This window comes from Streptomyces sp. NA02950, from assembly GCF_013364155.1.
In the GTDB taxonomy this organism is placed as follows: Bacteria; Actinomycetota; Actinomycetes; order Streptomycetales; family Streptomycetaceae; genus Streptomyces.
In genome coordinates this window covers 4,617,122-4,674,792 of record NZ_CP054916.1, presented here as the reverse complement: position 1 = coordinate 4,674,792, position 57,671 = coordinate 4,617,122, and the positions used below count along the sequence as shown (strand labels likewise).

Annotated in this window: 52 protein-coding genes and 1 tRNA gene (2 of these 53 running past the window's edge); 30 read left to right on the top strand and 23 right to left on the bottom strand. The window is 69.0% G+C overall.

Annotation, left to right across the window (positions count from 1 at the left end):
- Together HUT19_RS20370 and HUT19_RS20365 are read left to right on the top strand one after the other, a co-directional pair.
- Window positions 1–195, top strand: partial view of a MarR family winged helix-turn-helix transcriptional regulator gene (locus HUT19_RS20370; RefSeq protein ID WP_176181843.1) — the 3' end only. Its footprint begins 306 nt before the window's first position; only the last 195 of its 501 coding nucleotides appear in the window; the start codon falls outside the window, past its left edge; its stop codon occupies window positions 193–195.
- Window positions 196–319: 124 nt separating this feature from the next.
- Window positions 320–775: a GNAT family N-acetyltransferase gene (locus tag HUT19_RS20365; RefSeq protein WP_176181842.1), complete on the top strand. Its 456-nt coding sequence runs from the start codon at window positions 320–322 to the stop codon at window positions 773–775.
- A 17-nt stretch (window positions 776–792) separates the two neighbouring features.
- Here HUT19_RS20365 and HUT19_RS20360 read toward each other — a convergent pair whose 3' ends face one another.
- The gene (locus HUT19_RS20360) at window positions 793–2,091 is read right to left on the bottom strand and encodes an SGNH/GDSL hydrolase family protein (RefSeq protein WP_176181841.1); all 1,299 of its coding nucleotides are present in this window, start codon (window positions 2,089–2,091) and stop codon (window positions 793–795) included.
- A 143-nt stretch (window positions 2,092–2,234) separates the two neighbouring features.
- The gene (locus HUT19_RS20355) at window positions 2,235–3,626 is read right to left on the bottom strand and encodes a serine hydrolase (RefSeq protein WP_176181840.1); all 1,392 of its coding nucleotides are present in this window, start codon (window positions 3,624–3,626) and stop codon (window positions 2,235–2,237) included.
- Between the two features lie 79 nt (window positions 3,627–3,705).
- On the opposite strand from HUT19_RS20355, the gene HUT19_RS20350 reads away from it, so the two are divergent.
- Window positions 3,706–4,164: a MerR family transcriptional regulator gene (locus HUT19_RS20350; protein WP_176181839.1), complete on the top strand. Its 459-nt coding sequence runs from the start codon at window positions 3,706–3,708 to the stop codon at window positions 4,162–4,164.
- A 1-nt stretch (window position 4,165) separates the two neighbouring features.
- A complete protein-coding gene (gene trxA / locus HUT19_RS20345; RefSeq protein ID WP_303331964.1) occupies window positions 4,166–4,525 on the top strand; it encodes a thioredoxin in 360 nt (119 codons plus the stop codon).
- 107 nt (window positions 4,526–4,632) lie between these two features.
- On the opposite strand, the gene HUT19_RS20340 is transcribed toward trxA (HUT19_RS20345), so the two are convergent.
- Window positions 4,633–5,148 carry a MarR family winged helix-turn-helix transcriptional regulator gene (locus HUT19_RS20340; protein WP_176181838.1) on the bottom strand — a complete coding sequence of 172 codons (516 nt, stop codon included), beginning with the start codon at window positions 5,146–5,148 and terminating at the stop codon, window positions 4,633–4,635.
- A gap of 118 nt (window positions 5,149–5,266) precedes the next feature.
- Window positions 5,267–6,460, bottom strand: coding sequence for an IS110 family transposase (locus HUT19_RS20335; protein ID WP_176179786.1), 1,194 nt, complete (start codon window positions 6,458–6,460; stop codon window positions 5,267–5,269).
- 227 nt (window positions 6,461–6,687) lie between these two features.
- Between HUT19_RS20335 and HUT19_RS20330 the strand changes: the two genes are divergently transcribed.
- Window positions 6,688–7,407, top strand: coding sequence for an SDR family NAD(P)-dependent oxidoreductase (locus tag HUT19_RS20330; RefSeq protein WP_176181837.1), 720 nt, complete (start codon window positions 6,688–6,690; stop codon window positions 7,405–7,407).
- Between the two features lie 166 nt (window positions 7,408–7,573).
- Here the strand turns inward: HUT19_RS20330 and HUT19_RS20325 are convergent, their stop codons facing one another.
- The 3 genes from HUT19_RS20325 to dnaB all read right to left on the bottom strand — a co-directional run bounded on the left by HUT19_RS20325 (window position 7,574) and on the right by dnaB (window position 10,810).
- A complete protein-coding gene (locus HUT19_RS20325) occupies window positions 7,574–8,356 on the bottom strand; it encodes an oxidoreductase (protein ID WP_176187089.1) in 783 nt (260 codons plus the stop codon).
- A gap of 77 nt (window positions 8,357–8,433) precedes the next feature.
- A complete protein-coding gene (locus tag HUT19_RS20320) occupies window positions 8,434–9,012 on the bottom strand; it encodes a TetR/AcrR family transcriptional regulator (protein WP_176187087.1) in 579 nt (192 codons plus the stop codon).
- A gap of 310 nt (window positions 9,013–9,322) precedes the next feature.
- Complete coding sequence (gene dnaB / locus HUT19_RS20310) at window positions 9,323–10,810, bottom strand: replicative DNA helicase (protein ID WP_176181836.1); 1,488 nt, start codon at window positions 10,808–10,810, stop codon at window positions 9,323–9,325.
- Window positions 10,811–11,269: 459 nt separating this feature from the next.
- Here dnaB and HUT19_RS20305 point away from each other — a divergent pair, with 459 nt between their 5' ends.
- Window positions 11,270–12,622 (top strand): MATE family efflux transporter, encoded by a 1,353-nt coding sequence (locus HUT19_RS20305; RefSeq protein WP_176181835.1) that lies wholly within the window; start codon window positions 11,270–11,272, stop codon window positions 12,620–12,622.
- Between the two features lie 171 nt (window positions 12,623–12,793).
- Here the strand turns inward: HUT19_RS20305 and rplI are convergent, their stop codons facing one another.
- The 4 genes from rplI to rpsF form a co-directional block, all read right to left on the bottom strand.
- Window positions 12,794–13,240, bottom strand: a complete 447-nt coding sequence (gene rplI, locus HUT19_RS20300; protein WP_176181834.1) for a 50S ribosomal protein L9 — start codon at window positions 13,238–13,240, stop codon at window positions 12,794–12,796.
- Between the two features lie 18 nt (window positions 13,241–13,258).
- The gene (rpsR, locus tag HUT19_RS20295) at window positions 13,259–13,495 is read right to left on the bottom strand and encodes a 30S ribosomal protein S18 (protein WP_003978893.1); all 237 of its coding nucleotides are present in this window, start codon (window positions 13,493–13,495) and stop codon (window positions 13,259–13,261) included.
- Between the two features lie 96 nt (window positions 13,496–13,591).
- Complete coding sequence (locus tag HUT19_RS20290; RefSeq protein ID WP_176181833.1) at window positions 13,592–14,173, bottom strand: single-stranded DNA-binding protein; 582 nt, start codon at window positions 14,171–14,173, stop codon at window positions 13,592–13,594.
- A 79-nt stretch (window positions 14,174–14,252) separates the two neighbouring features.
- Window positions 14,253–14,543: a 30S ribosomal protein S6 gene (gene rpsF / locus HUT19_RS20285; protein WP_123106135.1), complete on the bottom strand. Its 291-nt coding sequence runs from the start codon at window positions 14,541–14,543 to the stop codon at window positions 14,253–14,255.
- Between the two features lie 229 nt (window positions 14,544–14,772).
- Between rpsF and HUT19_RS20280 the strand changes: the two genes are divergently transcribed.
- The 3 genes from HUT19_RS20280 (at window position 14,773) to HUT19_RS20270 (ending at window position 17,437) form a co-directional block, all read left to right on the top strand.
- Window positions 14,773–15,090 (top strand): hypothetical protein, encoded by a 318-nt coding sequence (locus HUT19_RS20280; RefSeq protein ID WP_176181832.1) that lies wholly within the window; start codon window positions 14,773–14,775, stop codon window positions 15,088–15,090.
- 118 nt (window positions 15,091–15,208) lie between these two features.
- The gene (locus HUT19_RS20275) at window positions 15,209–16,327 is read left to right on the top strand and encodes a peptidoglycan bridge formation glycyltransferase FemA/FemB family protein (protein ID WP_176181831.1); all 1,119 of its coding nucleotides are present in this window, start codon (window positions 15,209–15,211) and stop codon (window positions 16,325–16,327) included.
- A 78-nt stretch (window positions 16,328–16,405) separates the two neighbouring features.
- Entirely contained in the window at window positions 16,406–17,437 is a 1,032-nt protein-coding gene (locus tag HUT19_RS20270) for an alanine racemase (RefSeq protein WP_176181830.1), read from the top strand.
- A gap of 73 nt (window positions 17,438–17,510) precedes the next feature.
- Here the strand turns inward: HUT19_RS20270 and HUT19_RS20265 are convergent, their stop codons facing one another.
- Window positions 17,511–18,998, bottom strand: a complete 1,488-nt coding sequence (locus tag HUT19_RS20265; RefSeq protein ID WP_176181829.1) for a glycosyltransferase family 87 protein — start codon at window positions 18,996–18,998, stop codon at window positions 17,511–17,513.
- A gap of 231 nt (window positions 18,999–19,229) precedes the next feature.
- Window positions 19,230–21,869, bottom strand: coding sequence for a transglycosylase domain-containing protein (locus HUT19_RS20260; protein ID WP_176181828.1), 2,640 nt, complete (start codon window positions 21,867–21,869; stop codon window positions 19,230–19,232).
- A 356-nt stretch (window positions 21,870–22,225) separates the two neighbouring features.
- Here HUT19_RS20260 and HUT19_RS20255 point away from each other — a divergent pair, with 356 nt between their 5' ends.
- The 3 genes from HUT19_RS20255 to HUT19_RS20245 all read left to right on the top strand — a co-directional run bounded on the left by HUT19_RS20255 (window position 22,226) and on the right by HUT19_RS20245 (window position 25,488).
- Entirely contained in the window at window positions 22,226–22,936 is a 711-nt protein-coding gene (locus HUT19_RS20255) for a PadR family transcriptional regulator (protein ID WP_176181827.1), read from the top strand.
- A gap of 53 nt (window positions 22,937–22,989) precedes the next feature.
- The gene (locus HUT19_RS20250; protein WP_176181826.1) at window positions 22,990–24,072 is read left to right on the top strand and encodes an inositol-3-phosphate synthase; all 1,083 of its coding nucleotides are present in this window, start codon (window positions 22,990–22,992) and stop codon (window positions 24,070–24,072) included.
- A gap of 75 nt (window positions 24,073–24,147) precedes the next feature.
- Window positions 24,148–25,488 (top strand): MFS transporter, encoded by a 1,341-nt coding sequence (locus tag HUT19_RS20245; RefSeq protein ID WP_176181825.1) that lies wholly within the window; start codon window positions 24,148–24,150, stop codon window positions 25,486–25,488.
- 49 nt (window positions 25,489–25,537) lie between these two features.
- On the opposite strand, the gene HUT19_RS20240 is transcribed toward HUT19_RS20245, so the two are convergent.
- Window positions 25,538–27,028, bottom strand: coding sequence for a CCA tRNA nucleotidyltransferase (locus HUT19_RS20240; protein ID WP_176181824.1), 1,491 nt, complete (start codon window positions 27,026–27,028; stop codon window positions 25,538–25,540).
- 180 nt (window positions 27,029–27,208) lie between these two features.
- Between HUT19_RS20240 and HUT19_RS20235 the strand changes: the two genes are divergently transcribed.
- From HUT19_RS20235 to trxA (HUT19_RS20205), 7 genes are all read left to right on the top strand, one after another.
- Window positions 27,209–29,632, top strand: a complete 2,424-nt coding sequence (locus HUT19_RS20235) for a DUF6049 family protein (RefSeq protein ID WP_176181823.1) — start codon at window positions 27,209–27,211, stop codon at window positions 29,630–29,632.
- Window positions 29,633–29,680: 48 nt separating this feature from the next.
- Window positions 29,681–32,041, top strand: coding sequence for a murein biosynthesis integral membrane protein MurJ (gene murJ / locus HUT19_RS20230; protein WP_176181822.1), 2,361 nt, complete (start codon window positions 29,681–29,683; stop codon window positions 32,039–32,041).
- A 110-nt stretch (window positions 32,042–32,151) separates the two neighbouring features.
- On the top strand, window positions 32,152–33,858 hold the full coding sequence (locus HUT19_RS20225) for a protein kinase family protein (protein WP_176181821.1): 1,707 nt from the start codon (window positions 32,152–32,154) through the stop codon (window positions 33,856–33,858).
- Between the two features lie 37 nt (window positions 33,859–33,895).
- Window positions 33,896–34,585, top strand: coding sequence for an RNA polymerase sigma factor SigM (sigM, locus tag HUT19_RS20220; RefSeq protein WP_176187085.1), 690 nt, complete (start codon window positions 33,896–33,898; stop codon window positions 34,583–34,585).
- On the top strand, window positions 34,582–35,544 hold the full coding sequence (locus HUT19_RS20215) for a hypothetical protein (RefSeq protein WP_176181820.1): 963 nt from the start codon (window positions 34,582–34,584) through the stop codon (window positions 35,542–35,544). Before sigM ends, HUT19_RS20215 begins: the two co-directional genes overlap by 4 nt.
- A 146-nt stretch (window positions 35,545–35,690) precedes the next feature.
- Entirely contained in the window at window positions 35,691–36,641 is a 951-nt protein-coding gene (trxB, locus tag HUT19_RS20210; protein WP_176181819.1) for a thioredoxin-disulfide reductase, read from the top strand.
- Window positions 36,642–36,683: 42 nt separating this feature from the next.
- Window positions 36,684–37,013 (top strand): thioredoxin, encoded by a 330-nt coding sequence (gene trxA / locus HUT19_RS20205; protein ID WP_009716492.1) that lies wholly within the window; start codon window positions 36,684–36,686, stop codon window positions 37,011–37,013.
- 65 nt (window positions 37,014–37,078) lie between these two features.
- On the opposite strand, the gene HUT19_RS20200 is transcribed toward trxA (HUT19_RS20205), so the two are convergent.
- The 9 genes from HUT19_RS20200 to rpmH form a co-directional block, all read right to left on the bottom strand.
- A complete protein-coding gene (locus HUT19_RS20200; protein WP_176181818.1) occupies window positions 37,079–37,696 on the bottom strand; it encodes a GNAT family N-acetyltransferase in 618 nt (205 codons plus the stop codon).
- A 325-nt stretch (window positions 37,697–38,021) separates the two neighbouring features.
- Window positions 38,022–39,158 (bottom strand): ParB/RepB/Spo0J family partition protein, encoded by a 1,137-nt coding sequence (locus HUT19_RS20195; RefSeq protein ID WP_176181817.1) that lies wholly within the window; start codon window positions 39,156–39,158, stop codon window positions 38,022–38,024.
- The gene (locus tag HUT19_RS20190) at window positions 39,155–40,240 is read right to left on the bottom strand and encodes a ParA family protein (protein ID WP_176181816.1); all 1,086 of its coding nucleotides are present in this window, start codon (window positions 40,238–40,240) and stop codon (window positions 39,155–39,157) included. The genes HUT19_RS20195 and HUT19_RS20190 overlap by 4 nt, the downstream gene beginning before the upstream one ends.
- 257 nt (window positions 40,241–40,497) lie before the next feature.
- Window positions 40,498–41,211, bottom strand: coding sequence for a 16S rRNA (guanine(527)-N(7))-methyltransferase RsmG (gene rsmG, locus HUT19_RS20185; protein WP_176181815.1), 714 nt, complete (start codon window positions 41,209–41,211; stop codon window positions 40,498–40,500).
- A 112-nt stretch (window positions 41,212–41,323) separates the two neighbouring features.
- The gene (locus HUT19_RS20180) at window positions 41,324–41,833 is read right to left on the bottom strand and encodes a R3H domain-containing nucleic acid-binding protein (RefSeq protein WP_176181814.1); all 510 of its coding nucleotides are present in this window, start codon (window positions 41,831–41,833) and stop codon (window positions 41,324–41,326) included.
- Between the two features lie 15 nt (window positions 41,834–41,848).
- Entirely contained in the window at window positions 41,849–42,982 is a 1,134-nt protein-coding gene (gene yidC / locus HUT19_RS20175) for a membrane protein insertase YidC (protein WP_176181813.1), read from the bottom strand.
- Window positions 42,983–42,985: 3 nt separating this feature from the next.
- Window positions 42,986–43,303 (bottom strand): membrane protein insertion efficiency factor YidD, encoded by a 318-nt coding sequence (gene yidD / locus HUT19_RS20170; RefSeq protein WP_030827780.1) that lies wholly within the window; start codon window positions 43,301–43,303, stop codon window positions 42,986–42,988.
- Entirely contained in the window at window positions 43,300–43,683 is a 384-nt protein-coding gene (gene rnpA / locus HUT19_RS20165; RefSeq protein WP_176181812.1) for a ribonuclease P protein component, read from the bottom strand. The genes yidD and rnpA overlap by 4 nt, the downstream gene beginning before the upstream one ends.
- A gap of 25 nt (window positions 43,684–43,708) precedes the next feature.
- Window positions 43,709–43,846, bottom strand: coding sequence for a 50S ribosomal protein L34 (gene rpmH / locus HUT19_RS20160; protein ID WP_003956500.1), 138 nt, complete (start codon window positions 43,844–43,846; stop codon window positions 43,709–43,711).
- A 437-nt stretch (window positions 43,847–44,283) separates the two neighbouring features.
- On the opposite strand from rpmH, the gene dnaA reads away from it, so the two are divergent.
- The 11 genes from dnaA to HUT19_RS20105 form a co-directional block, all read left to right on the top strand.
- Window positions 44,284–46,149, top strand: a complete 1,866-nt coding sequence (gene dnaA / locus HUT19_RS20155) for a chromosomal replication initiator protein DnaA (RefSeq protein ID WP_176181811.1) — start codon at window positions 44,284–44,286, stop codon at window positions 46,147–46,149.
- Between the two features lie 830 nt (window positions 46,150–46,979).
- Complete coding sequence (gene dnaN, locus HUT19_RS20150) at window positions 46,980–48,110, top strand: DNA polymerase III subunit beta (RefSeq protein ID WP_176181810.1); 1,131 nt, start codon at window positions 46,980–46,982, stop codon at window positions 48,108–48,110.
- Between the two features lie 104 nt (window positions 48,111–48,214).
- The gene (gene gnd, locus HUT19_RS20145; RefSeq protein ID WP_176181809.1) at window positions 48,215–49,093 is read left to right on the top strand and encodes a phosphogluconate dehydrogenase (NAD(+)-dependent, decarboxylating); all 879 of its coding nucleotides are present in this window, start codon (window positions 48,215–48,217) and stop codon (window positions 49,091–49,093) included.
- Window positions 49,094–49,145: 52 nt separating this feature from the next.
- On the top strand, window positions 49,146–50,288 hold the full coding sequence (gene recF, locus HUT19_RS20140) for a DNA replication/repair protein RecF (RefSeq protein ID WP_176181808.1): 1,143 nt from the start codon (window positions 49,146–49,148) through the stop codon (window positions 50,286–50,288).
- Window positions 50,285–50,815 carry a DUF721 domain-containing protein gene (locus HUT19_RS20135; protein WP_176181807.1) on the top strand — a complete coding sequence of 177 codons (531 nt, stop codon included), beginning with the start codon at window positions 50,285–50,287 and terminating at the stop codon, window positions 50,813–50,815. Before recF ends, HUT19_RS20135 begins: the two co-directional genes overlap by 4 nt.
- Window positions 50,816–51,114: 299 nt before the next feature.
- Window positions 51,115–53,142: a DNA topoisomerase (ATP-hydrolyzing) subunit B gene (gene gyrB / locus HUT19_RS20130; protein WP_176181806.1), complete on the top strand. Its 2,028-nt coding sequence runs from the start codon at window positions 51,115–51,117 to the stop codon at window positions 53,140–53,142.
- A gap of 41 nt (window positions 53,143–53,183) precedes the next feature.
- Window positions 53,184–55,796 carry a DNA gyrase subunit A gene (gyrA, locus tag HUT19_RS20125; RefSeq protein WP_176181805.1) on the top strand — a complete coding sequence of 871 codons (2,613 nt, stop codon included), beginning with the start codon at window positions 53,184–53,186 and terminating at the stop codon, window positions 55,794–55,796.
- Window positions 55,797–55,799: 3 nt separating this feature from the next.
- Window positions 55,800–56,564, top strand: coding sequence for a DUF3566 domain-containing protein (locus HUT19_RS20120; protein WP_176181804.1), 765 nt, complete (start codon window positions 55,800–55,802; stop codon window positions 56,562–56,564).
- Between the two features lie 61 nt (window positions 56,565–56,625).
- Window positions 56,626–56,699 (top strand) — tRNA-Ile (locus tag HUT19_RS20115).
- Window positions 56,700–56,880: 181 nt separating this feature from the next.
- Complete coding sequence (locus HUT19_RS42300; protein ID WP_003958712.1) at window positions 56,881–57,015, top strand: DLW-39 family protein; 135 nt, start codon at window positions 56,881–56,883, stop codon at window positions 57,013–57,015.
- A 207-nt stretch (window positions 57,016–57,222) separates the two neighbouring features.
- Window positions 57,223–57,671 carry the beginning of a hypothetical protein gene (locus HUT19_RS20105; protein WP_176181803.1) on the top strand. 1,042 nt of this gene lie beyond the right edge of the window, so the window shows 449 of its 1,491 coding nt (coding positions 1–449); it begins with the start codon at window positions 57,223–57,225; its stop codon lies off the right edge, out of view.

The window sequence follows — 57,671 nt, the reverse complement described above, 5'->3', positions numbered from 1 at the left end:
TCCCGCTACATCTGCCCGACCGACCGCCGCGGGATCTACACCAACGTCAGTCCCGAGGGGCTGAAGCTGCTGGACGAGGCGCGCCCGACGAACGACACCGCGCTCCGCGAGGCGCTCGAGGACGCCGCCCGGCGCCCCGAACTCGCACCGCTGGTCGCCGCCGTCGAAGGGCTGTGGACCCCGGCTCCGTCCTAGGGCTGCTGTCCTGGCGGGCGGGCTGCCGGAGGCCGGTGCGGAAGGTGACCGCGCGGAAGGTGACCGCGCGGAAGAGGACCGCGCGGAAGAGGACCGCGCGGGACAGGGCCGTAGGCTCACGGTCGTGAGCGACTTCGAGATCCGGCGCGCGACCGCCGAGGACATACCCGACATCGTGGCGATGCTGGCCGACGATCCGCTCGGCGCCCGGCGCGAGTCACCCGACGACCCCGCGCCCTACCGCGCCGCCTTCGAGCGGCTGGACCGGGATCCGAACCAGCGGCTGGTCGTCGCGGTCCGGGACGGCCGGACCGTCGGCACCCTCCAGCTGACCGTGATCCCCGGGCTGTCGCGGCGCGGCGCCACCCGCTCGATCATCGAAGCGGTCCGGATCCACGCCGACGAGCGCGGCAGCGGCCTGGGCACCCGGCTGATCGAGTGGGCCGTGGCGGAGTCGCGTCGCGAGGACTGCGTCCTGGTGCAGCTCACCTCGGACGCCACCCGTATCGACGCCCACCGCTTCTACGAGCGGCTCGGCTTCGAGGCCAGCCACGTCGGCTTCAAGCTGCCGCTGTCGTAAGCGGCGCTCGGGGGGGTTCAGAGCGCGGCGAGGTCGACGGCCTCGGCCATCCGCCGGTAGCCCGCGTCGTTGGGGTGCTTGGCGTCCCCCGAGTCGTACGCCGGGTCGAGCGCCAGCGGATCCGACGGCGAGGCCATGACCTCGGCGAAGTCCACGACCGCGTCGAACGCGCCGGAGGTGCGGATCCACTCGTTGATCGCCGCGCGCTTCGCCTCGGAGCGCGCGGTGTGGTACTCGGCGCCCTTGAACGGCAGGATCGTGCCACCGATGACCTTGATGCCGCGGGCGTGGGCCCGCTCGATCAGCTCCCGGTACGAGGCGATCACCTCGTCCGCCGAGATCTGCGGGTTCGGCTTGTAGGTGGGGAGGTCCACCTCGCTGAAGCCGATGTCGTTGAGCCCTTCGAGGACGATCACCGATCGTACGCCCGATTTGTCCAGCACATCGCGCTGGAAGCGGGCGCCCGCGCGCTCCCCGTACCAGCGCGAGTCGTGCCGCAGCAGATTGCCGCCGATACCGGAGTTGAGGACGGGCCGCGGGGTGCCCGCGGCGGCGAGGCGCTCGGCCAGCCGGTCCGGCCAGCGGTGGTTGGTGTCATGGCCGGAACCGAAGCCGTCGGTGATCGAGTCGCCGAAGGCCACCACGGTGTCGCGGCGGGCCGCCCCGTTCCTCTCCCCGGCGCCCCGGCCGCCGGTTACTTCGACGTCCGACAGGTAGTACCAGGAGTGGGTCCGCTCGGTGAAGGCCGCTCCGGTGCGGTCGTCGCGGTGGTCCCCGTCGGCGCGGTAGCTGCCGGCGTACGCCTGCGCGTGGAACGTGGCCGGACCGGTCGGACGCCGGAAGTACAGCGTCACCGTGACCGACTCGAACGGCGCCAGCCGCAGCGGCGCCGCGTCGCTCACCGTCTCACCGCCCGCCGGGATCTCCACCGCACGCCGGTGGCCGAAGGTGAGCCCGCGCAGGGTCGCGGTGCGGACGGAGGCGCCGTGCGCGGAGCGGGCGATGGTCGCGCCCGCGATCCGCAGCGGTGCGGTGCCGTAGCGGTTGGAGAGCCTGATGCGGGCCGCGGTACCGCCGTCGGTGACCCGGACCACCTGGCGCACGGTCTGGTCGGCGAAACCGGTCTCGGCCCAGTTGGGTTCGAAGCCCGCGCTGGGGCGCTGGACGGGGGCGGCCCATCCGGCCGACCAGCCGGTGCGCGGCCGCTCGCGGTCGGCGGCTGGGCCGCCGGGCCGGGCGGTGGCCACGCCGGAGGCGGCCACGACGGCGGAGAGGGCGAGCAGGGACGTACTGAGGCGGAGCGGGGAGAAGCGCACGGCGGATCCTTCGAGGGGAGGGGGAGGCGGGCCAGGCGGCACCGTCGGGGAACCAGCCTGCGGCGCGGCGCGCGGCCCACCCAGCCCTCCGCCGTGCGTACCACCGGCAGGGTCAGGCTGCTGAGTTGGGGCGGGGAGCGTGGTCAGAGGGTGCGCCAGCCGTCCGGGTCGACACCGCCGGGCACCGCGCCGTCCGGGGCGTACGGCTCCCGCGTGAACACGAAGGTGCCGAGGTCGAGATGGGCCGGGCCGCCGTCCTCTCCCGCCACCACGCGCAGCGTCTCCCCCGCGTAGTAGCCGTCGAGTCCGGTCCAGGTGCCATCCGGTTCGGCGCGGAAGTGCGACCCGCGGCCCTTCCCGCCGACCGGGGACAGCTCCAGCGCGCGGTCGCCGCGCAGCCGCAGCACATAGGGGGTGGCACCCCAGTACCAGGGCCCGGTGAGCGCCAGCAGCGCCGGATCCGCCTCCGGCAGCGGCCGCCAGGGCTCGGGGATCCGGGGCTCGTGCTCCGCCACGATCCGGATCAGATCGGCGGCGACGGCGCCGACGGCGGGCCCGGCGGTCGCGTTGGCCAGCGCGATCCCGGCGAGCCGGTCCTCCGCGCTCACCCACAGGGTCGCCAGGAAGCCCGGCATGGAGCCGCCGTGGCCGTACAGGAACCGCCCGCCGCGCCGGGCGAGCTGCACTCCGAGGCCGTAACCGCCGTCCCAGTCCCGGCTGTCGGGCGCGACGGCGGGCGTCCGCATCTCGGTCAGCGTCCCGGCACCGAGCACCCGGTCGTCCCCGTCGAGGAGGAAGGCGGCGAAGCGGGCCAGATCCGCGGCGGTGGACCACAGCTGCCCGGCCGGGGCCATCCGCCCGGTGTCCTCGGCCGGTTCGGGCAGCAGCACATCCGCCCAGGGGTGCACGGCCCAGCCCCCGGCGTACGGGGAACGCGGCTCCAGCGACGTACGCGCCATCCCCAGCGGCTCCAGCACCTCGTCGCGCAGCACCTCGCCCCAGGGCGCCCCGCGCAGCCGCTCGACGAGCGCTCCGAGCAGCGCGAAACCGGGGTTGGAGTAGTGGTGGCGGCGACCGGCGGGGTGGACCAGCGGGCGGTCGCCGAAGATGTCCGCCGTCTCGGGCCGCAGGGTGCCCGGCGTCCGCTCCCACCAGGGACCGCGTGCCTCGGCGGCCAGACCCGAGGTGTGGGAGAGAAGCTGGGCGACGGTCGCGCCCTCCGCCTCCGGCACCTCCAGATGCTTGGCCAGCGGATCGGCGAGATCCAGCAGCCCCTCGTCACGCAGCCGCATCACCAGCACGGCCACGAAGACCTTGGTGAGCGAGCCGATCCGGTACTGGGTGCCGGCGTCCGGTGCGAGACCGTCCACACCGCTGCGCGCGCCCGACCACACCAGCCGTCCCTCCCTCATCACTGCGCCCACGAGCGAGGGGGCGCGGCCCTGGCTCTGACCGACGGCGACGCGTCGCAGCAGGGCACGGCGGGTGGCGGGCAGCAGGTCCGCCCATTCGGCGGTGGCGTCCGGTGCGGTCATGCCCGCACCCTACGGCGGGGGCACCGGGTGGGAAATAACTTCTGGCCTTGACGCCCGGGTCAAGGTCTACCGTCCTGGCATGCGGATCGGAGAGCTGGCCGAACGGGCGGGAATCACCACCCGCACCCTGCGCTACTACGAGTCGCTCGGGCTGCTGCCCGCGCGGCGCACGGGCAATGGATACCGGGCGTACGACGAGGACGACCTGCGGCTGGTCCAGGAGATCCGCATGCTGCGGGACTTCGGCATCGGTCTGGAGGAGACCCGGCCGTTCCTGGAGTGTCTGCGCTCCGGGCATCCGGCCGGTGACTCCTGCCCCGCCTCGCTGGAGGTGTACCGGCGCAAGCTGGCCGAACTGGACGACTGCATCGCGCGGCTGACCGGCGTACGGCACCGGGTCGAGGAGCAGCTCGCCCAGGCGGAGCGGGCGCGTTCGGCGCTGGAGGCGGAGGCGACGGCGCCGGGGGGAGCTCCGGAGCCGCGCTGCGCACTGACGCCGCGGCCATCCATCAAGACCTGCACGGGAGAAGGAGACTGAGATGACGGCACAGACGCATACCGGGGGACGGACACACCTCGGGGGAGTGGCCACGGTCACGGACGAGACGTTCGCGGCGGAGGTGCTGGCGGCCGGGGTGCCGGTCCTGGTGGAGTTCACCGCCTCGTGGTGCCCGCCGTGCCGGATGATCGCGCCGGTGCTGGCGGAGATCGCCCGGGAGGAGGCGCACCGGTTGAAGGTGGTGGAGCTGGACGTGGACCAGAACCCGCGCACCACGGCGGCGTACGGGGTGCTGTCGATGCCGACGCTGATGGTGTTCCGGGCGGGCGAACCGGTGCGCTCGATGGTCGGCGCCCGGCCCAAGCGCCGGCTGATGGAGGAGCTCTCCGATGTGATCTGACGCGGCCGGTGCCGGCCCGGGGTGGCGCTGTGGCGGGACCGGGACCGGGACGGGGCCGGAGCCGGAGTCGGGACCGGGACGGGGCCGGGGCCGGGGCCGATGGGCCGTCAGCCCTCGCGTTGACGTCGGCCGACATCGGCGAGCAGCTTGTCCAGAAGGGCGACGAGTGCGGCGCGCTCGTCCGCGGACAACCCGCTGACGAGCGCGGCCTCGCGCCCGAGCACCACATCCACGGACCGCTCGACAAGGGCGTGTCCCTCGTCCGTCAGGGACACCATCACCGTCCGGCGCCCCGTCGTACCCGGCGCCCGCCGAACGAGCCCCTGCCCCTCGGCACGGGCGACGCGCTGCGAGATCGCCCCGGCCGTCACCAGCGTCCGATCGGCGATCTCGCGGGTGCTGAGGGCGTACGGCGGTCCGGAGCGGCGGATGACGGACAGCAGATCGAGGGTGGCGGTGTCGATGCCCGCCGCGCGCAGCGCCCGGCCGCGGTCGTCCGCGAAGAGCTTCGCCAGCCACCAGATGGGCGTCACGATCTCGATCGACTCGGTCGGTGTGCCCGGTCGCTCCCGCTGCCACGCGGCCGCGATCCCGGCGGCGGAGCGGAACGGTGGTTCGGCCACGGTGTACTCCTCCGGCCCTACTGTGTTTAGATCTAAACGTAGCAGTCGCCAGAGATCAGCGAGCCAAGGAGGATTCCCAATGACGTTGTCAAGCGTCAGCGATGAGCTGTTCGGGTCCTCATGCCGCCATAGCGACGGGTGGGACCGCTTGGTAGCAGCGCCTGTCCCGCAGGAGTGCCCACAGGACGTTGACACGTCTGCGCGCGAGGGCGATGACGGCCTGCGTGTGGCGCTTCCCCTCGGCCCTCTTGCGGTCGTAGAACGCCCTGGACTCTGGGTGGCGTTGGATGCTGATCAGCGCGGAGGTGTAGAAGACACGCTGCAAGCCGCGGTGGTATCGCTGGGGTCGGCGCAGGTTGCCGCTGATGCGGCCGGAGTCGCGCGAGGCGGGAGCCAGACCGCAGAAGCCGGCAAGCCGGTCCGGGGAGCCGAAGAGCTCCATGTCACCGTTGGTGGCAGCGAGGAACTCCGCACCGAGAGTCGGGCCGATGCCGGGCATGCTGGTGATGACCTCGGCGAGTTCGTGCTCCCTGAACCGCTCGGCGATGCGACGGTCCACTGCGGCGATCTGCTCGTTGAGAGCGGTCAGTTGCTGGGCGAGCGTGTGCACCAGCTCGGCGGCGACGTCTTCCCCCGGCACGGCGGTGTGCTGCCGTTCGGCGGCCTCCAGCGCGGTCCGGGCGACCTGACCGGCGCTGCGGACCTTGCGACGGCGAAGCCATGCCTCCAGGCGGGTGCGGCCCAGCCGCCGGATAGAGGCCGGGGTCTGGTATCCGGTGAGCAGGATCAGCGGGCCCGCGTTGCTCAGGTCCAATGCCCGTTCCAGAGCGGGGAAGATGCCGTTCAGCTGGGCGCGGAGCCGGTTGATGGTGCGGGTGCGATCGCAGACCAGATCGGTGCGGCGGGCAGTGAGGAGCTTCAGTTCGGCGCTGAGGCTGTCGGGCAATCGCATCGGGGTCAGGTCGCGGCGCATGCGTGCCTGATCAGCGATGATCGCGGCGTCGCGGGCGTCGCTCTTGCTCTCGCCCCGGTATGCCTCCGAGGCACGGTTGACGGTGCGACCGGAGATGTAGAGCACCTGCTGGTCATGGGCGAGCAGGGTGGTGATGGCCAGTGCGGCGCCGCCGTCGGCGAGGTCGACGGCCCAGACCACCTCATGGCCCAGCGCAAGGACATCGGCCAGGAGTTGGAGGAGTTCCGGCTCGTCGTTGGCCACGCGGCGGGAGAGGAGTTTGTTCCCCTCGGAGTCGATTGCCACACAGTGGTGGTGGGCCTTGCCGGCGTCGATTCCGGCCCATACGCGGGGGTGCATCGCTCTCCTGATCGTCGTCGTGCCGTGTCCCACAGACGACCTCGCCGACGAGTCCCTACAAAGCGATCTTGTCGCATTTCCCAATTGGCGGCCGAGTCGTCGTGGGGCGCCGGGCGGCCAATCCTCCCGAGCCACGAGCGGCAGACCAGTGATAGCCACACCCAGCGCCCCTGGGTGAGCCAACCCTACGAATGGCTCGCTCAGCCCGATCAAGAAGGTAGGGACCAGTGACCCGCATCGCCCTCGTCACCGGAGCCACCAGCGGCATCGGTCGTGCCATCGCAGCGCGGTTCGCCGCCGACCGGGCCGAGGTCTTCATCACCGGACGCCATGCCGACACGGTCGAGCGAACCGCCAAGGAGCTCGGCGTCCACGGCGTCGTCTGCGACGCGACCGACCCCTCCCAGGTCGAGGCCCTCAGCCGACGTCTGAGCTCCCTCGACGTCCTCGTCAACGCGGCCGGCGGCCTCGCCGGGGCCGGAAGCCCCGGCGAACGGTCGCCCCTGGAGGTGGTGGCCGCCGAATGGCAGGCCAACCTCGCCCAGAACCTGCTCGGTGCGGTCCTGACCACCACCGCGGTCCGGGACCTCCTTGCCCCCGGCAGCTCGGTGATCAGCATCGGCTCGATCGGCGCCGAGCGCCGGGGCGGCTCGTACGGGGCGGCCAAGGCGGCCCTCGCCGCCTGGAACGCCGCGCTCTCCGCCGAACTCGGCCCGCACGGCATCACCACCAACGTCATCTCCGCCGGCTATATCGCGGGTACTGACTTCTTCCAGGGCGGCCTGACCGACGAACGCCGCGACGCCCTCGTCCAGGAGACCCACAACAAGCGGCCGGGCCATGTCGACGACATCACGCAGACCGCGTACTTCCTCGCCTCCCCCGGCGCCCGCCACATCACCGGCCAGACCATCCACGTCAACGGCGGCGCCCACACCACCCGGTAGGGCCACCGGGTGGTGGCGGCGCCGCGCCGTAGGGCCACCGGGCAGTGGCGGCACCGGGACCGCAACGGCCGCGAGCGGGGTCATGTCATTTCCTATGGCTGCGGAACGGGTCTCCTCCCGTCCCGCAGCCAGGAGAATCAGCCCCACCCTCGTGGGACTCGGTGATTCAGAGTGTCTTGACGGTGCCACCGTCGATGATGTGGTCGGCGCCAGTGATGTTGCCCGCGACGTCGGAGAGGAGGAACGCGATCAAGGCCGCCACTTCCTCGGGTTCGGTAATGCGGCCAGTAGTGATGTTGAAGGCTTCCGGGATCCGCTGAAGGAACACGGCGTGCTCCGCCCCGGCTCCGGCCGCCACCTTGCCACCGAATCCCTCAGGGTCCTCCCATATGGCAGTGCGGACCACTCCGGGAGAGACGGTGTTCACGCGCACCCCCTGGGGCCCGAACTCTTCAGCCAGGGACTTGCCGAGTGCGGCCAGGGCCGCCTTGGCCGCGCTGTAGGCGACCGGGCCAGCGGCAGGCAGCCGTGAGTTGATGGACGAGACGTTGACGATCGACCCATGGCGCTCGATCAGGCTCGGCAGAGCCGCGCGGGCGACACGGACGGCACTGAGCAGGTTGAGGTCGAGGACGCGGGTCCACTGGGAGTCGTCGGTGCCGAGGAAGCCGACGGGCTCCACGTCGTCCCCGGCTCCGACGTTGTTCACCAGCAGGTCGATGCCGCCCAGCTCGGTGAGGGCGCTGTCCATCACAGTGGCGACACCTTCGGCGGTGCTCAGGTCGGCCGACACCGTGGAGGCACCGGTTTCCTTCAACTCGGGCGTGATGGTGCGGGCGGCGCCGACGACGCGGACACCTTCGGCTGTGAGGGTCCGAGCAGTGGCGAGCCCGATGCCCCGGCTGGCACCGGTGACGACGGCCGTCTTGGCGGTGAGCTTGAGGTGCACGACACTCCAGTTCTTGAACTTGAAGTACAAAATTTGGGCAGCAGCCACTCCAAATAAGGCGAGCGCTGCGATTCGGGTTAGAGAGAGTCGACCGTCGCGTCGATCACTCGGACAAGCCGATCAGGGCTTTCGGCAACACGCGCCATGAGCCGCAGGCCCACGACTGTGTTCAGCAGCAGGCTTCCCAGTGCCGCGGGATCACGTTCCGGTGCGATCTCTCCCGAGCGTTGCCCTTCTTCGATCAGCGCGCGGAAGGCGTCCTCGGTTCGAGCGAACATGCGCTGGACGAGTTCGGTTGCCACCTGGTCCGTGCCGGCGAGTTCTGCCGCCGTGTTCACAGCCATGCAGCCCCGACGGTCCGGGTCGGCGAGGTCCATCTCGGCAAGGAACTCCAGCGCCGTGCGCAGACGAGCCTTGACCGGCCCGGGCTCCTCGAACATCTCGATGAGAGCAACGGCCTGGCTGTCGCGATAGCGGCGAAGTGCCTGCTCGAACAAGGCGTGTTTACTGCCGAACGTGTTGTAGAGGCTGCCCTTGCCGATGCCGATCGCGTCGACGAGATCCTGCGGCGTGGTCCCGGCATACCCCTTCCGCCAGAACACGTCCATGGCGTGTTCAACGGCGACATCCGGATCGAACTGCTTGGGCCTTCCCATGATCAGAACATTAGCATGATTCTTGACCTCGAAGTCAAGAACTGAAGTCCCGCAGCTGCTGCACTGCTGTGACAACGCGTGCGCCGAACCGGCCGAAGGGGCCGGTGAGAGCGGGCCGGAGGATGGCAGCCAGTCCCTTTCGATGGTGCCGCGGGGCCTGTAGTCCTGGGGACCTTCGCGAAGCGGGATGCCGTACTCCTTGGCAAGGTCGGTGAGCACTCTGCGGGAAAGCCCGGTGAGGGTGGCGACCTGCCGGAGGGACCGGTGTTCGTCACGGTAGAGCTGGGTGAAGCGCTCCTACACAGGACCGTCAGGTCTGAGCCATGTCGACGAAGCGGGAGTAGTGGCCCTGGAAGGCGACGGTGATGGTGGCCGTCGGACCGTTACGGTGCTTGGCCACGATCAGGTCCGCCTCGCCCGCGCGCGGGGACTCCTTCTCGTAGGCGTCCTCGCGGTGGAGCAGGATGACCATGTCGGCGTCCTGCTCGATGGACCCACTTTCCCGGAGGTCCGAGACCATCGGCTTCTTGTCGGTGCGCTGCTCGGGTCCACGGTTCAGCTGGGAGAGCGCGATGACCGGCACTTCCAGCTCCTTGGCCAGCAGCTTCAGGTTTCGCGACATGTCCGAGACCTCTTGCTGACGGCTCTCGGGGCGCCGGGCGCCGCCGGACTGCATCAGCTGGAGATAGTCGATGACCACCAGTTGGAGGTCATTGCGCTGCTTCAGCCGACGGCACTTGGCGCGGATCTCCATCATCGACAGGTTGGGCGAGTCGTCGATGTAGAGCGGTGCCTGGGAGACATCCGGCATCCGGCGGGCCAGCCGCGTCCAGTCCTCGTCGGTCATGCTGCCCGAGCGCATGTGGTGCAGTGCCACCCGGGCCTCGGCGGACAGCAGACGCATGGCGATCTCGTTGCGCCCCATCTCCAGCGAGAAGATGACGCTGGGCATGTTGTTCTTGATGGAGCAGGCGCGCGCGAAGTCCAGCGCCAGGGTGGACTTACCCATGGCGGGACGCGCGGCGATGACGATCATCTGGCCCGGGTGCAGACCGTTGGTCAGCGAGTCGAGATCGGTGAACCCGGTGGGCACTCCGGACATCTGCCCGCTGCGCGAACCGATCGCCTCGATCTCGTCGAGCGCGCCCTCCATGATGTCGCCGAGCGGCAGATAGTCCTCGCTGGTGCGCTGTTCGGTGACGGCGTAGATCTCCGCCTGGGCGTTGTTGACGATCTCATCGACATCGCCGTCCGCCGCGTATCCCATCTGGGTGATGCGCGTACCGGCCTCGACCAGACGCCGCAGCACGGCACGCTCGTGGACGATCTCCGCGTAGTACTCGGCGTTGGCGGCGGTGGGGACCGACTGGACGAGGGTGTGGAGATACGAGGCGCCACCCACGCGGGCGATCTCACCGCGCTTGGTCAGCTCAGCGGCGACCGTGATCGGGTCGGCCGGTTCGCCCTTCGCATACAGGTCCAGGATGGCCTGGTAGACGGTCTCGTGGGCGGGGCGGTAGAAGTCATGGCCCTTGAGGACCTCCACCACATCGGCGATGGCGTCCTTGGAGAGCAGCATGCCGCCGAGCACGGACTGCTCGGCGTCGAGGTCCTGCGGCGGGACGCGCTCGAAGCCGGAGCCCTCCCAGGCGCTTCCGCCGTCTCCGTCACGCCCGCGGTCATGCTGGTCGTCACGGCCCCGGCCACCACCTTCACCGCGGCGGAACCGGGGGGAGGGGAACCGCTCGGCCGGACCGGAGTCCGCCCACGGGTCGTCCATGGGCTCGGGCACGCTCACCCCGCCACCTCCTCCCGTCCGCGGTCGGAACCTCGCCGTGCCCTCTTTCATAGAGCACGGCTACGACATAACTGAGCGGCCGACTTCCGGTCACGACGCGTCGAGTTCCGGTGGGTTCGAGGGACGGAAACGGGGGTGGGCGCCGGACCACGGTAGGCCCGTGGGGACCGCCAGCCAACTTGGTTATCCACAGGCCATGTGGATGATGTGAGTCATCCTGTGGAGAACTCCCGTGAACCTGTGCACGGGCCGGGGGACAGTGCTGTGGACAAACACACAATCACCCTGAGCCCACCCGCCTGACCTGCGGTTTCTCTATCCAGGGGCTGTGCAGAAGAAAAACTTCCGCACCCGGTGCAAGATCACGACAAAGGGCGCAGAGGAGATCGCGGCGCGCGCCGCCATGTAAGGACCTCTAGCGTATTGCATCTCTTACCTGTGGAAGATTAGATTGCCCTCATGACACAGGCCCCCACGAGCCCCCGGAGCACCACTCGGAGCAACGTCCGGCGCCATGACCGCGAGATCCTCGCACTCGCCGTGCCCGCCTTCGGCGCGCTCGTGACGGAGCCCCTCTTCCTCATGGTCGACAGCGCCGTGGTCGGCCATCTGGGCACCGCCCAGCTCGCCGGGTTCGGGGTGGCCGCCGCCCTGCTGTCCACCGCTGTCAACGTCTTCGTCTTCCTCGCCTATGCCACCACCGGGGCGGTGGCCCGCCGGGTCGGCGCGGGCGATCTGGCCGGGGCGATCCGCCAGGGCATGGACGGCATCTGGCTCGCCCTGCTGCTGGGCGCCGTTGTTGTCGCCGTCGCGTTTCCGGCCGCCCCGGCGCTGGCCGAGCTCTTCGGCGCCTCCGACACCGCCGCCCCGCACGCCACCACCTATCTGCGCATCAGCGCCCTGGGCATACCGGCGATGCTCGTGGTGCTCGCCGCCACCGGGGTGCTCCGCGGCCTCCAGAACACCCGCACCCCGCTGTATGTCGCGGTCGGAGGCTTCGCGGCCAACGCCGCGCTGAACGCCACCCTCGTCTACGTCGCCGGGCTCGGTATCGCGGGCTCCGCCTGGGGCACCGTGATCGCCCAGAACGCCATGGCCGCCGTCTACCTCGTTGTGGTCGTCCGAGGCGCCCGGCGGCACGGCACCTCACTGCGTCCCGACGCCGCCGGAATCAGGGCCTGCGCCCATGCCGGAACGCCCCTGCTGATCCGCACCCTCTCGCTGCGCGCCGTGATGCTCATCGCCACGGCGGTGGCCGCGCGCCTCGGCGACACCGATATCGCCGCCCATCAGATCGTGCTCAGCCTGTGGACCCTGCTGGCCTTCGCGCTGGACGCCATCGCCATCGCGGGCCAGGCGATCATCGGGCGCTATCTGGGGGCGAGCGACGCCGAGGGGGCCCGCGCCGCCTGCCGCCGCATGGTGCAGTGGGGTGTGGCCTGCGGGGTGGTCCTCGGGCTGCTGGTGATCGCGTGCCGGCCGCTGTTCATCCCTCTGTTCACCAGCGATCCCGCGGTACGGGACACCCTGCTGCCCGCCCTGCTGGTCGCGGCCGTCACCCAGCCCATCTCGGGCGTGGTGATGGTGCTCGACGGCGTGCTGATGGGTGCGGGCGACGGTCCGTATCTCGCCTGGGCGATGCTGATCACGCTCGCGGTCTTCGCCCCGGCGGCACTGCTGGTCCCCACGCTCGGCGGGGGACTGACCGCCGTGTGGTGGACCATGACGCTGATGATGGCGGTCCGGATGGCCACTCTGTGGCTGCGGGCCCGCTCCGGCCGCTGGATCGTCACCGGCGCCGTCCGCGCCTGATCCGGCGCGCGCCCGGCCCTCGGTGCGGCGGAACCCAGGAACCCGACACGGTGGAGGACCGCACCTTCGCCTCACCGGTCCCGCCGCGCAGAACCCGAAGCGCCCCCTACGGCGGAGGGCCGCACCCCAAGGGGGGTGCGGCCCTCTCTCGCGCTCAGCGGAGCGCCAGGGTCACGCGGCGACGACCTCGACGCCAACCTTGGCGGCAACCTCTGCGTGCAGACGCACGGACACCTGGTGGGCGCCCAGGGTCTTGATCGGCGACGGCACCTCGATACGGCGCTTGTCCACGTCCGGGCCACCCGCATCCTTGATCGCCGAGGCGATGTCGGCCGGGGTGACGGAGCCGAACAGCCGGCCGGCGTCGCCGGCACGGGTCTTCAGCTGCACCTTGACGCCCTCGAGCTGCGCCTTGACCTCGTTGGCCTGCTCGATCGTGGCGATCTCGCGGATGCGACGACCGCGGCGGATCTGCTCGACGTCCTTCTCGCCACCCTTGGTCCAGCGGATCGCGAGACCGCGCGGAACCAGGTAGTTGCGGGCGTAACCGTCCTTGACGTCCACGACGTCACCGGCGGCACCGAGGCCGGAGACCTCGTGGGTGAGGATGATCTTCATGAATCGGTCACCCTTCCCTTATCGCGCGGTGGAGGTGTAGGGCAGCAGCGCCATCTCACGGCTGTTCTTCACGGCCGTGGCGACGTCACGCTGGTGCTGGGTGCAGTTGCCGGTGACCCGGCGGGCACGGATCTTGCCGCGGTCGGAAATGAACTTCCGCAGCAGGTTCGTGTCCTTGTAGTCGACGTAGGAGATCTTCTCCTTGCAGAACACGCAAACCTTCTTCTTAGGCTTGCGAGCAGGCGGCTTCGCCATTGTCTCTCTCCAGTGTGATCAAGAAGTTTGTGCTGGTCGCCCGGACCAGGCCGCGCGTTGTTTCACGTGAAACCGCGTGAAACAACGCGGACGGGCCTAGAAGGGCGGCTCGTCCGAGTAGCCGCCGGAGTTGCCGGAGCCGGAGCCACCGCCCCAGCCACCGCCGCCGCCCTGGCCGCCACCGGCGGGTGCGCCGGTCGCCCACGGGTCGTCGGCGGGAGCGCCGCCACCCTGCTGCTGGCCGCCGCCGGAGCCACCGCTCCAGCCGCCGCCCTGACCGCCACCGCCGCCGTAGCCACCCTGTCCACCGCGTCCGGTGGTCTTGGTGACCTTGGCTGTGGCGTTGCGCAGGCTGGCGCCGACCTCGTCGACATCCAGCTCGTAGACCGTGCGCTTGATCCCCTCGCGGTCCTCGTACGACCGCTGCTTCAGACGGCCCTGCACGATCACGCGCATACCGCGCTGAAGCGACTCGGCCACGTTCTCTGCGGCCTGCCGCCACACCGAGCAGGTGAGGAAGAGGCTCTCGCCGTCCTTCCACTCATTGGTCTGGCGGTCGAACGTACGGGGAGTGGACGCGACGCGGAACTTCGCGACCGCCGCACCGGAGGGGGTGAAACGCAGCTCGGGATCGTCGACGAGATTGCCGACGACCGTGATGACGGTCTCGCCTGCCATTGGGGTACCTCTCGGCGTACTGCTGGGCTGCTTGCTACTCGTTGCGATACGGCCCGGAGACCGATGAACGCTGAGGCGCTCAGTGGGTCTCGGGGCGGAGGACCTTGGTCCGGAGGACCGACTCGTTCAGGTTGAGCTGGCGGTCGAGCTCCTTGACGACCGCAGGCTCGGCCTGGAGGTCGATGACCGAGTAGATGCCCTCGGGCTTCTTCTTGATCTCGTACGAGAGACGACGACGGCCCCAGGTGTCGACCTTCTCGACCTTGCCGTTGCCCTCACGGATCACGGAAAGGAAGTTCTCGATCAGCGGGGAGACAGCGCGCTCCTCGAGATCGGGGTCGAGGATGACCATCACCTCGTAGTGACGCATGTGGAACCCACCTCCTCTGGACTCAGCGGCCACGGTCGTTCCGTGGCAGGAGGGTCGTAATGCGTTCCGCGACAGTGCCTGTGCAGACACCACCGCAGACGGTACACAGTACCCGCCCACTGCCTCCCGCTTGAAATCCGGGCGACTCGGCCCGCAATCTGTACACATCGGATGTGAGCGGCGTTACAGTTCGCCGCCCTGCCTATATGGGCCTACGTGGAGGTGCCCCATGGCACAGGCAGCACGACCGCAGCACGGCTTGCTCTCCTTCCTGGACACCGACGGCAAGTCGCACCCCGTCGAGAACACCCTCGCCGTGACCACTCTGGCGATCGGTGTGATCGCCTTTGTGACGGCTCATTTCACCAGCCTCCACCTGCTCAGCTCATGGGCCGGGCTGATCGGGATGATCAGTGGCGCCTGGGGCCAGCTGATCTCCGCGACCACCGGTGAGCGCTTCCTGCTGATCATCGGACTCGGTGCCTCCGCCGTCGGGTTCTACCTCGGCATGGCACACGGAGGGCTCTTCGGCGGCCTCCTCGGCTGATCCCGCCCGGGCCCGGGTTGTCCCCGGGCCCAAACGGGGCGCGTCCCGCTCGCAGTAGGCTTCGGCGCGAGAGCCGGAGCCCCGACCCTGGGGACAAACCTGCTGAGGAGCGCCCCGCATGAGCCTGACCCTGAGGACGATCAGTCGAGAGCAGCATCTGGCGTACATCCAGAGCCTGCCTTCGGCCAGCCACATGCAGGTACCGGCATGGGCCGACGTCAAGGCGGAATGGCGCTCCGAGAACCTCGGCTGGTTCGACCCGGCCGGTCAGCTCGTCGGCGTCGGCCTCGTCCTCTACCGCCAGCTGCCCAAGATCAAGCGATATCTCGCCTATCTCCCCGAGGGCCCGGTCATCAACTGGTACGCGCCCAACCTCGAGGACTGGCTGCGCCCGATGCTGGCCCACCTCAAGCAGCAGGGCGCCTTCTCGGTGAAGATGGGCCCGCCGGTGATCATCCGTCGCTGGGACGCCGCCGCGATCAAGTCCGGTATCCAGAACCCCGATGTGAAGCGGCTGCGCGATGTCGAGGCCACCCATATCGAGCCGCGCGCCTTCGAGGTCTCCGACCGGCTGCGGCGGATGGGCTGGCAGCAGGGCGAGGACGGCGGAGCCGGCTTCGGTGACGTCCAGCCGCGCTATGTCTTCCAGGTGCCGCTGGAGAACCGCTCCCTGGAGGACGTCCACAAGAGCTTCAACCAGCTGTGGCGGCGCAACATCAAGAAGGCCGAGAAGGCCGGTGTCGAGGTCGTCCAGGGCGGCTACGAGCACCTCGGCGAGTGGCAGCGGCTCTACGAGATCACCGCGGAGCGCGACCACTTCCGGCCCCGCCCGCTGAGCTACTTCCAGCGCATGTGGACGACCCTCAACTCCGAGGACCCCAACCGCATGCGGCTGTACTTCGCGATGCACGAGGGCGAGGCCGTGGCCGCCGCCACCATGCTGATCGTCGGGGGCCACGTCTGGTACTCCTACGGCGCCTCCGCCAACCACAAGCGCGAGGTCCGGCCCTCGAACGCGATGCAGTGGCGGATGCTCCGCGACGCCTACGCGCTCGGCGCGACCGTCTACGACCTCCGCGGCATCAGCGACTCGCTCGACGAGTCCGACCACCTTTTCGGACTGATCCAGTTCAAGGTCGGCACCGGTGGGCAGGCTGCCGAGTACCTCGGCGAGTGGGACTTCCCCCTCAACAAGCTGCTCCACAAGGCGCTTGACATCTACATGTCCCGCCGCTGACCTCGTTTTCCTGCTTCCCCACAAACGCTGCATACCTTCAATACACCGCGGCAACGAGAAAGGTTCCGGGACCGGCCAATGGCGCTCACCCTCTACGTCGACACCGCGCGCTGGCGGGCGCACCAGCACACTGTGCTCCAGCAGTTCCCGGGGATCGTCCCGGTCTGCAAGGGCAACGGCTACGGCTTCGGCCACGAGCGGCTGGCCGAGGAGGCCGCCCGGGTCGGCGCCGACATCCTCGCGGTCGGGACCACCTACGAAGCCGCCCGGATGAAGGACTTCTTCAGCGGTGACCTCCTTGTCCTCACCCCGTTCCGCCGCGGTGAGGAGCCGGTACCGCTGCCCGACCGGGTGATCCGCTCGGTCTCCTCGGTCGACGGTGTCTACGGCCTGGTGAACGCGCGCGTGGTCATCGAGGTCATGAGCAGCATGAAGCGGCACGGCATCACCGAACAGGACCTGCCGCAGCTTCACGCCGCGATAGAGAACGTCCGGCTGGAAGGGTTTGCCATACACCTTCCGCTCGACCGCACCGACGGCATCGACGCGGTCGAGGAGGTCATCGCCTGGATGGACCGGCTGCGCGCCGCGCGGCTCCCGCTGCACACCATGTTCGTCAGCCACCTCAAGGCGGATGAGCTGGCACGGCTCCAGCAGCAGTTCCCGCAGACCCGCTTCCGGGCTCGCATCGGCACCCGGCTGTGGCTGGGCGACCACGAGTCGACCGAGTACCGCGGCTCCGTCCTCGACGTGACCCGCGTGGCCAAGGGCGACCGCTTCGGCTACCGCCAGCAGAAGGCCGCCTCGGACGGCTATCTGGTGGTCGTCGCGGGCGGCACCTCGCACGGCGTCGGTCTGGAGGCCCCCAAGGCGCTGCACGGGGTGATGCCCCGCGCCAAGGGCGTCGCGCGCGCCGGTCTGGCGACCGTCAACCGCAACCTGTCCCCGTTCGTCTGGGCGGGCAAGCAGCGCTGGTTCGCCGAGCCGCCACACATGCAGGTGTCGATCCTGTTCGTGCCGGGCGACGTCCCGGCGCCGCAGGTGGGAGATGAGCTGGTCGCCCATCTGCGGCACACCACCACACAGTTCGACCGGCTGCTCGACCGCTGAGCCCCCCGTCGCCGGGCCGGGCTCCGCAGGGAGCCCGGCACCGGCCCGCGAGACCCGGCCCGCGCGGGGCGGCTCAGTCCCGGTCGGCGCCCCACTTGATCATCGCCGCGCCCTCGTACTGCGCCGTGCGCCGCGCCTCCCCCAGCACGAACATGTCCGGCGCCCGGTCCAGCATGCCTCCCGACGGATCGTCGGATCCGTCCTGGCGCACCGGGTCCCGCTCGGGCATCAGCGCGTCCCGCACCACCAGCGCGCACAGATACAGCGTCCCCAGCAGATGCAGGGCGATCGCCAACTGGTACCCCTCGGGAGGCAGCCCGCGGTGCTTGTCACCGCTGCCGGTGTACGCGAGGTACATCCAGATCCCGAGGAAATACATCACCTCGCACGCCTGCCACACCAGGAAGTCCCGCCAGCGCGGCCGCGCCAGCGCCGCCAGCGGGATCAGCCACAGCACGTACTGCGGTGAGTAGACCTTATTGGTGAGCACGAACGCCGCGACGATCAGAAAGGCGAGCTGAGCCAGCCGCGGACGCCGCGGTGCGCACAGCGCGAGGGCCGCCACTCCGGCGCAGGACAGCACCATCAGCGCGGTGGCATAGGTGTTGACGTCGTCCATGGGGCTGCCGCTGCGCTGTGAGATGATCAGCCACAGCGAACCGAAGTCCACGGGCCGCTCCTGGCTGAAGGTGTAGAACATCTTCCAGCCCTCGCGCAGATGCGGCCCGCCGTCCCGCCAGCTGATCATCACGGGCAGGTTCACCACCAGCCAGGCCGCCACGGCACCACCCGTCGCCGACCAGAAGGCACGCCACCGCCCCGCGCGCAGACACAGCAGGAACAGCGGCCCGAGCAGCAGCAGCGGATAGAACTTCGCGGCGGTCGCGAGCCCGAGCATGATCCCGGCCCCCAGCGGGCGGCCGCGTGACCACCTGAGCATGGCCGCGGCCATGAGGGCGACCGCGAACAGGTCCCAGTTGATGGTGGCGGTCAGCGCGAAGGCAGGGGCCAGAGCGACGAACAGCCCGTCCCAGGGGCGCTGCCGGTGCGTACGGGTCACACAGACCGCGATGACCACGGCGCAGACCATCAGCATCCCCGCGTTGACCATCCAGTAGATCTGCTCGCGGTGCTGCATGGTGCCGCCCTGGGGCGTGAGCCAGGAGGCGACCTCCATGAAGAGCCCGGTGAGGACCGGGTACTCCAGGTAGTCCATCCCGCCCGAGACGTCCTGCGGTATGCGGTTGAAGTACGGCACGAGGTCGATCGCGAAGCCCCGGCCGCTGTAGAGGTGCGGGATATCGGAGTAGCAGGCGTGGGTGTACTGGGTGGTGGCGCCGAAGAACCAGCCGCCGTCGTAGCACGGCAGCTTCTGCACCATGCCCAGGGCGAACATCCCGATGGCGACGAGCGCGATGATCCGCACCGGGGTCCACCAGCTGGTCCCGAGCAGCGCCCGGCGCCCGGCCGGACCGCCGATCACCTCGCTGGCCGCCGCGGCGACCGAGTCCTCGGCGGTCGGCCGTACGGGCTGGGCCTGTGGGTCCTCGCGCACGCTCATGGGGCCATCCTGCCGTACGGGCCACGGGGGGCGGGGGCAGGACCGCCCGGGCGGTCCTGAGCGGCTCCAGGAGGCGACGGGAAGCCCACGGGAGGTCTTGGGAGCCTATCGACCGGGAAAGGGGCCTGGAGCCGCCCGAGGGACTGCGGAGGTCCCCGAACGGCGGCGGCCGCGCCGGAGCAGAATGCGCTCCGGCGCGGCCGCCGGTGTGGGTGAGGGGCGTGGGAGGAGCTATTCCTCCCTGCGGTAGCCGGTCGGGCCACCGAAGATTCCGCCGCTGTCGTCACCGGGTGGTTCCGTGCTCGGCGTGGCCGTGTCACCCCCCGGACCACCGCCCGGGCCCCCGCCCGGACCGCCGTTGTTCCCGCCGTTGCCGTTGCCCCCACCACTGTCGTTGCACCTGATGTCCAGCGGATCACAGGTCTCGGTGGGCGACGGGCTCTCGGAAGGCGTCTCCGACGGCGTCTCGGAGGGTGTCTCCGACGGCTCCTGCGAGGGGGTCTTGGACGGCGGCGGAGGCGTCGGGCTCGGACTCGCGTCATTGCCGAAGACCTTCTTACCGACCGGCTCCGGCGCCGGGAAGCTCTTGGCCGGCTCGCCCTTCATGGCCTCGCGCATGTAGTCGGCCCAGATCTCGGCCGGGTACGACGCTCCGTGGATCGACTCCTGGCCGCCCACGCCGCGCATGGACAGGAACTTCTGCTTCTTGGCCTTGTCGTTCACCCGCCACATGCCGATCGACGTGGACAGCTGCGGGGTGTAGCCGGAGAACCACGCCGACTTGTTCTCGTCGGTGGTACCCGTCTTGCCCGCCGCCGGACGGCCGATCTGCGCCGAGGTTCCGGTGCCCTTCTGGACGACGTTCTCCAGGACGTCGGTGACGTTGTTCGCCACAGCCGCGTCGAACGCCCGGGTGACCTTGGCCTTCTCCTTGTGGTTGTAGACCTCGCCGTCCTTGTCCTCGATCTTCTCGACCGAGTACGGGTCGGCCTGCTGTCCGCTGGCCGCGAAGGTCGCGTACGCCCCGGCGAGCCGGATGGCACTGGGTGCGGAGGTGCCCAGGGAGAAGCTCGGCGTGATCTCGGACAGCTGCTCCTTGGTGAGGCCCGCCCGCAGCGCCGCGTCCCGCACCTTGTCGGTGCCGACGTCCATGCCCAGCTGGATGTAGGGCGTGTTCACCGAGTACTGCATCGCGGTGCGCAGGGTGATGCGGCCCTTGTCCTCGTCACCGTCGTTTCTCTGGTGCCACTCCTTGTTGTGCTTGTCGCGCCAGATCTCCCCGTTGTAATCACGCAGGGTGAGCTTGTTGTCACCGTTGTAGACACTGTTCGGTGAGACCAGCGTGCGCTGGGACGCGGGTTGCTCTCTTCCGCCCTCCGGATCCCGCTTTCCGTCGGTCATCGCCGCGGCCAGAACGAAGGGCTTGAAGGTCGACCCCACCTGGACACCGGTGTAGTCGGCGTTGTTGCGATAGTGCTGCAGCGCGTTCTTGCCGCCGTAGATGGCCTTGATCTTGCCCGTCTTGGGCTCCACCGAGGCACCGCCGAACTGCACGTAGTGGTCGACGTCGCGCTGCTTCGGCTTGATGTTCTCCTTGGAGACCTTCTGGACGGCCTTCTCGAGCTGGCCCATCTTCTTGCGGTCGAAGGTGGTGTGGATCTGATAGCCGCCCTTGTGCAACTGGGCGTTGGAGATGCCGGTGTTGGCGACGATGTAGTTGTCGGCGAGTTCGGTCAGATAGCCGATCTGGCCCTGCTTGTTCGTCGCGACCCGCGGCTCCCTCGGGGTCGGGAACTTCTTGGCGATCCACTTCTCGGCGGATGCCTTGGACATCCTGCCCACCTGGGCCTCACGCCTGAGAATCCACTTCCAGCGCGACTCGGCCCGCTTCTGGTTGGCGGCCTTGTCGGCGTTGGGGCCGTAGCCGCCGTTCGGGTCGTAGAGGTTCGGGCCGTTCAGCGTCGCGGCGAGGAAGGCCGACTGACTGGGCGTGAGGTTCACGCAGTCCTTGTCGTAGTACGCGCGGGCCGCGGCCTGACAGCCGTAGGCACCGCGTCCGTAGTACGCGGTGTTGAGGTACCCGGCGAGGATGTCGTCCTTCTCCTGGGTGGCGCCCACCTTTATGGAGATGAACAGCTCCTTGACCTTGCGCGTCAGCGTCTGCGACTGGTCGAGGTAGGTGTTCTTGACGAACTGCTGGGTGATGGTCGAACCACTCTGTGTCGCACCGCCGCGCGCCATGTTGACGACCGCGCGCGCGATACCCATCGGGTCGACGCCGGAGTCGTCGTAGAAGCTGGCGTTCTCCGCGGAGATCACCGCGTTCTGCATGGACTTCGGAATCTGGTCCAGGGGCACGATCTGGCGGTTGAGGTCTCCACCGCCCGAGACCACCATCTGCTTGCCGTCCGCCCAGTAGTACACGTTCTTCTGGGTCTTTGACGCGGCCTGGGCTGTGGGTACCTCCACCACCCACAGCCCGATGCCCACGGCGCCGAGGAGCACCGCGAAGAAGAAGATGAAGCTACCCGTCACCAGCTTCCAGGACGGGACCCAACGCCGGAAACCCGACTTGCCCGCCCGGGGGTAGTCGATGAAGCGCTTCTTCGGCTGACCGTTGCCGCGGCCGCGGCCCGCGCGCCCTGCCCCCGGATCGGGGGCTCGTCTGCGGCCACCGCCGCGCTGGGCGGCTCGCCGGGCCTCCGCTCGACTACCAATAGGACGCTCTTCCCCGCGCGGGCCGGACCCCGACCCGCCGGCGGCATGGTGCGTCGGTGCTGCACGACGGCCGGACGACTGCTGTCCGGCTCGTCGGGCCGCTGCTCGTCCGCCGCCCTGGGGCTGTGGCGGCTTGCGACGGTGCTCGCTCATGGAACGACTACTCCTCGGGCAGGCTCTATCGCCTGAAAGCGGCAGGTGGCTTCCGGTCCCCCCGATGTGCGATCCGGCCACGCCAGGCAACCGGACGCACTGCATCCGGGACGAGGACGCATCGCAGCGTCGCATGGTTCCCGTAGGTCTGCATGGCGAACAGAGTACGCACGGTCAAAACCCGCCCACCCGCCATCTTCACTCCATAACCGTCAGATTGAGTCCCACGAATTGATGATGTGACGCCGTTCACCGTGGTCCCTCTTGTCGCACCAGGATCGTGGTTCTATCGTCTGGATGTATCGAGTCGATACATCAGCTCGGCATAGCTACTCAGGAGACAGGGGAGGCGGGACATGAGCAGACGCTCCGGCGTGCTTGAGTTCGCCGTCCTCGGCCTGCTCCGCGAGTCCCCGATGCACGGATATGAGCTGCGGAAACGCCTCAACACCTCACTCGGGGTGTTCCGTGCGTTCAGCTACGGCAGCCTCTACCCCTGCCTCAAGACGCTGGTCGCCAACGGCTGGTTGATCGAGGAGCCCGGCAGCGCCCCCGAGGAGGCCCTCGCGGCGACCCTCGCCGGGCGCAGGGCGAAGATCGTCTACAGATTGACGGCGGAGGGCAAGGAGCGCTTCGAGGAGCTGCTCGCCCACACCGGGCCGGACGCCTGGGAGGATGAGCACTTCGGCGTCCGCTTCGCCTTCTTCGGTCAGACGTCACGTGATGTGCGGATGCGGGTGCTGGAAGGACGGCGCAGCCGTCTGGAGGAGCGTCTGGAGAAGATGCGTGCCTCCCTCTCCCGCACCCGTGAGCGCCTGGACGACTACACCCTCGAGTTGCAGCGGCACGGGATGGAGTCGGTGGAGCGCGAGGTCCGCTGGCTGAACGAGCTGATCGAGAGTGAGCGGGCCGGGCGCGACCAGCGCAGCGGTACCGCCGGGCAGGACCGGACGCCGGAACAGGAACCGGGCCGGTCGCCACACCAGGACCAGTCAGAAGATACGGGCGGCCTGCCCCGGCACCGGGGTGGTTCCCGGCCGGATCCGTCCGATGACACCGCCATATGAGGCCCCCGCAATCCGAGCAGGGCTTCGTCCAGTACACACAGGGAGCAACCGGAATGGGTTCGGTTCGTGTAGCCATCGTCGGCGTGGGCAACTGCGCCGCCTCGCTGGTGCAGGGCGTCGAGTACTACAAGGACGCCGACCCGGACACCCGCGTGCCGGGTCTGATGCACGTGCAGTTCGGCGACTACCACGTACGTGACGTGGAGTTCGTGGCCGCGTTCGACGTGGACGCGAAGAAGGTCGGCCTGGACCTCGCCGACGCCATCGGCGCCAGCGAGAACAACACCATCAAGATCTGTGACGTGCCGTCCACCGGCGTCTCGGTCCAGCGTGGCCACACGCTCGACGGTCTGGGCAAGTACTACCGCCAGACCATCGACGAGTCCGAGGAGACCCCCGTCGACGTCGTGCAGGTCCTCAAGGACAAGCAGGTCGACGTTCTCGTCTGCTACCTGCCCGTGGGCTCCGAGGACGCCGCGAAGTTCTACGCGCAGTGTGCCATCGACGCCAAGGTCGCGTTCGTGAACGCGCTCCCGGTGTTCATCGCCGGTACCAAGGAGTGGGCGGACAAGTTCACCGAGGCCGGTGTGCCGATCGTCGGTGACGACATCAAGTCGCAGGTCGGCGCGACCATCACACACCGCGTGATGGCGAAGCTGTTCGAGGACCGGGGCGTCATCCTGGACCGCACCATGCAGCTGAACGTCGGCGGCAACATGGACTTCAAGAACATGCTCGAGCGCGAGCGCCTGGAGTCCAAGAAGATCTCCAAGACGCAGGCCGTCACCTCGCAGATCCCCGACCGGGACCTCGGCGAGGACAATGTCCACATCGGCCCGTCCGACTACGTGGCCTGGCTGGACGACCGCAAGTGGGCGTACGTCCGCCTCGAGGGCCGCGCGTTCGGCGACGTCCCGCTGAACCTGGAGTACAAGCTCGAGGTCTGGGACTCCCCGAACTCCGCGGGTGTCATCATCGACGCCCTGCGCGCTGCGAAGATCGCCAAGGACCGGGGTATCGGCGGTCCGATCCTCTCCGCCTCCTCGTACTTCATGAAGTCGCCGCCCGTGCAGTACTTCGACGACGAGGCCCGGGAGAACGTGGAGAAGTTCATCAACGGTGAGGTCGAGCGCTAGGAACGTGCTCGCCGCATGATCACGGGCCTTCGGGTAATACACCCGGAGGCCCGTGTCGTGTGTGAAAGTGGCGTCATGCCTGTTGTGCGTGATCTCCGCGTACTGCTGCAACTCCGCGACTTCCGCCACCTCCTGGCCGTCCGGCTGCTGTCCCAGGCCGCCGACGGGGTCTACCAGGTCTCGCTGGCCACCTATGTGGTCTTCTCCCCCGAGAAGGAGACCTCCGCCACGGCCATCGCCTCCGCCATGGCGGTGCTGCTGCTCCCCTATTCACTCCTCGGCCCGTTCGCCGGTGTATTGCTGGACCGCTGGCGCCGTCGGCAGGTCCTGCTCTACGGCAACCTGCTGCGCTCCGGACTGGCCGCCGGAACCGCCGTTCTGGTGCTCGCCCAGGTGCCGGACGCGCTCTTCTACGTCTCCGCCCTCTCCGTGACGGCCGTGAACCGCTTTGTGCTGGCGGGACTCTCGGCCGCGCTGCCGCGTGTGGTGGACAGTCCGGAGCGGCTGGTGATGGCCAACTCCCTGTCGCCGACCGCGGGAACGCTGGCGGCCACGCTCGGCGGCATGGTGGCCTTCATCATCCGTCTGTCGGGCCCGGGCGGCTCCTCGTCGGACGCGCTGGTCGTCCTGCTGGGCGCCATGCTCTACCTCGGCGCGGGACTCGCGGCACTCGTGATGCCACTCGGACTGCTGGGTCCCGATCCGGCCGTGCTCCAGCCCCGGCTTCGCGCCGCGCTGCTGAGCACCGCACACGGTCTGGTCGCGGGGGTGCGGCATCTGCTGAAGCGCCGGGACCCCACCTTGGCCCTGACCGCGATGACTCTGATGCGCTTCTGCTACGGCGCGCTCACGGTGATGGTGCTGATGCTCTGCCGCTATGAGTGGGCCGGCACCGAGGCCGACGGACTGGCCCTGCTCGGCTTGGCGGTCGGTGTCTCCGGCGCGGGTTTCTTCGCGGCCGCACTGATCACACCCTGGGCGGTGGGACGGCTCAGCGCCACCGGTACCCACTCCCGCACTGATGGACAGCTCTCCTGGATCATGGTGTGCGCGGCAGCCGCCGCCTTTCTGGAACCGGGTCTGGGACTGCCCTTCGAGCCGGCGCCGATACTCGTCGCCGCTTTTGTTCTCGGGCTCACCACCCAGGGGGCGAAGATCGCCACCGACACCGTGGTGCAGTCGTCGATCGACGACGACTTCCGCGGCCGGATCTTCTCCCTCTATGACGTCCTGTTCAATGTCGCCTTCGTGGGCGCCGCGGGAGTCGCCGCCGTCATGCTGCCACCCGACGGGGTCTCGTCTCTTCTGGTGGTCTGCGTGGCACTGCTCTACGCGACGACCGCGTCCCTGGTCCTGTTTCACGTGAAACAGGACCAGAGGAGGGAGGAGCGGTGCGATGTTTCACGTGAAACGTAGGCCGCGTGTGAAACGCAGGCACGCCGGAAACGCAGATCCGCCGTCGGCGTCAGCCCTGCGACTGGGCCGCCCACCACTCCTTGAGTGCAGCCACGGCGTCGTCCCGTTCCATCGGACCGTGCTCCAGCCGGAGCTCCAGCAGATGCTTGTACGCCTGGCCGACCTGCGGTCCGGGGGCGATTCCGAGGATCTTCATGATCTCGTTGCCGTCCAGATCCGGGCGGATCGCGTCCAGCTCCTCCTGCTCCTGGAGCCGCGCGATGCGCTCCTCGAGCCCGTCGTAGGCACGAGAAAGCGCTGTCGCCTTGCGCTTGTTGCGCGTGGTGCAGTCCGAGCGGGTCAGCTTGTGCAGCCGGTCCAGCAGCGGTCCCGCATCGCGCACATAGCGGCGCACCGCGGAGTCGGTCCACTCGCCCGTGCCGTAGCCGTGGAAGCGCAGATGCAGTTCAACCAGACGTGAGACGTCCTTCACCATCTCGTTGGAGTACTTCAGCTTGATCATCCGCGACTTGGTCATCTTGGCGCCCACCACCTCGTGGTGATGGAAGGAGACCCGGCCGTCCTTCTCGAACCGGCGCGTCCTCGGCTTGCCGATGTCATGCAGCAGGGCCGCCAGCCGCAGCACCAGATCCGGTCCGTCCTCCTCCAGATCGATGGCCTGCTCCAGCACGGTCAGCGAGTGCTCGTAGACATCCTTGTGCCGGTGATGCTCATCACGCTCCAGCCGCAGCGCGGGAAGCTCCGGCAGGACGCAGTCGGCGAGCCCGGTGTCGACGAGCAGCCGCAGCCCCTGACGGGGGCAAGCGCCCAGGACCAGCTTGTTGAGCTCTTCACGCACCCGCTCGGCCGAGACGATCTCGATACGGCCGGCCATGGACGTCATCGCGGCGACCACGTCGGGCGCGACCTCGAAGTCCAGCTGGGCGGCGAACCGCGCGGCACGCATCATCCGCAGCGGGTCGTCGGAGAAGGACTCCTCGGGCGTCCCGGGCGTACGCAGCACCCGGGCGGCCAGGTCCTCCAGCCCGTTGTGCGGGTCGATGAACTCCTTCTGCGGAAGCGCCACCGCCATCGCGTTCACGGTGAAGTCCCGCCGGACCAGGTCCTCCTCGATGGAGTCGCCGTAGGACACCTCAGGCTTCCGAGATGTCCGGTCATAGGCTTCTGACCGATACGTCGTAATTTCAATCTGAAAGCTCTGCTGTGGTCCGTTTCCGTTGGGAGCGTCCTTCCGGCAGCCAACGGTGCCGAAGGCGATGCCGACCTCCCAGAGCGCGTCCGCCCAGGGACGGACGATTTTCAGTACGTCGTCGGGCCGGGCATCCGTCGTGAAATCCAGGTCGTTGCCGAGGCGGCCGAGCAGCGCGTCGCGGACCGAGCCACCGACGAGAGCCAGCCGGAACCCGGCCTGCTCGAACCGGCGGGCGAGATCGTCGGCGACGGGGGAGACCCGCAGCAGTTCGGCCACGGCACGGCGCTGCACCTGGCTGAGCTCATTGGTCGACTGCGGGGATCGGCTGTCATTGTTGGCGTTCGGCACAACAGCACAGGGTACGTGGCCGCGCGCCTCGGGGCCTCCACGTTGCTCGGCGCAACCGATCCCGTAACGATCTTGTAGAGCTCTCCACAGCACTTCGCCACAGCGGGCATCGTTACCATTCCGTGGACGCACATTGCGACGACCACTGACGACCACTGACGACGAGGGACGGGCGAGCACGTGGCCGATGCGGCAGACCACCGGGGGACCACTTCCGCTCGTGCCCGTCGATGGCTGCGGCGCACGGCGGCATTCCTCGCGGCCGTGCCGGTACTCGCGGGCGGAACGCAGATCCCCGCGGCGCCCGCCGCGCACGCGGCCTCGGCGGAGCACACGGCCCGGACGGCCCTCACGGCCTCCGCGGTGCTCCCCGAGAGCAAAGTCACCCGCTCACGCTCCGTCGACGTCGCCATCACCTCGATGACGCCCACCTCGCCGAAGAAGGGTGACACCCTCACGGTCGGCGGAACCGTCACCAACGGCACCAGGACGGCGATCTCCGGCTCCCATGTCGGCCTCCGTGTGGGTCCGGCCCTCAACGGGCGCAACGCGATCGACAACGCCGCCCGTCGTACCGGTTACAGCGAGGGCGCGGACGGCAGCGAGATCGGCGGCAAGTACGCCCAGAAGATCGGCAAGCTGGCGGCAGGCGCCAGCCGTGACTTCTCTCTCTCCATACCGGTCGACAAGCTGAGCCTCGGCCAGGACGGCGTCTACCAGCTCGGGGTCGCCCTCAGCGGACAGACGCGGGACCGGCCCTGGCAGCATGTGCTGGGGATCCAGCGCACCTTCCTCCCCTGGCAGACCGGTCCGGCCAAGAAGAAGTCCCAGCTCACCTTTTTGTGGCCGCTCATCTCGTCCACCCATGTGACCCCTCGCACGGACAACGACGAGGACCGCACCCCCATCTTCCGTGACGACCGTCTCGTGAAGGAGCTCTCGCCCGGCGGTCGGCTGCAGCAGATGGTGAGCCTGGGGAAGGACCTCCCCATCACCTGGGTGATCGACCCCGATCTGCTCGCCACGGTCGAGGCGATGACCAAGAACTACGAGGTCGAGACCCCCGGGGGCGGGGACGACACCGCACCGGGCCGCGGGCAGGCCGTAGCCAAGCAGTGGCTCAACGACCTCCAGAAGGCCGTGGCGGACCGCCAGGTGATCGCACTGCCCTTCGCCGACCCCGACCTCGCGTCCCTCGCTCACCGCGGCAAGAACTCCGGCGCCCTCGGCCACCTCCAGGACGCCACCGAACTCGCCTCGACGACCGTGCAGACCGTCCTCGGGGTGAAGCCGCGCACGGACTTCGCCTGGCCGGTGGACGGGGCGGTCGACTCCTCCGTCGTCGATGTCGCCACCTCCGCGGGTGCCCACAACGTCATCGCCCGCAGCGACAGCCTCCGGGAGACCGGCGGCCTCTCCTACACCCCGACCGCGGCCCGGCAGATCGGCGGCGGCAATACGGCGGTGGTCGCCGACGCACGGCTGTCCACGGCCTTCACCGGCGACATGTCCACGCCGCAGAACTCCACACTCGCCATCCAGCGGTTCCTCGCCCAGAGCCAGATGATCAACCTCCAGGCGCCGGACAAGCAGCGCAGCGTTGTTGTCGCCCCGCAGCGGATCCCCACCACCAGCCAGGCGCAGTCGATGGCGGCGGCCCTGAAGGGCCTCTCCGGGCAGTGGAGCGAGCCGCTCGGCCTGGGCCAGGCCGCGAAGGCCGAGCCCGACCCGAACGCCACCCAGCGGGTGCCCGGCGGCCGTGCGTACCCGCGCGCGCTGCGGAAGCAGGAACTGCCCACCGACGCGTTCGAGGACATCCAGACGACGCAGGGCAAGCTCGACATGTTCGAGCGCATCCTCACCGCCAAGTACCGGGTGGTCACCCCCTTCGGGAACGCCATCAGGCGTGAGATGTCCACCTCGTGGCGCGGTGAGGCCCACCACTCGGCCGGTTTCCGCCGTGACGTGCAGGGCTATCTGTCCGGGCTGACCAAGAAGGTGCGCCTGGTCCCCAAGTCGAACATGACATTGTCCGGGCGGAGCGCCACCATCCCGGTCACCGTGCAGAACAACCTGGTGCAGGGGGTCGAGCTGCGGCTGGTCCTCCGCTCCCAGCAGGGCAACCGGCTGGAGATCGGCGAACCGCAGGTCGTCACCGTCGAGGGCGGTCACAGCCAGTCCGTGAAGTTCGGCACCACGGCCAACGCGAACGGGCCGGTGCGGGTTTCGGCACAGCTGTACACCCCGGACGGCCAGCCGTACGGCGGCGAGATGAAGTTCAAGGTGAATGTCACCGAAATCACCTCGACCGTCATTCTCGTGATCGCGGGCGGTGTGCTGCTGCTGGTCCTCGCCGGTATCCGGATCTACGTCCAGCGCAAGCGGTCCGCCGCCGAGGTCGATGACGGGGGCGACGAAGCCGTGGACGAGGCCCTGGACGAGGACTCGGACACCGAGGACGCCGCGGCCGGGAGCGAAGCCGCGGAGACCGACGAATGTGATCCGTCCCACGCTCTTGTGCCCGAGCAGCCGAGTGACCCGGCGCCGGACACCGGTTCGCAAAGCGCTGGCCCGTCCGGCTCGGGTGAGAAAGTGGAGCATTGAGCAATGCCCGGGCCGGCCGGCCGCAGCGGACGATGAGGTGGGGTAGCGATGAACGCGCCATATGACGGTGATGGCCAGGGGCCACCACCGCCGCAGCCGTCCCCTCACACCCCCCAGGACCCTTACGGACCGGAACCGCATCAGCAGGATCCGTATCTGGGCGACGCCCAGGCCCCCGCGGCCGACCCCCGTCAGGCGTACGGCCAGACGCACTACACGCAGGACCCCTATCTCCAGGATCCGTACGTCACCGGCACCTACACGCCCTACCCCTATACATCGCAGAACGCGTACGGCCAAGATCCACTGACGGATCCGCTGTACGACCGGGCCGCGCCCGCCACACCGCCGCAGGGCGGCCATCCGCAGCAGTCCTACCCCCAGCAGGCCGCCGCGCCCCGGGGCCACGACCCGCGGGCCTGGCCTCCCGCGGGCGGCCAGGGGCACGCGCAGCAGCAGTACGCCGACCCCGCGGCCCAGGGATACCCGGGCGCGGACGCGGGCGGCGGCTACAGACCGGGGGAGCCGCCCCAGCGGGACGCCTTCGCTCATCTCTACCGCGACCAGCAGCCGTACGAGCCCCGGCCCTCCCAGGGCCATCCGCAGAGCCCCCAGGACTATCCGCCCGCCCCCTCCCAGGGTCAGGCTCCGGTCCCCGGGCCCGCGCGGCCCGAGCCCCCGGCCGAACCACCGTCGGCAGCCGCGCCCACCATGGCCGCACCGGTGATCACCGCTCCCGCCACCGACGAGCCCGCTCCCAAGCGCTCCGGCGGCCGGGCGGCGAGCCTGCTCCAGTCCAGCGCGCTGATGGCCGCCGGAACGCTGGTCTCCCGGCTGACCGGCTTCGTCCGGCAGATGGTGATCATCGCTGCGCTCGGCGCGGCCACCCTCGGTGACACCTACGCCGTCGCCTACACCCTGCCGACGATGATCTACATCCTCACCATCGGCGGCGGTCTGAACTCGGTGTTCGTCCCGCAGCTCGTCCGTGCCATGAAGGAGGACGAGGACGGCGGCGTCGCCTACGCCAACCGCCTGCTCACCCTGGTGATGGTGGTCCTCGGCTTCCTGGTCACGGTGGCCGTCTTCGCGGCCCCGCTGCTGGTGCGGATGATGTCGGCCGACATCGCGGGCAACCCCCCGGCCAACGAGGTAGCGGTCACCTTCGCCCGCTACTGCCTGCCCACGATCTTCTTCATGGGTGTCCATGTGGTCGTCGGGCAGATCCTCAACGCCCGCGGCCGCTTCGGGGCGATGATGTGGACCCCGGTCCTGAACAACATCGTCATAATCTTCACCTTCGGCCTGTTCATCTACGTCTTCGGCACGGCCAGCAGCTCGAAGATGGAGGTCAGGACCATCACGCCGGAGGGCATCCAGCTGCTCGGCGTCGGGACCCTGCTCGGCCTGGTCGTCCAGGCGCTCGCGATGTTCCCGTACCTTCGCGCCTCGGGCTTCAGGTTCCGTCCGCGCTTCGACTGGCGCGGCCATGGCCTCGGCAAGGCGGCCCGGCTGGCCAAGTGGACCGTCATGTTCGTCCTCGCCAACCAGGTGGGTGTCGTCGTGGTGACCCAGCTGGCCACCTGGGCCGGTTCCAAGGCCGACAACCAGGGCTTCCCCGGCACCGGCTACCTCGGTTACTCCAGCGCGCAGCTCATCTGGGGCATGCCCCAGGCGATCATCACCGTCTCGGTGATGGCCGCCCTCCTGCCGCGGATCTCCCGGGCGGCCGCCGACGGGGACGCGGGGGCGGTCCGCGACGACATCTCGCAGGGCCTGCGTACCTCCGCCGTCGCCATCGTGCCCATCGCCTTCGCGTTCGTCGCGCTCGGCATCCCCATGTGCACCCTGCTGTTCGGCGCCTCCGGCACCGAGGCCGCCCAGTCCATGGGCTACATGCTGATGGCCTTCGGCCTCGGCCTGATCCCCTTCTCGGTGCAGTACGTGGTCCTCCGCGGCTTCTACGCCTACGAGGACACCCGCACCCCCTTCTACAACACGGTGATCATCGCCGCCGTGAACGCCGCCGCCTCCGCCCTGTGCTTCGTGGCACTGCCCGCCCGCTGGGCCGTCGTCGGTATGGCCGCCTCCTACGGGCTGGCCTACACGATCGGCGTAGGCGTGGCGTGGAAGCGTCTGCGCGTCCGTCTGGGCGGCGATCTGGACGGGCGCCATGTCGTACGCACCTACACCCGTCTCGTGGGCGCCAGCGTCCCCGCCGCCCTTCTCGGCGGTGGGGCGTCCTACACCATCACCCAGTCCCTCGGCTCCGGCCTGGCGGGCTCCCTAGCGTCCTTGGCGGGCGGCGGTCTCGTTCTTATCGCGGTCTTCTACATTGCTGCGAAACGGATGCGGATCGAAGAGCTGACGGCCATGGTCGGTATGGTGCGCGGACGACTCGGTCGCTGATCATTGAGCACAACCATCGTCCGCCATCGCGTGTCGTGCATAGCGGCGGACTGTGGGCACAATTGTCTTGGCTCAGACCAGGCGCAATGGATGGGGAGGCAGGAACGACGGTGGCGGAACGGAGCACGGCTGCCGTCGACGTGGCCGACAGCGGTGATGAGGAGCCGCTGACCGCCGAGGCGGGCAAGGCCACGGCCGACGGGGCGGGGACGGAAGAGAAGGCCGGCAAGGACACAGAGGCCGCGGGCACCCGGGAGACGGGCGCCGCGGCCGACGCGAACCCGCCCGAATTGCACAGCGGTCACAAACTGGCCAGACGCTACCGTCTGGAGGAGTGCGTCACCCGTCTGGACGGATTCAGCAGTTGGCGTGCGGTGGACGAAAAATTGCGCCGCGCCGTCGGCGTGCACGTTCTCCCGGCCGACCATCCGCGGGCCCGTCCGGTCCTCGCCGCCGCTCGCTCGGCGGCGCTTCTGGGCGACCCGCGTTTCGTCCAGGTCCTCGACGCCGTCGAGGAGAACGACCTCGTCTACGTCGTCCACGAGTGGCTTCCGGACGCCACCGAACTCACCGCCGTGCTGGCCGCGGGGCCACTGGAGCCGCACGACGCCTACCAGTTGGTCAGCCAGGTCTCCCAGGCGATGGCCGCCGCCCACCGCGAGGGACTGGCTCATCTGCGCCTCAACCCCGGCTCCGTGCTACGCACGGAATCCGGCCAGTACCGCATCCGCGGCCTGGCGGTGATGGCCGCCCTGCGGGGTATCAGCGCCGACCACCCCCAGCGCACCGACACCGAGGCGATCGGCGCGCTGCTGTACGCCGGGCTCACCCAGCGCTGGCCCTACGAGAAGGACGCCTACGGACTCTCCGGGCTTCCCAAGGGTGTCGGGCTGATCGCCCCCGACCAGGTCCGCGCCGGAGTCCACCGGGGGCTGTCCGAACTGGCGATGCGCGCGCTGGTCAACGACGGGGCCACCGCCTCCCGTCAGGACCAGCCCTGCACCACGCCCGAGGAGTTGGCCAAGGCCGTCTCGGCCATGCCGCGCATCCGGCCGCCCGAGCCCGCCTTCACGCCCTCTGCGGCCTACCAGCGCACCACGTACCAGCAAGGGGCGTACGGCCAACCGCTGCGTGGCGGCACCTCACGCACCTCCGGCGCGCCCGCCCCGGTGCCTCCGCCGCCCCCGTTGCAGAGCCGCACCGGAAAGGCCCTCAAGTGGGCCGTCTCCGCGCTTCTGATCGCTGCCCTCGGCCTGGGCAGCTGGCAGTTGGCGGACACCCTCCTGAAGGACGAGAACAAGCCGGACCCGGGCAAGTCCACCAGTGAGAAGGACGACAAGAAGGCCCCGAAGGTTGCCAGCAAGCCGATCGCCATTCAGGGAGCGGTGGAGTTGGGCAAGGACCCCATGGCTCCGGAAAAGGCGCAACTGGCCGCAGACCGCGATGCCAGCACCGCCTGGGTGACCAAGGAGTTCTGGAACTACCCGAACTTCGGCAACCTGGCCGGGTACGAAGACGGCAGTGGAATCATCGTCGATCTCGGCAGCGTCAAGAACGTCTCCCACGTCGACGTCGACTTCTACCGCCCCGGCCAGAAGGTCGAGATCCTCGCGGCCGAAGCGTCGGCGTCGGAACCCACCACTCTTGACGCCTTCTCTCGGCACATCACGGCCTTGAAGACCGCGGGCGGTCAGTTGACCACCACGCTCGACAAACCCGTACGGACGCGATACCTACTGGTCCACGTCACCGAGCTACCGACCAGCACCCCGGATCGCTACCGTGGCGGCATCTCGGAGATCAAGGTCAAGGGCTGAGCTCCGTCGGTCAGCCACGAGGGGAGGAGGCTTGACGTTGGACGACGCCACCATCGGCGAGGCGAGCGACGCCGAGCTCCTTGCCCGGCATGTCAAGGGCGATCCGGACGCCTTCGGCGAGATAGTGCGGCGCCACCGCGACAGACTCTGGGCGGTGGCGCTGCGCACCCTCGGCGACCGTGAGGAAGCCGCCGACGCGGTCCAGGACGCGCTCGTCTCCGCCTACCGTGCCGCCCACACCTTCCGCGGCCAGTCCGCCGTCACCACCTGGCTCCACCGCATCACGGTCAATGCCTGTCTGGACCGGGCCCGTAAGACGGCCTCCCGCCGCACCTCCCCGGTCGCCGACACCGACCGGCTGGAGCAGCTCCTCGAACCGCATGAGTCGGCCGCCGCCCCCGCCGAGCGCGGCGATCTCCACCGTGAACTCCTTCAGGCGCTGCGCACCCTCCCCGCCGAGCAGCGTGCCGCACTCGTCCTGGTCGATATGCAGGGTTATCCCGTAGCGGAGGCGGCGGAGGTCCTGGACGTTCCCACCGGTACGGTGAAAAGCCGCTGCGCACGGGGACGCGCACGACTCCTCCCCCTGCTGTCGCATCTCCACCCCAATGGGAGGGGTAGTACCTCTTCGGGCGGGGCAAGGAACCGGACGCAGAGGACGTCCGTCCCACCGACGGCAGGACCGAATGACACAGATGCCGTGAAGGGCGGAGGTGGGCGAGCGTGACATCCTCGACGGACACGGACGAGCACCCGGACGTCGCGGAGATCTCCGCGCTCACCGAGGGGCTGCTCTCTCCGTCCAGGACCGTCGATGTGCGCACTCATCTCGCGGGCTGTGTGCTGTGCGCCGATGTACGGTCCTCGCTCGACGAGATCCGCTCACTCCTCGGCACCCTCCCGGGACCGGTGCAGATGCCCGCCGATGTCGCGGGCCGGATCGACGCCGCTCTCGCCGCTGAAGCACTCCTCGACGCGACCGCTCCCGAGACATCCGAGAGCCGCACGGCTGTTTCACGTGAAACTCCGGAGCTGTCGCCCTCGCCCGACCGCGTTTCACGTGAAACAGCTCATGACACTGATCGCACACCAGGCGCGTCCAAGCCGTCGGTGACCACGGACCGGCCCGCCGGGCGGCCACGAGGTGCCACCGGACCGGGCCGCGGATCCACCCGCCCCGGCACCCGTTCCAGCCGCGCCCGCCACTGGCCCAGGATCCTCCTCGGGTCCGCGTGCGCCGTGGCCGTTATCGGCCTGGGTACCTTCTTCGTCCAGGAAGCCACCTCCGGTGATGACACCGGCGCCGGCCCCAGCGCCAGCCGGAACTCCACCGAGCACCAGGACACCCTGTCGGCCGGGACTCTCAAGGACCGGGTCCACGAGATGCTCACCGACCGTAAGGCCACCGCCTCGCCGGGTGCCACCTCCAAGGGCATCCCCGATGTGCCGCTCCGCGCGGAGGACCCGAAGGTCCCCTCCTGCGTCCAGAAGGGCATCGGCCGTACGGAGCCCGCGCTCGCCGCGCAGCAGGACACCTACGACGGCAAGGCCGCTTATGTCGTCGTGCTGCCGCACCCCTCCGACAGCTCGCGTGTCGATGCCTTCGTGATCGACGCGTCCTGTGTCTCGTCCTCACCGTCCTCCACCGGAAAGCTCCTGGAGACCCGCACCTACCCGCGGGGCTGAGGCACGGCGCACACAGGCCCCGCCTGACGCCACCCGGGAATGCCGGACCCGTAGGATCCGTTGGGTGGGGTGGCAGTGTTTTCCGGGGCAACCCGGGAGCGCCGCCCAGTCAGCAGTGGCAGTCGGCAGAGACAAGGAAGACATCCGTGAGCGACGTCCGCAACGTGATCATCATCGGTTCCGGGCCCGCCGGCTATACAGCCGCGCTCTACACCGCCCGTGCTTCCTTGAAGCCGCTGGTCTTCGAAGGTTCCGTGACCGCCGGTGGTGCTCTGATGAACACCACCGACGTGGAGAACTTCCCCGGCTTCCGTGACGGGATCATGGGCCCGGACCTGATGGACAACATGCGGGCCCAGGCCGAGCGCTTCGGCGCCGAGCTCGTCCCGGACGACGTGGCCGCGGTAGACCTCAGCGAGGACATCAAGACCGTCACCGACTCCGCGGGCACGATTCACCGCGCCAAGGCGGTCATCGTCAGCACCGGCTCCCAGCACCGCAAGCTGGGGCTGCCGCGTGAGGACGAGCTCTCCGGCCGCGGTGTCTCCTGGTGCGCCACCTGTGACGGGTTCTTCTTCAAGGACCAGGACATCGCCGTCATCGGCGGCGGCGACACCGCGATGGAGGAGGCGACCTTCCTCTCGCGCTTCGCCAAGTCGGTCACCGTCGTCCACCGCCGGGACACCCTCCGCGCCAGCAAGGCGATGCAGGAGCGCGCCTTCGCCGACCCCAAGATCTCGTTCATCTGGGACAGCGAGGTCACCGATCTCCACGGCGACGGCAAGCTCTCCGGTCTGACTCTCCGGGACGTCAAGACGGGGGAGACCTCCGAGCTGCCGGTGACCGGACTGTTCATCGCGATCGGCCACGACCCGCGCACCGAGCTGTTCAAGGGCCAGCTGAACCTGGACGATGAGGGCTACCTCAAGGTGGACTCGCCCTCCACCCGGACGAACCTCACCGGTGTCTTCGCCTCGGGCGATGTCGTGGACCACACCTACCGTCAGGCGATCACCGCGGCGGGCACCGGCTGTGCCGCCGCCCTGGACGCCGAGCGGTACCTCGCCGCCCTGGGCGACGGCGACGCCACCGTCTGACTCCGCTTCCCACCCCTGCACCAACCCACTAAGGAGATAGCCATGGCCGGTGCCACGGTCACCGTGACGGACGCCGACTTCGAGGAGACCGTCCTCAAGAGCGACAAGCCGGTACTCGTCGACTTCTGGGCCGCCTGGTGCGGTCCGTGCCGCCAGATCGCCCCGTCCCTCGAGGCGATCGCGGCCGAGCACGCCGACAAGATCGTCATTGCCAAACTCAACATTGACGAGAACCCGGCCACCGCCGCCAAGTACGGCGTGATGTCCATCCCGACGCTCAACGTCTACCAGGGCGGCGAGGTCGCCAAGACCATCGTCGGTGCCAAGCCGAAGGCCGCGATCGAGCGCGATCTGGCCGACTTCATCGGCTGAGCCAACAGCCGCCCACACCAAGGGGCCGCCCTCCGGGCGGCCCCTTGGTGTTTCACGTGGAACCCTCACAGCGGACGAAGCGCCGGCTCCTTCTGGACCGCGCCGAGCAGCCGGTCCAAGGCCAGTTCGACGTCCTCCTTCCAGGAGATCGTCGTTCTCAGCTCCAGTCTCAGCCGTGGATACCGATGGTGGGGGCGGACCGTCTTGAAGCCCACCGCGAGAAGGTGGTCGGCGGGCAGTACACACGCCGGTTCCTTCCAGGTGGCGTCCCCGAACGCCTCGATCGCCTTGAAGCCCCGGCGGATCAGATCCTTGGCGACCGTCTGGACCATCACCCGGCCCAGCCCCTGCCCCTGGTAGCCGGGCATCAGCCAGGCGGTCATCAGCTGCACGGCATCGGCCGCAACCGGACTCGTCGGGAAGGCCGTGGACCGTGGCACATAGGCGGGAGGCGCGTAGAGCACAAAGCCCACCGGCACCTCATCGACATAGACCACCCGGCCGCAGGAGCCCCACTCCAGCAGAACAGCGGAGATCCACGCTTCCTTCTCCAGCTCCGGCCGGCCGGCCCTTACAGCGGCTTCGCCGCTGACGGGGTCGAGCTCCCAGAAGACACAGGCGCGACAGCGCTTGGGGATGTCCGGGAGGTTGTCCAGCGTGAGCGGTACGAGCCGACGCCCCATGAAGCCAGTCCCTCACTTCCATGGCCAGCCGCGGCGCGGGCGGCTGACAGAGCACTACGCTCCCTGAGCAGACTGCCGACAAACCCGCCGACAGCTCCCAGGCCCAATCCTGTGGCCAACAGTCCGGTGCGGCTCACCGATCGCATGGCCCTGCCCTCCACATGAGTCGCCTCCACATGGATCCGCCATACCTGGTCGCATCGTATCCGTGCGGCGAATGCACCGATACCGCCCTGGAGCAAAGAGCGGATCGTGTTCCGAGATGATCGGAACACGACCCGCCCCGCACTGCCACTCCGTACGACGGAGCCGTACCGCCAGTGCCTTACTCGTCCTCGTCGTCCGCCTCTGCGAGAGGCTGCTCCAGCACCGGTCCCTCACCAGGGGCGAGGGAGCCGAGAATGCGCTCCAGATCCTCTATCGAGGCGAACTCGACGACGATCTTTCCCTTCTTCTGCCCCAGATCGACCTTCACCCGGGTCTCGAACCGGTCGGAGAGCCGTGACGCCAGATCCGTGAGCGCGGGGGACACCCGGGTACCGGCACGCGGACCCTTGGTCTTCGGAGTCCCGCCCGAGCGGGATCCCATCAGGGTGACGATCTCCTCGACCGCACGCACCGACAGTCCCTCGGCGACGATGCGATGCGCCAGCCGGTCCTGCTCCTCCGCGTCATCCACGGACAGCAGGGCTCGCGCATGACCGGCGGAGAGAACCCCCGCCGCGACCCTGCGCTGAACGGCCGGGGAGAGCTTCAGCAGCCGCAGCGTATTGGAGACCTGGGGACGCGAACGTCCGATGCGGTCGGCAAGCTCGTCATGCGTGCAGCTGAAGTCCTTCAGCAGCTGGTCGTAGGCGGCCGCCTCTTCCAGCGGATTCAGCTGAGCCCGGTGCAGGTTCTCCAGCAGCGCGTCGAGAAGGAGCTTCTCGTCCTCGGTGGCCCGGACGATCGCCGGAATCTTCTCCAGCCCCGCCTCACGGCAGGCCCGCCACCGGCGCTCGCCCATGATGAGCTCATAGCGCTCGGGCGCCAGCTGCCGCACCACGACGGGCTGGAGGAGACCGACTTCCTGGATCGAGGTGACCAGTTCGGCGAGGGCGTCCTCATCGAAGACCTCACGCGGCTGGCGCGGGTTGGGGGTGATGAAGTCCAGAGGCAGTTCGGCGAAATGGGCTCCGGCCACCTCCTCCGTCATCGCCACCGGAGCCGCTTCGGGCTCCGGCTCACGCGGCGCGGGCTGCTCGGTTTCCTGTGAAACGCCGTTGGTGGCGAGCGCGGCCACCTTGGCCGCCGCCACCCCACGCTCCTGCGTGAGCATCGGGACCGCGGTCGGTGAGGTGGTGCCCCCGGACGTGGTGACCGTTCCCGCCCCCGCCAGGGGTCCGGAGTCGTCCGCCCCCTTCGGCGCGGGAGGGATCAAGGCACCGAGCCCACGGCCCAGCCCTCTGCGTCGCTCACTCACTGAATCCCCTCCTGCATGCTGTGCTGGTCGTGCTGGCTGATCTCGGGCAGGGCATGGGCGTGCTGAGCGTCATACCGCACGTTCACTCCCCTGAGCGCGATCTCCCTCGCCGCCTCGAGATAGGAGAGCGCCCCGCTGGAGCCCGGGTCGTAGGTGAGGACCGTCTGCCCGTAACTGGGGGCCTCGGAGATCCGCACCGACCTCGGGATGCTGGTTCTGAGGACCTCACCGCCGAAGTGGCTGCGAACCTCGTCCGCCACCTGCGAGGCCAGCCGGGTACGGCCGTCGTACATCGTGAGCAGGATGGTCGAGACATGGAGCTTGGGATTGAGATGGCCGCGGACAAGGTCCACGTTCCGCAGCAGCTGGCCGAGCCCCTCCAGCGCGTAGTACTCGCACTGGATCGGGATCAGCACCTCGGCACCCGCGACCAGAGCGTTCACCGTCAGCAGTCCGAGCGAGGGCGGGCAGTCGATGAGGATGTAGTCCAGGGGTTGCTCATAGGCCTGGATGGCCCGCTCCAGCCGGCTCTCCCGTGCCACCAGCGACACCAACTCGATCTCGGCACCGGCGAGATCGATGGTGGCCGGAGCACAGAACAGTCCTTCCACATCCGGGACCGGCTGCACCACATCGGACAGGGGCTTGCTGTCGACCAGGACGTCATAGATCGAGGGGACCTCGGCATGGTGGTCGATCCCCAGAGCCGTCGAGGCATTGCCCTGTGGGTCGAGGTCGACCACCAGCACACGACCGCCGTGCAGAGCGAGTGAGGCAGCCAGATTGACCGTGGTCGTGGTCTTCCCGACCCCGCCCTTCTGGTTGGCCACCACGATCACCCGGGTCTGCTCCGGTCGCGGCAGCCCCTCGCCGGCGCGGCCCAGAGCTTCTACCGCCAGTTGAGCGGCACGGCCAATGGGGGTGTCGTCCATCGGAGGCGGTGTTTCACGTGAAACATCCTCCCCCGCCGATTCGGTACGGGGGCCGGGGACCGGATCGGTCATCGGCCCCGCGATGTTGGCGTCGGACCGCAAGGATTCACTCTCCTCGACATCAGGCTCTCGATGAACAGAGCCTGCCATGCTTTTGGGGTCGTGAACCAGCGAGGCCCGTTCTCCTGTGGATGAATCCACGTCCTTACGGGGTCGGCGGTCGCGGGGCGAGGCCGCCGCACGACCGCGGCTGATGATTCCATGCAGCAAGGAGCGACGTTTCACGTGAAACACGATGCATGGATGGACCCGGCGATCTGCCGCGACACTCCGGATTGCGTAGTTTAGGCAGCTTGTATGGAGCACTGCTGCCCTCCGTACGGAGGGCACTTCACATATGAATCAGATCAGGGCCTGCGCCGCGGAGTCCGTCGCGCCGCCTTGGCCCGCTTGGCGGCGAACCGCACACCTCCGGGGCTTTCCCCGACCTCCACCCGCACCACGGTGGACAACGGGTCGACCACACCCTCACCGACATGCAGCACCGAGGTCCCCACCACGCCCAGCTTGCCCAGCGCCGCACGGGCGTGCTTGAGCTCTTCCTCGGCCGTGTCGCCCTTCAGCAGGAGCATCTCTCCGTAGGGGCGGAGCAGCGGAACGCCCCAGCCCGCCAGCCGGTCCAGCGGGGCCACCGCCCGTGCGGTCACCACATGGACCGGAGGCAGCTTGCCCAGGACCTCTTCGGCGCGTCCGCGCACCACCGTCACATGGTCAAGTCCCAGCAGCTCCACCACTTCCTGGAGGAAGTTCGTACGGCGCAGCAGGGGCTCCAGCAGCGTGATCCGCAGATCCGGTCGGGTCAGGGCGAGCGGGATTCCGGGCAGCCCGGCGCCCGAGCCCACATCGCAGACGGTGACCCCGTCCGGGACCACCTCGGAGAGCACGGCACAGTTCAGCAGATGCCGCTCCCACAGCCGCGGCACCTCGCGCGGGCCGATCAGCCCGCGGGTCACCCCGACATCGGCCAGCAGCTCCCCGTAGCGGACAGCCTCCGGGAAGCGCTCGCCGAATACCTCCCTCGCCTCGTCGGGCGCCGGGGGGAGCTCCGCTGCTTCCGTCACGGGGACCGTCCTTCCGTACCGAACACTGTGGCTGAACGCTGATGCAAGGCTGACAAGATTCGGCCCCGTCTGCGCGCAGACGGGGCCGTGTGCAAGACGAAGCCGGACCGGGTCAGGCCGGGAGCACGACCACGCAGCGCTGGGGCTCCTCGCCCTCGGACTCACTGCGCAGCCCTGCGGCGGCCACCGCGTCGTGCACGACCTTCCGCTCGAAGGGCGTCATCGCCTTGAGCTTCACCGGCTGACCGGTGCCCTTCGCCTCCTCCGCGGCCTTGGTGCCGAGCTCCGTGAGCTCGGTGCGCTTACGGGCCCGGAATCCGGCGATGTCGAGCATGAGCCGACTGCGGTCGCCGGTCTCCCGGTGGACAGCGAGCCGCGTCAGCTCCTGAAGGGCCTCCAACACCTCGCCGTCGCGGCCGACCAGCTTCTGGAGATCACGGCTGGTCGAGTCGCTGATGATCGACACCGCTGCTCGATCGGCTTCGACGTCCATGTCGATGTCGCCGTCGAGGTCCGCGATGTCCAGCAGCCCCTCGAGGTAGTCGGCCGCGATCTCCCCTTCCTGCTCGAGGCGGGACAGGGTGTCGACACTCTCGGCGGCCGGGGTGGTGCCTTCCGTCACGGATGGACTCCTTCGTTACTTCTTGGAGGGGTGCTTGGGGCGCTGCTGACCCTTGCGCTGCCCGGACTTCGTGGTGCGGGAGGAGCCGCCGGCCGGCTTGCCGCCCTGTGCCGCCTTCTTCTCCGGCTTCTGTGCCTCGTCCTTGCCGGACTCCTTGGCAATCGAGGTCTTGGCGGTGCCACCGGACTGCGCCCTGGCGCGGCCCTGACCCTGGGTGCTGCCCGAGGTGCGCTGCGCCTTGGTCTGGCGCTTGGGCTGCTGACGGTTGGCGCGCGCGGCCTCGGCGGCCTCCTTGGAGGCGACCTCGGCGGGCTCCTCCTTCAGCTTGCCCTTGGCCCGCAGCCGCTCCTGGCGGGCCTGGAAGGCGACACTGCCCGGGGTGGGGTTCCGGCGGATGACGAACATCTGCTGGCCCATGGTCCAGACGTTGGTGGTCAGCCAGTAGACGAGGACACCGACCGGGAAGTTGATGCCGAAGACGGCGAACATGACCGGGAAGACGTACATCAGCATCTTCTGCTGCTGCATGAACGGCGTCTTCACCGTGAGGTCGACGTTCTTGGTCATCAGCTGGCGCTGGGTGAAGAACTGCGACGCCGACATCAGGACGATCATGGTGATCGTCACGACCCGGACGTCCGTCAGCGAGGCGCCGAGCTCCTGGACCTGCGAGGCGGACGACATGAACTTCACGGACAGCGGAGCGCCGAAGATATGGGCGTTACGGGCGCTGTCCAGCAGCGGCTGGTCGATGAAGCCGACCGTCTTGTTGTTCGCGATGTGGTTGAGCACCTGGTAGAGCGCGATGAAGAACGGCGACTGCGCCAGGATCGGAAGACAGCTCGAGAGCGGGTTGGTACCCGTCTCCTTGTAGAGCTTCATCATCTCTTCGGACTGACGCTGCCGGTCGCTCTTGTAGCGCTCCTGGATCGCCTTCATCTTCGGCTGGAGCGCCTGCATGTTCCGGGTCGCCTTGATCTGCTTCACGAAGAGCGGGATCAGGCAGATCCGGATCAGTACCACCAGGGAGACGATCGACAGACCCCACGCCCAGCCACTGTCCTGGTCAAAGATGAGGCTGTAGAACGAGTGGAACTGGACGATGATCCAGGAAACTACGTCATAAAGAGGGCCGAGGATCGTGTCCACGAATCAGGCTCCTTGGGCGTTGGGCTGGGTCTCGGGCTGTGCGGCAGGCTCCACAGCCGGATGGCCGCCGAGGCGGTTCCGCAGCCGCTGGTGCCACACCGGACGCTTCCGGGGCGGGACGTGGTCGACGCCGCCGAGCGACCAGGGGTTGCATCGCAGGATGCGCCAGGCCGTCAGCGCCGTGCCTTTCACCGCGCCGTGCCGGTCGATGGCCGTGTAGCCATAGTGCGAGCACGACGGGTAGTACTTGCAGACCGGCCCCAGCATGGGGCTGATGGTCCACTGGTACAGCTTGATCAACCACAGCAGCGGGTACTTCATCGCGGCACCCCTCCCAGTAGCCGCTGCACTGCCGTGTCGAGATCGCGGGCCAGCTGGTCGTGACCCGCCTCACCCGCACCGGGCAGTGCCCGTACGACCACAAGGCTACCTGCGGGAAAACGATCGAGCCGGTCCCGCATGAGATGGCGCAGCCTCCGCTTCACCAGGTTGCGGATGACAGCGCCGCCGACCGCCTTGCTCACGACGAAACCCGCACGCGCCGGGGGAGCACTCCCCCCGGATGCGTGCGGGTCCCTGTCACCGCTGGTGAGGCCGCTGCGAAAGTGCACGACAAGGAGCGGGCGACCGGCCCTGCGTCCTCGGCGTACCGCGGCCGCAAAGTCCTCGCGCCGCCTCAGCCGATTCTCGGTAGGCAGCACGTCATGGACCTTGAGGTCAGGCTGCTCAGGCCGACAGGCGGGCGCGACCCTTGCTGCGGCGGGACGCGAGAATCGCGCGGCCGGCACGGGTGCGCATACGCAGCCGGAAGCCGTGGGTCTTCGCGCGGCGGCGGTTGTTCGGCTGGAAGGTGCGCTTGCTCACTCGGGGGCTCCAGAAATGAATCGGGTGGTGGCGGGAGATCGCCTGGCTGTCACCGTGCGCCCACGAGTAGCTCGCAATACGCCCGAGTGCACCGCTTCACGATCGTGGATCATGGTGTCCGCGATCCTTGCCCATCGGAGGCAGGCGGCAGCAGCCATCGACAACTCGACCTGGTTACGGTACGCGCGGTTACGCCATCCGGTCAAACCGGTGGCCGCCGTACCGACGGTACCCGCTGGGCCGCGTCACCCGGGGCAAGGGAACGCCCGGCGACATCGCATGGCACATTTGTACACACCCTGTGGACAACGACTTGAACCGTGCACCCCGGCCTGACTACCGTGGCCAGGCTCCGATTCCTTCACGCCCGTCCCGAGAACCACACATTCGTGGGACCTGTCGGCGTCCCCCACCCAGCGAGTGAGAGAGCGTGCCCTGTGGCTGACGTACCCGCCGATCTTGCCGCAGTGTGGCCACGCGTCCTCGAGCGGCTTCTGGGAGAGGGCGCGGGACAAGGGGGACAGGGCGTCGAGGCCAAGGACGAGCACTGGATCAAGCGGTGCCAGCCCCTCGCACTCGTCGCCGACACCGCGCTGCTGGCCGTCCCCAATGAATTCGCCAAGGGCGTACTGGAGGGCAGGCTCGCCCCGGTGGTCAGCGAGACGCTGAGCCGGGAGTGCGGCCGCCCCATCCGCATCGCGATCACGGTCGACGATTCCGCCGGTGAGCCGGTCGTCCCGCAGCAGCCCCAGCGGGAGCAGCGCGAGACGTATGAGAGCCGGGAACAGCGGGAGACGTATGACGGCTACGACGGCCGGGAGAGCTACGGCCGCCCGCCGGCAGCCGACGAGTTGCCCACGGCCCGCCCCGCCTACCCCGGCTATCAGCAGCCGCAGCCCGGCGCCTGGCCGCGGCCGCGGGACGACTACGGCTGGCAGCAGCCCCGGCTCGGCGGCTTCACCGAGGCCGACCCCTATGCCTCGCAGCCCTCCTCCGGCTACGACCAGCAGCCGTACGACCAGCAGCCGCCGCGCGGCGACTACCGAGGCCCGGGTGCGGAGCGCCCCGGTCCGGGCGGTCCGGGCAGCACCGGCGGTCCGGGCGGCGTTCCCGGGGCGGCCCCCGAGCGCCCGCCGTACGAGCAGCAGCGCCACGATCTTCCCGATCCGCTGGAGCGCGCCCGCGGCGGACCGCCCGTACTGCCCTCCCAGACCGGCGCGCCCGGTCCGCTGGCCGCCCAGCCCGCGCCCGCGTCCGGCCCCGGTGAGCCGACCGCGCGGCTGAACCCCAAATACCTCTTCGACACCTTTGTCATCGGCGCCTCCAACCGCTTCGCGCACGCCGCGGCGGTCGCGGTCGCCGAGGCACCGGCCAAGGCGTACAACCCGCTGTTCATCTACGGGGAGTCGGGGCTCGGCAAGACCCATCTGCTGCATGCGATCGGGCACTACGCCCGCAGCCTCTATCCCGGCACCCGGGTGCGCTATGTGAGCTCGGAGGAGTTCACCAACGAGTTCATCAACTCCATCCGCGACGGCAAGGCGGACGCGTTCCGCAAGCGCTACCGCGACATGGACATCCTGCTGGTCGACGACATCCAGTTCCTGGCGAGCAAGGAGTCGACGCAGGAGGAGTTCTTCCACACCTTCAATACGCTCCACAACGCCAACAAGCAGATCGTGCTCTCCTCGGACCGGCCGCCCAAGCAGCTGGTGACCCTGGAGGACCGGCTCCGCAACCGCTTCGAGTGGGGCCTGATCACGGATGTGCAGCCGCCGGAGCTGGAGACGCGTATCGCGATCCTCCGGAAGAAGGCGGTACAGGAGCAGTTGAACGCACCGCCGGAGGTGCTGGAATTCATCGCGTCGCGGATCTCCCGCAACATCCGTGAGCTGGAGGGCGCGCTGATCCGGGTGACGGCCTTCGCGAGCCTGAACCGGCAGCCGGTGGACCTCGGTCTCACCGAGATCGTCCTGAAGGACCTGATCCCCGGCGGCGAGGACGCGGCCCCGGAGATCACAGCCACCGCGATCATGGCCGCTACCGCCGACTACTTCGGACACACGGTGGACGACCTGTGCGGCGCTTCGCGCAGCCGGGTGCTGGTCACCGCGCGGCAGATCGCGATGTATCTGTGCCGGGAGCTGACCGATCTGTCACTGCCCAAGATCGGCGCGCAGTTCGGCGGCCGCGACCACACGACGGTCATGCACGCCGACCGCAAGATCAGGGCGCTGATGGCCGAGCGGCGCTCCATCTACAACCAGGTGACCGAGCTGACGAACCGCATCAAGAACGGCTGACGGCACGGCACACCCGCCTGCCGCGATCGCGCTCCGAGGGCGCCCCGGGATCACAACTCCTGGGGCGCCCTTCGTCGTTCAGCCCCGGGAGCCGTTCGATTCCGTGCCGGGGCGAAGCGATTCTCCACAGATGTGCGGCAAATTCCCCGTCCACACCCTGGGGACGTGTGAGTTGTCCCGATCGCATCCACAGGCTGCCCTGTCAGGATGGCATCGGCGGAGGTCAGCCGGTTGTGGATTTGTGGCTATCCGGAGTCCACAGACTGTGGACGACCGAGTTGCCCACAGGACCCGGATCGAGTTGTCCACTGCCCGCCCACAGGCGGAAGGCGGTTGCCCACAGCTTTTCCCCATCGTCGTCCACTGTTCGGCAACGAAATGGACACGGTCACCGGGTCGAGTGAAAGGCATCACACCAAGGGGGCGGGTTGGGCTGTGGGGAAGCTGGGTAAAACTGGGGACGGCGCTGGGGAGAACCGGGCGTTGGCTGTGCATCGCGTGTGCAGAACTCTCCGGCATCCACAGGTCACCCCGGTTGTCCACGGGCGCCACCCACAGGCGCAGTGGATAAAAAACGGCTCCTGGCCTGGGACGACGGAGTTATCCACGGTTTCCACAAGCCCTACTACTACGACCACAGAGTTGTAGCCGGGAACTCGCTTCGAAGTGGGGCCTGTGCACAACCTCGGGCCGAGCCGCCCGACACCCCGGGCGCCGACTTGACCCCGAGCCGCACCGACTGTCGGCGGCGTACGTCAGACTGGTCTCCGGCGACTCAGCCGACGACGAAGGCCAGCAGGGCGAGCCAGCAACAGCAGGAGGCGGTTCCGGTGAAGATCCGGGTGGAGCGCGATGTACTCGCGGAGGCAGTGGCCTGGACGGCCCGCAGCCTTCCGGCCCGTCCGCCGGTGCCCGTCCTCGCGGGCATCCTGCTGAAGGCGGAGGAGGGCGCCCTCAGCCTCTCCGGCTTCGACTACGAGGTCTCGGCCCGTGTCTCCGTGGAAGCCGATGTGGAGGACGACGGCACCGTCCTCGTCTCCGGCCGTCTGCTCGCCGACATCTGCCGCGCCCTCCCCAACCGCCCTGTGGAGATCTCCAGCGACGGTGTGCGGGTCACCGTCGTCTGCGGCTCGTCGCGATTCACACTCCACACACTGCCTGTGGAGGAGTACCCGGCGCTGCCGCAGATGCCCACCGCGACCGGCACCGTCCCCGGTGATGTCTTCGCCGCCGCCGCCGCTCAGGTCGCCATCGCGGCCGGCCGTGACGACACCCTCCCGGTGCTCACCGGCGTCCGGATCGAGATCGAGGGCGACACCGTCACCCTGGCCTCCACCGACCGCTACCGCTTCGCGGTCCGCGAGTTCCTGTGGAAGCCCGAGGCCCCGGACATCTCCGCGGTCGCCCTGGTGCCCGCCAAGACACTCCTCGACACCGCCAAGTCGCTGACCAGCGGCGACACCGTCGCGCTCGCGCTGTCCGGGTCGGGCGCCGGTGAGGGTCTGATCGGCTTCGAGGGTGCCGGGCGCCGTACCACCACCCGACTGCTCGAAGGCGATCTGCCCAAGTACCGCACCCTGTTCCCGACCGAGTTCAACTCCGTCGCGGTGATCGAGACCGCCCCGTTCGTCGAGGCCGTCAAGCGTGTGGCGCTGGTCGCCGAGCGCAACACCCCGGTGCGGCTGAGCTTCGAGCAGGGCGTGCTGATCCTGGAGGCCGGCTCCAGCGACGACGCACAGGCTGTGGAGCGCGTCGACGCCCAGCTCGATGGCGACGACATCTCGATCGCCTTCAACCCGACCTTCCTGCTGGACGGTCTGAGCGCGATCGACTCTCCGGTCGCCCAGCTCTCCTTCACCACGTCCACCAAGCCCGCCCTGCTGAGCGGCAAGCCGGCGATGGATGCCGAGGCGGACGAGGCGTACAAGTACCTGATCATGCCGGTCCGGCTGAGCGGATGAGTGCGAGCGGATGAGCGGGTGTAGCCCACAACTGTGCGGCAACCCTCGGGCGTAGGCTCGGCCTCAGGTGCGAAACGCAATGTCTACGGCATAAGGATCAACTGATGGAGCTCGGTCTCGTCGGCCTCGGCAAGATGGGCGGCAACATGCGCGAGCGCATTCGCCGCGCAGGCCACACCGTGATCGGATACGACCGCAACCCGGACGTCGCCGATGTCCACAGCCTCGATGAGCTTGTGGGCAAGCTCAAGGGGCCGCGCGTGGTGTGGATCATGGTCCCGGCGGGCGTGCCCACCCAGATCACCATCGACGAGCTGGCCGAGCTCCTCTCGCCCGGCGACATCGTCGTCGACGGCGGAAACTCCCGCTGGACCGACGACGAGAAGCACGCCGAGCAGCTCAACGCCCGGGGCATCGGCTTCGTCGACTGCGGTGTCTCCGGTGGCGTCTGGGGCCTGGAGAACGGCTACGCACTGATGTACGGCGGTGCGCCCGAGCATGTGGCCAAGGTCCAGCCGATCTTCGACGCGCTCAAGCCCGAGGGCGAGTTCGGCTCGGTCCACGCGGGCAAGGTCGGCGCGGGCCACTTCGCCAAGATGGTCCACAACGGCATCGAATACGCGATGATGCAGGCCTTCGCCGAGGGCTGGGAGCTGCTGGAGGCCGTGGACTCCGTCACCGACGTGCGCGAGGTCTTCCGCTCCTGGCAGGAAGGCACCGTCATCCGCTCCTGGCTGCTGGACCTGGCCGTCCGTGCCCTCGACGACGACGAGCACCTGGCCAAGCTGCGCGGCTTCGCGGAGGACTCCGGCGAGGGCCGCTGGACGGTGGAGGCCGCGATCGACAACGCGGTGCCGCTGCCCGCGATCACCGCGTCGCTGTTCGCCCGGTTCGCCTCCCGCCAGGACGACTCCCCGCAGATGAAGATGATCGCCGCGCTGCGCAACCAGTTCGGCGGCCACGCGGTCGAGAACTCCAAGTAATCCGCCCCCCACGGGGGCACAGCACTGCCGGGGGAGGTCGGCGCAGCCCACCATGCACGTCACGCATCTGTCGCTCGCCGACTTCCGCTCGTACACCCGGGCCGAGGTCGAGCTCGGCCCGGGTGTCACCGCCTTCGTCGGGCCCAACGGGCAGGGGAAGACCAATCTCGTCGAAGCGGTCGGCTATCTCGCCACCCTCGGCAGCCACCGGGTCTCCTCCGACGCCCCGCTGGTGCGGATGGGCGCCGAGCGGGCCGTCGTCCGGGCGGCCGTGGTCCAGGGCGACCGGCAGCAACTCGTGGAGCTCGAGCTCAACCCCGGCAAGGCCAACCGCGCCAGGATCAACCGCTCCTCGCAGGTCAGGCCGCGTGATGTGCTGGGAATCCTGCGCACGGTCCTGTTCGCGCCCGAGGACCTGGCCCTGGTCAAGGGCGACCCGGGTGAGCGCCGCCGCTTCCTGGACGAGCTGATCACCGCCCGCGCCCCGCGGATGGCCGGGGTCCGCTCCGACTACGACCGAGTGCTGAAGCAGCGCAACACCCTGCTGAAAACCGCCGCGTTGGCCCGGCGGCACGGCTCGCGCAGCGGCGGCGGTGACGGAGCGCTGTCCACACTCGACGTCTGGGACCAACATCTGGCACGCGCCGGTGCCGAGCTGCTCGCCCAGCGCCTGGAACTGATCTCCGTCCTCCACCCGCTCGCCGAGAAGGCGTACGAGCGGCTCGCCCCGGGCGGCGGACCGGTTCTGCTGGAGTACCGCTGCTCGGCGGGCGAGGACCTGGCCGCGGCCACCGGCCGCGAGGAGCTCTACCAGCGGATGATCACCGCGCTCACCGAGGCGCGCAAGCAGGAGATCGAGCGCGGGGTCACCCTGGTCGGCCCGCACCGCGACGACCTGGTCCTGAAGCTGGGCCGACTGCCCGCGAAGGGGTACGCCAGCCATGGCGAGTCCTGGTCGTACGCGCTCGCGCTGCGCCTGGCCTCCTACGATCTGCTGCGCACCGAGGCCGGGGAGCCGGTCCTGGTGCTCGACGACGTCTTCGCCGAACTGGACGAGCGGCGACGGGAGCGGCTGGCCGAGCTGGTCGCCCCCGGTGAGCAGGTGCTCGTCACGGCGGCGGTGGAGGACGACGTCCCACGGCTGCTGACGGGCACGCGCTACGCGGTGTCCGGGGGCGAGGTGCGGCGCGTATGACCGACACCCCGCAGCCGCCGACACCGCCCGAGCCCTCGGGTGTCGATCTGGCCCGGGTCGCGCTGCGCGCCGCCAAGGAGCAGGCGCGGGCCCGCGGTGCCGCGGCCCAGCAGAAGAAGCAGGCGCGCCGCGGGGGCTTGCGCTCCGGCGCGCGCGCTGACGGTCGCGATCCGCTGCCGCTCGGCGCCGCGATCAACCGGCTGATCACCGAGCGCGGCTGGGAGGCCCCGGCCGCCGTCGGCGGGGTGATGGGCCGCTGGCCGCAGATGGTCGGCCCGGAGGTGGCCCAGCACTGCGAGCCGCAGCGGTACGACGAGGACGCCCGGGTGCTGACGGTGCGCTGCGACTCCACGGCGTGGGCGACCCAGCTGAGGCTGCTCGCCCCGCAGCTCGTCGCCCGGCTCAACGCCGATCTCGGCCAGGGCACCGTGAAGTTGATCAAGGTGCTGGGGCCCGGCGGTCCGCCCCGCCGGTACGGCCCGCTGCGCTCTCCCGGGTCCACCGGACCGGGCGACACCTACGGATGATCACGTCTGGTGAACGTCTGAGCACAGGGTGACGCCCGAGGCCCCGGTCACCGTAGCCGGTGGTTGACAGCCCGAAGCGCTGAGTGGCGGTGTGAGCCTCTTGGAGCCCTTCCCCAGATATGGGGAGTCGGTGACGACCGGTTCAGGGCGGCACATGCGGACTCAGGCGCCAGCAAGCCCCCATTCTTGTCGGCGCTACCGGTAGACTGGGCGAGTACACCGTCGCCGCTTGCGCGCCGAAGCGCACGCGGACACATGTTGAACGACGCAGCCGCTCCCGCCTGCCCCGGAGACGGCTTGTGCTGTGCCAGAAAGGGCGCTTCGTGGCCGATTCCGGCAACCCCATCGAAAACATTCCGTCCGATGACGGCGAGGGCCTGGCCCCGCCGTCGTACGACGCCAGTGCGATCACCGTCCTGGAAGGTCTGGACGCGGTCCGCAAGCGACCCGGTATGTACATCGGTTCCACCGGCGAGCGCGGCCTGCACCACCTCGTCCAGGAGGTCGTCGACAACTCCGTCGACGAGGCCATGGCCGGTCACGCGGACACCATCGACGTGACGATCCTCCCCGACGGCGGCGTCCGCGTCGTCGACAACGGCCGCGGGATCCCGGTGGGCATCGTCCCCTCGGAGGGGAAGCCGGCCGTGGAGGTCGTGCTGACCGTCCTCCACGCGGGCGGCAAGTTCGGCGGCGGCGGCTACGCCGTATCCGGCGGTCTGCACGGCGTCGGCGTCTCCGTCGTCAACGCCCTGTCGACGAAGGTCTCGGTCGAGGTCAAGACGGACGGATACCGCTGGACCCAGGACTACAAGACCGGTGTGCCGACCGCGCCCCTGGCCAAGAACGAGGCCACGGAGGAGACCGGCACGACCGTCACCTTCTGGGCCGACGGGGACATCTTCGAGACCACCGAGTACTCGTTCGAGACGCTGTCCCGGCGCTTCCAGGAGATGGCGTTCCTCAACAAGGGCCTGTCGATCTCGCTGACGGACGAGCGCGAGGCCCATGTGGACGAGGAGGGCAAGCCGCTCTCCGTGCGGTACCACTACGAGGGCGGCATCCTCGACTTCGTCACGTACCTCAACTCCCGCAAGGGCGAGCTGGTCCACCCCACGGTGATCGGTTTCGAGGCCGAGGACACCGAGCGGATGCTCTCCCTCGAGATCGCGATGCAGTGGAACAGCCAGTACACCGAGGGTGTCTACAGCTTCGCCAACACCATCCACACCCATGAGGGCGGTACCCACGAGGAAGGTTTCCGGGCCGCGCTGACGTACTTGATCAACAAGTACGCGCGCGACAAGAAGCTGCTCCGCGAGCGGGACGACAACCTCACCGGTGAGGACATCCGCGAGGGCCTGACCGCGATCATCTCGGTCAAGCTGGGCGAGCCGCAGTTCGAGGGCCAGACCAAGACCAAGCTGGGCAACACGGAGGCCAAGACCTTCGTCCAGAAGATCGTCAACGAGCACCTCGCGGACTGGCTGGACCGCAACCCCAACGAGGCGGCCGACATCGTCCGCAAGGGGATCCAGGCGGCGACCGCCCGGGTCGCGGCCCGCAAGGCGCGCGACCTGACCCGCCGCAAGGGGCTGCTGGAGACGGCGTCGCTGCCGGGCAAGCTCAGCGACTGCCAGTCCAACGACCCCGAGAAGTGCGAGATCTTCATCGTCGAGGGCGACTCCGCCGGCGGCTCGGCCAAATCCGGCCGTGACCCGCAGTACCAGGCGATCCTCCCGATCCGAGGCAAGATCCTCAACGTCGAGAAGGCCCGGGTCGACAAGATCCTGCACAACAACGAGGTGCAGGCGCTGATCTCGGCGTTCGGCACCGGTGTGCACGAGGACTTCGATATCGGCAAGCTCCGCTACCACAAGATCATCTTGATGGCGGACGCCGACGTCGACGGCCAGCACATCAACACCCTGCTGCTGACCTTCCTCTTCCGCTTCATGCGGCCGCTGGTCGAGGCCGGGCACGTCTTCCTGTCCCGTCCGCCGCTCTACAAGATCAAGTGGGGCCGGGACGAGGTCCAGTACGCGTACTCCGACCGCGAGCGGGACGCGCTCATCCAGGCCGGCCGCGAGCAGGGCAAGCGCATCAAGGACGACTCCGTCCAGCGCTTCAAGGGTCTGGGCGAGATGAACGCCGAAGAGCTGCGCGTGACCACCATGGACATCGACCACCGCGTGCTCGGCCAGGTCACCCTGGACGACGCGGCGCAGGCCGACGACCTGTTCTCGGTCCTGATGGGCGAGGACGTCGAGGCACGGCGCTCGTTCATCCAGCGCAACGCCAAGGATGTCCGCTTCCTCGACATCTGAGTCGGCCCCCAGCCGCAGACGACAGAAGGACTTGACCAGCAATGGCCGACGAGAACACCCCGAACACGCCTGAAGACCCCGCCGAGGGCGCCGGACTCCGCGTGGAGCCGGTGGGGCTCGAGACGGAGATGCAGCGCTCCTACCTCGACTACGCGATGAGCGTGATCGTGAGCCGTGCGCTGCCCGACGTCCGGGACGGCCTCAAGCCGGTGCACCGGCGCGTGCTCTACGCGATGTACGACGGCGGGTACCGCCCCGAGAAGGGCTTCTACAAGTGCGCCCGTGTCGTCGGCGACGTCATGGGTACGTACCACCCGCACGGCGACTCGTCCATCTACGACGCGCTGGTGCGACTGGCCCAGCCGTGGTCGATGCGCATGCCGCTGGTGGACTCCAACGGCAACTTCGGCTCCCCGGGCAATGACCCCGCGGCGGCCATGCGGTACACCGAGTGCAAGATGGCCCCGCTGGCCATGGAGATGCTCCGGGACATCGACGAGGACACCGTCGATTTCCAGGACAACTACGACGGCCGTAACCAGGAGCCCACGGTTCTGCCGTCCCGTATCCCCAACCTGCTGGTCAACGGCTCGGCGGGCATCGCGGTCGGTATGGCCACCAACATCCCGCCGCACAATCTGCGCGAGGTGGCCGAGGGTGCCCAGTGGTTCCTGGCGAACCCGGAGGCGACATCGGAGGATCTGCTCGACGCCCTGATCGACCGGATCAAGGGCCCGGACTTCCCCACCGGGGCGCTGGTCGTCGGCCGCAAGGGCATCGAGGAGGCGTACCGTACCGGGCGCGGCTCGATCACCATGCGCGCGGTCGTCGAGGTCGAGGAGATCCAGGGCCGTCAGTGCCTGGTCGTCACCGAACTGCCGTACCAGGTCAACCCGGACAATCTCGCGCAGAAGATCGCCGATCTGGTGAAGGACGCCAGGATCGGCGGCATCGCCGACGTCCGTGACGAGACCTCTTCGCGCACCGGCCAGCGCCTGGTCATCGTGCTCAAGCGGGACGCGGTCGCCAAGGTCGTCCTCAACAACCTCTACAAGCACACCGATCTCCAGACCAACTTCGGCGCCAACATGCTGGCGCTGGTCGACGGGGTGCCGCGCACGCTCTCGCTGGACGCGTTCATCCGCAACTGGGTCACCCACCAGGTCGAGGTCATCGTCCGCCGGACCCGCTTCCGGCTGCGCAAGGCCGAGGAGCGGGCGCACATCCTGCGCGGTCTGCTCAAGGCGCTGGACGCCATTGACGAGGTCATCGCGCTGATCCGGCGCAGTGACACGGTCGAGATCGCGCGCGAGGGCCTGATGGGCCTGCTGGAGATCGACGAGATCCAGGCCAACGCCATCCTGGAGATGCAGCTGCGGCGGCTGGCCGCCCTGGAGCGCCAGAAGATCATCCAGGAGCACGACGAGCTCCAGGCGAAGATCAACGAGTACAACGCGATCCTGGCCTCGCCCGAGCGGCAGCGGCAGATCATCAGCGAGGAGCTCACCGCGATCGTCGAGAAGTTCGGCGACGACCGGCGCTCCAAGCTGGTCCCCTTCGACGGCGACATGTCCATCGAGGACCTGATCGCCGAGGAGGACATCGTCGTCACCATCACGCGTGGCGGCTATGTGAAGCGCACCAAGACCGAGGACTACCGCTCCCAGAAGCGCGGCGGCAAGGGGGTGCGCGGTACGAAGCTGAAGCAGGACGACATCGTCGACCACTTCTTCGTCTCGACCACCCACCACTGGCTGCTGTTCTTCACCAACAAGGGCCGGGTCTACCGGGCGAAGGCGTACGAGTTGCCGGACGCGGGCCGGGAGGCGCGCGGCCAGCACGTCGCCAACCTGCTGGCGTTCCAGCCGGACGAGCAGATCGCGCGGATCCTGGCGATCCGGGACTACGAGGCGGTGCCGTATCTGGTGCTCGCCACGAAGTCGGGTTTGGTGAAGAAAACTCCGCTGAAGGATTACGACTCGCCCCGCTCGGGCGGTGTGATCGCCATCAACCTCCGGGAGATGGAGGACGGCCGCGAGGACGAGCTGATCGGCGCCGAACTGGTCTCCGCCGAGGACGACCTGCTGCTCATCAGCAAGAAGGCCCAGTCCATCCGGTTCACGGCCACGGACGAATCGCTGCGGCCGATGGGCCGGGCGACCTCCGGTGTGAAGGGCATGAGCTTCCGCGAGGGTGATGAACTCCTCTCGATGAATGTCGTCCGGCCCGGTACGTTCGTCTTCACCGCCACCGACGGTGGGTACGCGAAGCGGTCGAACGTCGACGAATACCGCGTCCAGGGTCGCGGCGGCCTCGGAATCAAGGCCGCCAAGATCGTGGAGGACCGTGGTTCCCTGGTCGGCGCGCTGGTGGTCGAGGAGTCCGACGAGATCCTGGCCATCACGCTCAGCGGCGGTGTGATCCGTACGCGGGTCAGCGAGGTCAGGGAGACGGGCCGTGACACCATGGGCGTCCAACTGATCAACCTGGGCAAGCGTGATGCCGTCGTGGGTATCGCCAGGAACGCCGAGGCCGGTCGTGAGGCTGAAGAGGTCGAGGAGGAAATCTCCGCGGCCGGGATCGAGGCAGCCGAGGGGGCCGCGCCCGAGGCGGCCGAGGGCACCACGCCCCCGGCGGACGAGACCGAGGAGTAAGTCGTGAGTGGAGCCACGGGTGCCGCGGGCGGCGGTGCGGACGCCGGAAGGCGGCCCGGACCGGGAGCCCCCTCCTCAGCGGGCGGTGCGTCCGCTCAGGAAGGCGCTCGTGGCCCGGCCGCCGACCCCAACCGGGGCACGGTGACCGACACCCGCGAGCTGCGGCCTCAGCGGCCGCGCGAGTCGCGTGAGCAGCGCTCGGCCAGCCCGCTCCCCAATGAGCGGCCCGTCGGCGGGGCGCCCGCACAGCCGTACCACCCGCCGCAGGCTTACGCCCCGCCGTCCGGTGGCGGTACGGCGGGCCGCGGAGCCGCCGGGGCCGCGTCGCAGGCCGGAGGGCAGGCCGCCACGGCCATCCGCCGGCCGCGCACCGGCGCGGGCGCCCGTCCGGTGCCGCGCACCCGCAAGGCGCGGCTGCGGGTCGCGAGGGTGGACCCGTGGTCGGTCATGAAGGTCAGCTTCCTGCTCGCGATCGCGCTGGGAATCTGCACGGTGATCGCGACGGCGGTGCTGTGGATGGTCATGGACGCCATGGGCGTCTTCAGCGCCGTGGGCGGCACGATCAGCGAGGCGACGGAGTCCCAGAAGGGCACCGGGTTCGACCTGGAGTCCTTCCTGTCCCTGCCGCGTGTCCTGGGGTTCACCTCGATCATCGCCGTGATCAACGTGGTGCTGGCGACCGCGCTGGCCACCCTGGGCGCGTTCATCTACAACCTGTCCGCGGGCTTCGTGGGTGGTGTGGAGCTCACGCTCGCCGAGGACGAGTAGCGGCCCCCCGATACCGATTTTGGGACAGGGCTGGTGGTGCGCTAATCTTTCGGTGCAGCGCGGGGCTATAGCTCAGACGGTTAGAGCGCTTCCCTGATAAGGAAGAGGCCACAGGTTCAAGTCCTGTTAGCCCCACCGACGGGAACGGCCCGGACGGAGAATCCCTCCTCCGGGCCGATCTCGTAAGGGTGTCCGGGGAGTTGATGACCGGTTCTTGCCGCGTCGATGCCCGGCATAGGTCACCGAACGGTATCGGTCGGTGTGTATCATCGGGCGCCAGAGGTCCCCTACGTCAAGAAAGAGACGAGGTAGCGCGGTGAAGAAGCTCCTCCTGGTCGCACTGGCCGCCATCGGCGGGCTCCTCGTGTACCGCCAGATCCAGGCGGATCGCGCCGAGCAGGATCTGTGGACGGAGGCGACCGACTCCGTGCCCGCAGGTTCGGGCGTGTGACCCCCACGAGTCCCGGTACGGGGCCCCGACCGCTGGAGCGGTCGGGGCCCCGTCCGCTTTACTGGCGACGTGGCGGGGATGATGTCGTGGGGGCTTCGGGGATCTGCTGACGGGGACCAGCGTGTTCACTCTCGCAAACGAATAGCTTGCACACGCAAAACTGGGCGGGTCTGCGGCCACGACCGGTACGACGAGGAGTGACACGCGATGAGGGACCGCAGCAGGGTCAGTTCGGGCCTCGCCGCGGTGGCGGCGCTGTGTGCGGTGGCGATGACGCAGGGGCAGGCCCTCGCGGCGCCCGCCGACCTCAGCGCAGGGCCCCGGGGGTACGACGCCCAGGGCACCCGGATACGCGGCGCCGGGGACGCGGCCGGTGCTCCGGCGCTCGACGCCGGACGTACCTACACCGACAGCGTCGGGCCCGGCGAGAAGCGGTACTACGCCGTCGGACTCGACGCGAAGTCGGCCGCCTATGTCTCGGCGGTCGCCGCTCCCCAGCCGGGTTCGGGCGTGACCTCGTTCCGCGACGGCGTCCGGGTCACGCTCCAGAATCCGGACGGCGGTACCTGCGACACCGCGTCGCCCCGGATCGAGGGCAACGGCGGCGCCTATCCCCTGGCCGACCACGTCGTCCGGCAGATCGACACCGGTTCGCT

What these genes read in the sequence shown, in the direction of transcription:
- HUT19_RS20355 (WP_176181840.1), bottom strand. Translation starts at nt 3,626, where the DNA reads ATGACCGCACCGGACGCCACCGCCGAATGGGCGGACCTGCTGCCCGCC.
- HUT19_RS20350 (WP_176181839.1), top strand. Translation starts at nt 3,706, where the DNA reads ATGCGGATCGGAGAGCTGGCCGAACGGGCGGGAATCACCACCCGCACC.
- trxA (WP_303331964.1), top strand. Translation starts at nt 4,166, where the DNA reads ATGACGGCACAGACGCATACCGGGGGACGGACACACCTCGGGGGAGTG.
- HUT19_RS20335 (WP_176179786.1), bottom strand. Translation starts at nt 6,460, where the DNA reads ATGCACCCCCGCGTATGGGCCGGAATCGACGCCGGCAAGGCCCACCAC.
- HUT19_RS20320 (WP_176187087.1), bottom strand. Translation starts at nt 9,012, where the DNA reads ATGGGAAGGCCCAAGCAGTTCGATCCGGATGTCGCCGTTGAACACGCC.
- HUT19_RS20305 (WP_176181835.1), top strand. Translation starts at nt 11,270, where the DNA reads ATGACACAGGCCCCCACGAGCCCCCGGAGCACCACTCGGAGCAACGTC.
- rplI (WP_176181834.1), bottom strand. Translation starts at nt 13,240, where the DNA reads ATGAAGATCATCCTCACCCACGAGGTCTCCGGCCTCGGTGCCGCCGGT.
- rpsR (WP_003978893.1), bottom strand. Translation starts at nt 13,495, where the DNA reads ATGGCGAAGCCGCCTGCTCGCAAGCCTAAGAAGAAGGTTTGCGTGTTC.
- HUT19_RS20290 (WP_176181833.1), bottom strand. Translation starts at nt 14,173, where the DNA reads ATGGCAGGCGAGACCGTCATCACGGTCGTCGGCAATCTCGTCGACGAT.
- rpsF (WP_123106135.1), bottom strand. Translation starts at nt 14,543, where the DNA reads ATGCGTCACTACGAGGTGATGGTCATCCTCGACCCCGATCTCGAGGAG.
- HUT19_RS20280 (WP_176181832.1), top strand. Translation starts at nt 14,773, where the DNA reads ATGGCACAGGCAGCACGACCGCAGCACGGCTTGCTCTCCTTCCTGGAC.
- HUT19_RS20275 (WP_176181831.1), top strand. Translation starts at nt 15,209, where the DNA reads ATGAGCCTGACCCTGAGGACGATCAGTCGAGAGCAGCATCTGGCGTAC.
- HUT19_RS20270 (WP_176181830.1), top strand. Translation starts at nt 16,406, where the DNA reads ATGGCGCTCACCCTCTACGTCGACACCGCGCGCTGGCGGGCGCACCAG.
- HUT19_RS20265 (WP_176181829.1), bottom strand. Translation starts at nt 18,998, where the DNA reads ATGAGCGTGCGCGAGGACCCACAGGCCCAGCCCGTACGGCCGACCGCC.
- HUT19_RS20260 (WP_176181828.1), bottom strand. Translation starts at nt 21,869, where the DNA reads ATGAGCGAGCACCGTCGCAAGCCGCCACAGCCCCAGGGCGGCGGACGA.
- HUT19_RS20255 (WP_176181827.1), top strand. Translation starts at nt 22,226, where the DNA reads ATGAGCAGACGCTCCGGCGTGCTTGAGTTCGCCGTCCTCGGCCTGCTC.
- HUT19_RS20250 (WP_176181826.1), top strand. Translation starts at nt 22,990, where the DNA reads ATGGGTTCGGTTCGTGTAGCCATCGTCGGCGTGGGCAACTGCGCCGCC.
- HUT19_RS20245 (WP_176181825.1), top strand. Translation starts at nt 24,148, where the DNA reads ATGCCTGTTGTGCGTGATCTCCGCGTACTGCTGCAACTCCGCGACTTC.
- murJ (WP_176181822.1), top strand. Translation starts at nt 29,681, where the DNA reads ATGAACGCGCCATATGACGGTGATGGCCAGGGGCCACCACCGCCGCAG.
- trxA (WP_009716492.1), top strand. Translation starts at nt 36,684, where the DNA reads ATGGCCGGTGCCACGGTCACCGTGACGGACGCCGACTTCGAGGAGACC.
- HUT19_RS20200 (WP_176181818.1), bottom strand. Translation starts at nt 37,696, where the DNA reads ATGGGGCGTCGGCTCGTACCGCTCACGCTGGACAACCTCCCGGACATC.
- HUT19_RS20190 (WP_176181816.1), bottom strand. Translation starts at nt 40,240, where the DNA reads ATGGCAGGCTCTGTTCATCGAGAGCCTGATGTCGAGGAGAGTGAATCC.
- yidD (WP_030827780.1), bottom strand. Translation starts at nt 43,303, where the DNA reads ATGAAGTACCCGCTGCTGTGGTTGATCAAGCTGTACCAGTGGACCATC.
- gnd (WP_176181809.1), top strand. Translation starts at nt 48,215, where the DNA reads ATGGAGCTCGGTCTCGTCGGCCTCGGCAAGATGGGCGGCAACATGCGC.
- recF (WP_176181808.1), top strand. Translation starts at nt 49,146, where the DNA reads ATGCACGTCACGCATCTGTCGCTCGCCGACTTCCGCTCGTACACCCGG.
- HUT19_RS20135 (WP_176181807.1), top strand. Translation starts at nt 50,285, where the DNA reads ATGACCGACACCCCGCAGCCGCCGACACCGCCCGAGCCCTCGGGTGTC.
- gyrA (WP_176181805.1), top strand. Translation starts at nt 53,184, where the DNA reads ATGGCCGACGAGAACACCCCGAACACGCCTGAAGACCCCGCCGAGGGC.